This window comes from Micromonospora sp. BRA006-A (genome assembly GCF_033433935.1).
Lineage (GTDB): Bacteria > Actinomycetota > Actinomycetes > Mycobacteriales > Micromonosporaceae > Micromonospora > Micromonospora aurantiaca.
Map to the genome: position 1 here is coordinate 1,217,999 of NZ_JANCLW010000001.1, position 50,308 is coordinate 1,268,306.

The 50,308-nt window shown below is 73.2% G+C and carries 51 protein-coding genes and 1 pseudogene; 28 read left to right on the forward strand and 24 right to left on the reverse strand.

Going from position 1 to position 50,308, the window contains the following annotated elements:
• Positions 1-197, forward strand: a pseudogene (locus NMK34_RS06020) (hypothetical protein); the annotation flags it as partial.
• Here NMK34_RS06020 and NMK34_RS06025 read toward each other — a convergent pair.
• Positions 148-1,149, reverse strand: a complete 1,002-nt coding sequence (locus NMK34_RS06025) for a hypothetical protein (RefSeq protein ID WP_318332551.1) — start codon at positions 1,147-1,149, stop codon at positions 148-150. The pseudogene NMK34_RS06020 and the gene NMK34_RS06025 overlap by 50 nt on opposite strands.
• Positions 1,150-1,261: 112 nt before the next feature.
• On the opposite strand from NMK34_RS06025, the gene NMK34_RS06030 reads away from it, so the two are divergent.
• A complete protein-coding gene (locus NMK34_RS06030) occupies positions 1,262-3,421 on the forward strand; it encodes an MMPL family transporter (RefSeq protein ID WP_318332552.1) in 2,160 nt (719 codons plus the stop codon).
• 22 nt (positions 3,422-3,443) lie between these two features.
• Here NMK34_RS06030 and NMK34_RS06035 read toward each other — a convergent pair whose 3' ends face one another.
• The gene (locus NMK34_RS06035; RefSeq protein ID WP_318332553.1) at positions 3,444-4,106 is read right to left on the reverse strand and encodes a response regulator transcription factor; all 663 of its coding nucleotides are present in this window, start codon (positions 4,104-4,106) and stop codon (positions 3,444-3,446) included.
• Entirely contained in the window at positions 4,103-5,272 is a 1,170-nt protein-coding gene (locus NMK34_RS06040) for a sensor histidine kinase (RefSeq protein ID WP_318332554.1), read from the reverse strand. Before NMK34_RS06040 ends, NMK34_RS06035 begins: the two co-directional genes overlap by 4 nt.
• Before the next feature lie 209 nt (positions 5,273-5,481).
• On the opposite strand from NMK34_RS06040, the gene NMK34_RS06045 reads away from it, so the two are divergent.
• Both NMK34_RS06045 and NMK34_RS06050 read left to right on the forward strand, forming a co-directional pair.
• Positions 5,482-6,009 (forward strand): DUF1772 domain-containing protein, encoded by a 528-nt coding sequence (locus tag NMK34_RS06045; RefSeq protein ID WP_318332555.1) that lies wholly within the window; start codon positions 5,482-5,484, stop codon positions 6,007-6,009.
• Between the two features lie 112 nt (positions 6,010-6,121).
• Positions 6,122-6,478 carry a hypothetical protein gene (locus NMK34_RS06050; RefSeq protein WP_318332556.1) on the forward strand — a complete coding sequence of 119 codons (357 nt, stop codon included), beginning with the start codon at positions 6,122-6,124 and terminating at the stop codon, positions 6,476-6,478.
• Between the two features lie 25 nt (positions 6,479-6,503).
• Here the strand turns inward: NMK34_RS06050 and NMK34_RS06055 are convergent, their stop codons facing one another.
• The 4 genes from NMK34_RS06055 to NMK34_RS06070 all read right to left on the reverse strand — a co-directional run bounded on the left by NMK34_RS06055 (position 6,504) and on the right by NMK34_RS06070 (position 12,624).
• Positions 6,504-9,578, reverse strand: a complete 3,075-nt coding sequence (locus tag NMK34_RS06055; RefSeq protein ID WP_318332557.1) for a DUF3427 domain-containing protein — start codon at positions 9,576-9,578, stop codon at positions 6,504-6,506.
• Positions 9,579-9,697: 119 nt separating this feature from the next.
• A complete protein-coding gene (locus tag NMK34_RS06060) occupies positions 9,698-10,246 on the reverse strand; it encodes a GNAT family N-acetyltransferase (protein WP_318332558.1) in 549 nt (182 codons plus the stop codon).
• A 45-nt stretch (positions 10,247-10,291) separates the two neighbouring features.
• On the reverse strand, positions 10,292-11,191 hold the full coding sequence (locus NMK34_RS06065; RefSeq protein ID WP_318332559.1) for a phosphotransferase family protein: 900 nt from the start codon (positions 11,189-11,191) through the stop codon (positions 10,292-10,294).
• Entirely contained in the window at positions 11,188-12,624 is a 1,437-nt protein-coding gene (locus tag NMK34_RS06070) for a helix-turn-helix transcriptional regulator (RefSeq protein WP_318332560.1), read from the reverse strand. Before NMK34_RS06070 ends, NMK34_RS06065 begins: the two co-directional genes overlap by 4 nt.
• A gap of 311 nt (positions 12,625-12,935) precedes the next feature.
• Here NMK34_RS06070 and NMK34_RS06075 point away from each other — a divergent pair, with 311 nt between their 5' ends.
• The 4 genes from NMK34_RS06075 (at position 12,936) to NMK34_RS06090 (ending at position 14,607) form a co-directional block, all read left to right on the forward strand.
• Positions 12,936-13,166 carry a hypothetical protein gene (locus NMK34_RS06075; protein WP_318332561.1) on the forward strand — a complete coding sequence of 77 codons (231 nt, stop codon included), beginning with the start codon at positions 12,936-12,938 and terminating at the stop codon, positions 13,164-13,166.
• Positions 13,163-13,405, forward strand: coding sequence for a DivIVA domain-containing protein (locus NMK34_RS06080; protein ID WP_269701885.1), 243 nt, complete (start codon positions 13,163-13,165; stop codon positions 13,403-13,405). The genes NMK34_RS06075 and NMK34_RS06080 overlap by 4 nt, the downstream gene beginning before the upstream one ends.
• Positions 13,398-13,640 (forward strand): hypothetical protein, encoded by a 243-nt coding sequence (locus NMK34_RS06085; protein WP_318332562.1) that lies wholly within the window; start codon positions 13,398-13,400, stop codon positions 13,638-13,640. The genes NMK34_RS06080 and NMK34_RS06085 overlap by 8 nt, the downstream gene beginning before the upstream one ends.
• A gap of 139 nt (positions 13,641-13,779) precedes the next feature.
• On the forward strand, positions 13,780-14,607 hold the full coding sequence (locus tag NMK34_RS06090; protein ID WP_318332563.1) for an SAM-dependent methyltransferase: 828 nt from the start codon (positions 13,780-13,782) through the stop codon (positions 14,605-14,607).
• Between the two features lie 32 nt (positions 14,608-14,639).
• Here NMK34_RS06090 and NMK34_RS06095 read toward each other — a convergent pair whose 3' ends face one another.
• Entirely contained in the window at positions 14,640-15,407 is a 768-nt protein-coding gene (locus NMK34_RS06095; protein ID WP_318332564.1) for a hypothetical protein, read from the reverse strand.
• Between the two features lie 164 nt (positions 15,408-15,571).
• Between NMK34_RS06095 and NMK34_RS06100 the strand changes: the two genes are divergently transcribed.
• The 5 genes from NMK34_RS06100 (at position 15,572) to NMK34_RS06120 (ending at position 19,927) form a co-directional block, all read left to right on the forward strand.
• Entirely contained in the window at positions 15,572-16,864 is a 1,293-nt protein-coding gene (locus NMK34_RS06100; RefSeq protein ID WP_318332565.1) for an AAA family ATPase, read from the forward strand.
• 75 nt (positions 16,865-16,939) lie between these two features.
• Complete coding sequence (locus tag NMK34_RS06105) at positions 16,940-17,176, forward strand: hypothetical protein (protein ID WP_318332566.1); 237 nt, start codon at positions 16,940-16,942, stop codon at positions 17,174-17,176.
• 47 nt (positions 17,177-17,223) lie between these two features.
• A complete protein-coding gene (locus NMK34_RS06110; protein WP_318332567.1) occupies positions 17,224-17,529 on the forward strand; it encodes a DUF6403 family protein in 306 nt (101 codons plus the stop codon).
• Complete coding sequence (locus tag NMK34_RS06115) at positions 17,526-18,887, forward strand: hypothetical protein (protein WP_318332568.1); 1,362 nt, start codon at positions 17,526-17,528, stop codon at positions 18,885-18,887. The genes NMK34_RS06110 and NMK34_RS06115 overlap by 4 nt, the downstream gene beginning before the upstream one ends.
• Complete coding sequence (locus tag NMK34_RS06120) at positions 18,884-19,927, forward strand: hypothetical protein (RefSeq protein WP_318332569.1); 1,044 nt, start codon at positions 18,884-18,886, stop codon at positions 19,925-19,927. The genes NMK34_RS06115 and NMK34_RS06120 overlap by 4 nt, the downstream gene beginning before the upstream one ends.
• A gap of 27 nt (positions 19,928-19,954) precedes the next feature.
• On the opposite strand, the gene NMK34_RS06125 is transcribed toward NMK34_RS06120, so the two are convergent.
• Entirely contained in the window at positions 19,955-20,521 is a 567-nt protein-coding gene (locus NMK34_RS06125; RefSeq protein WP_318332570.1) for a snapalysin family zinc-dependent metalloprotease, read from the reverse strand.
• A 116-nt stretch (positions 20,522-20,637) separates the two neighbouring features.
• Between NMK34_RS06125 and NMK34_RS06130 the strand changes: the two genes are divergently transcribed.
• From NMK34_RS06130 to NMK34_RS06150, 5 genes are all read left to right on the forward strand, one after another.
• Positions 20,638-21,027, forward strand: coding sequence for a globin (locus tag NMK34_RS06130; protein WP_318332571.1), 390 nt, complete (start codon positions 20,638-20,640; stop codon positions 21,025-21,027).
• Positions 21,028-21,185: 158 nt separating this feature from the next.
• On the forward strand, positions 21,186-21,899 hold the full coding sequence (locus NMK34_RS06135; RefSeq protein WP_318332572.1) for a hypothetical protein: 714 nt from the start codon (positions 21,186-21,188) through the stop codon (positions 21,897-21,899).
• Between the two features lie 13 nt (positions 21,900-21,912).
• On the forward strand, positions 21,913-22,173 hold the full coding sequence (locus NMK34_RS06140; RefSeq protein ID WP_091418956.1) for a hypothetical protein: 261 nt from the start codon (positions 21,913-21,915) through the stop codon (positions 22,171-22,173).
• Positions 22,170-22,577, forward strand: a complete 408-nt coding sequence (locus NMK34_RS06145) for a hypothetical protein (RefSeq protein WP_091418959.1) — start codon at positions 22,170-22,172, stop codon at positions 22,575-22,577. The genes NMK34_RS06140 and NMK34_RS06145 overlap by 4 nt, the downstream gene beginning before the upstream one ends.
• A gap of 42 nt (positions 22,578-22,619) precedes the next feature.
• Positions 22,620-25,976, forward strand: a complete 3,357-nt coding sequence (locus NMK34_RS06150) for an AAA family ATPase (protein WP_318332573.1) — start codon at positions 22,620-22,622, stop codon at positions 25,974-25,976.
• 45 nt (positions 25,977-26,021) lie between these two features.
• Here the strand turns inward: NMK34_RS06150 and NMK34_RS06155 are convergent, their stop codons facing one another.
• Together NMK34_RS06155 and NMK34_RS06160 are read right to left on the reverse strand one after the other, a co-directional pair.
• A complete protein-coding gene (locus tag NMK34_RS06155; protein WP_318332574.1) occupies positions 26,022-26,876 on the reverse strand; it encodes an ABC transporter permease in 855 nt (284 codons plus the stop codon).
• Complete coding sequence (locus NMK34_RS06160; RefSeq protein ID WP_318332575.1) at positions 26,873-27,886, reverse strand: ATP-binding cassette domain-containing protein; 1,014 nt, start codon at positions 27,884-27,886, stop codon at positions 26,873-26,875. The genes NMK34_RS06155 and NMK34_RS06160 overlap by 4 nt, the downstream gene beginning before the upstream one ends.
• Positions 27,887-28,239: 353 nt before the next feature.
• On the opposite strand from NMK34_RS06160, the gene NMK34_RS06165 reads away from it, so the two are divergent.
• Positions 28,240-29,778 (forward strand): carboxypeptidase-like regulatory domain-containing protein, encoded by a 1,539-nt coding sequence (locus NMK34_RS06165; protein WP_318332576.1) that lies wholly within the window; start codon positions 28,240-28,242, stop codon positions 29,776-29,778.
• A gap of 63 nt (positions 29,779-29,841) precedes the next feature.
• Here the strand turns inward: NMK34_RS06165 and NMK34_RS06170 are convergent, their stop codons facing one another.
• The 4 genes from NMK34_RS06170 to NMK34_RS06185 form a co-directional block, all read right to left on the reverse strand.
• Positions 29,842-30,825 carry an aldo/keto reductase gene (locus tag NMK34_RS06170; RefSeq protein ID WP_318332577.1) on the reverse strand — a complete coding sequence of 328 codons (984 nt, stop codon included), beginning with the start codon at positions 30,823-30,825 and terminating at the stop codon, positions 29,842-29,844.
• 108 nt (positions 30,826-30,933) lie between these two features.
• The gene (locus NMK34_RS06175) at positions 30,934-31,788 is read right to left on the reverse strand and encodes an aldo/keto reductase (RefSeq protein WP_318332578.1); all 855 of its coding nucleotides are present in this window, start codon (positions 31,786-31,788) and stop codon (positions 30,934-30,936) included.
• 114 nt (positions 31,789-31,902) lie between these two features.
• A complete protein-coding gene (locus NMK34_RS06180; protein WP_318332579.1) occupies positions 31,903-33,084 on the reverse strand; it encodes an endonuclease in 1,182 nt (393 codons plus the stop codon).
• A gap of 40 nt (positions 33,085-33,124) precedes the next feature.
• Complete coding sequence (locus NMK34_RS06185; RefSeq protein WP_318332580.1) at positions 33,125-34,102, reverse strand: LysR substrate-binding domain-containing protein; 978 nt, start codon at positions 34,100-34,102, stop codon at positions 33,125-33,127.
• A gap of 38 nt (positions 34,103-34,140) precedes the next feature.
• Between NMK34_RS06185 and NMK34_RS06190 the strand changes: the two genes are divergently transcribed.
• Positions 34,141-35,022, forward strand: coding sequence for a serine hydrolase (locus NMK34_RS06190; RefSeq protein WP_318332581.1), 882 nt, complete (start codon positions 34,141-34,143; stop codon positions 35,020-35,022).
• Between the two features lie 140 nt (positions 35,023-35,162).
• Positions 35,163-36,164, forward strand: a complete 1,002-nt coding sequence (locus NMK34_RS06195) for an MBL fold metallo-hydrolase (RefSeq protein WP_318332582.1) — start codon at positions 35,163-35,165, stop codon at positions 36,162-36,164.
• 9 nt (positions 36,165-36,173) lie between these two features.
• Here NMK34_RS06195 and NMK34_RS06200 read toward each other — a convergent pair whose 3' ends face one another.
• The 6 genes from NMK34_RS06200 to NMK34_RS06225 form a co-directional block, all read right to left on the reverse strand.
• Positions 36,174-36,929 (reverse strand): FkbM family methyltransferase, encoded by a 756-nt coding sequence (locus tag NMK34_RS06200; protein WP_318336282.1) that lies wholly within the window; start codon positions 36,927-36,929, stop codon positions 36,174-36,176.
• A gap of 13 nt (positions 36,930-36,942) precedes the next feature.
• Positions 36,943-38,658: a sulfatase gene (locus NMK34_RS06205; protein WP_318332583.1), complete on the reverse strand. Its 1,716-nt coding sequence runs from the start codon at positions 38,656-38,658 to the stop codon at positions 36,943-36,945.
• Positions 38,655-39,476 carry a CDP-alcohol phosphatidyltransferase family protein gene (locus tag NMK34_RS06210; RefSeq protein ID WP_318332584.1) on the reverse strand — a complete coding sequence of 274 codons (822 nt, stop codon included), beginning with the start codon at positions 39,474-39,476 and terminating at the stop codon, positions 38,655-38,657. The genes NMK34_RS06205 and NMK34_RS06210 overlap by 4 nt, the downstream gene beginning before the upstream one ends.
• A gap of 295 nt (positions 39,477-39,771) precedes the next feature.
• Positions 39,772-40,476 (reverse strand): hypothetical protein, encoded by a 705-nt coding sequence (locus NMK34_RS06215; protein ID WP_071096559.1) that lies wholly within the window; start codon positions 40,474-40,476, stop codon positions 39,772-39,774.
• A gap of 2 nt (positions 40,477-40,478) precedes the next feature.
• On the reverse strand, positions 40,479-41,264 hold the full coding sequence (locus NMK34_RS06220) for a hypothetical protein (RefSeq protein ID WP_013474197.1): 786 nt from the start codon (positions 41,262-41,264) through the stop codon (positions 40,479-40,481).
• A complete protein-coding gene (locus tag NMK34_RS06225; protein ID WP_318332585.1) occupies positions 41,261-42,160 on the reverse strand; it encodes an ABC transporter ATP-binding protein in 900 nt (299 codons plus the stop codon). Before NMK34_RS06225 ends, NMK34_RS06220 begins: the two co-directional genes overlap by 4 nt.
• A gap of 132 nt (positions 42,161-42,292) precedes the next feature.
• On the opposite strand from NMK34_RS06225, the gene NMK34_RS06230 reads away from it, so the two are divergent.
• The 3 genes from NMK34_RS06230 (at position 42,293) to NMK34_RS06240 (ending at position 44,826) form a co-directional block, all read left to right on the forward strand.
• Complete coding sequence (locus NMK34_RS06230) at positions 42,293-43,531, forward strand: sensor histidine kinase (protein WP_318332586.1); 1,239 nt, start codon at positions 42,293-42,295, stop codon at positions 43,529-43,531.
• Between the two features lie 59 nt (positions 43,532-43,590).
• On the forward strand, positions 43,591-44,199 hold the full coding sequence (locus tag NMK34_RS06235) for a response regulator (RefSeq protein WP_412098944.1): 609 nt from the start codon (positions 43,591-43,593) through the stop codon (positions 44,197-44,199).
• A 108-nt stretch (positions 44,200-44,307) separates the two neighbouring features.
• Positions 44,308-44,826 carry a hypothetical protein gene (locus NMK34_RS06240; RefSeq protein ID WP_318332588.1) on the forward strand — a complete coding sequence of 173 codons (519 nt, stop codon included), beginning with the start codon at positions 44,308-44,310 and terminating at the stop codon, positions 44,824-44,826.
• 186 nt (positions 44,827-45,012) lie between these two features.
• Here NMK34_RS06240 and NMK34_RS06245 read toward each other — a convergent pair whose 3' ends face one another.
• Entirely contained in the window at positions 45,013-45,792 is a 780-nt protein-coding gene (locus NMK34_RS06245) for a D-Ala-D-Ala carboxypeptidase family metallohydrolase (RefSeq protein ID WP_318332589.1), read from the reverse strand.
• 257 nt (positions 45,793-46,049) lie between these two features.
• On the opposite strand from NMK34_RS06245, the gene NMK34_RS06250 reads away from it, so the two are divergent.
• On the forward strand, positions 46,050-46,691 hold the full coding sequence (locus tag NMK34_RS06250; protein WP_194799524.1) for a DUF6642 family protein: 642 nt from the start codon (positions 46,050-46,052) through the stop codon (positions 46,689-46,691).
• Between the two features lie 31 nt (positions 46,692-46,722).
• The gene (locus NMK34_RS06255) at positions 46,723-47,187 is read left to right on the forward strand and encodes a PPOX class F420-dependent oxidoreductase (protein WP_030272926.1); all 465 of its coding nucleotides are present in this window, start codon (positions 46,723-46,725) and stop codon (positions 47,185-47,187) included.
• Between the two features lie 31 nt (positions 47,188-47,218).
• Here NMK34_RS06255 and NMK34_RS06260 read toward each other — a convergent pair whose 3' ends face one another.
• Together NMK34_RS06260 and NMK34_RS06265 are read right to left on the reverse strand one after the other, a co-directional pair.
• A complete protein-coding gene (locus NMK34_RS06260) occupies positions 47,219-47,860 on the reverse strand; it encodes an NAD(P)-dependent oxidoreductase (RefSeq protein ID WP_318332590.1) in 642 nt (213 codons plus the stop codon).
• 55 nt (positions 47,861-47,915) lie between these two features.
• Positions 47,916-49,148, reverse strand: coding sequence for a serine hydrolase domain-containing protein (locus tag NMK34_RS06265; RefSeq protein ID WP_318332591.1), 1,233 nt, complete (start codon positions 49,146-49,148; stop codon positions 47,916-47,918).
• A 55-nt stretch (positions 49,149-49,203) separates the two neighbouring features.
• On the opposite strand from NMK34_RS06265, the gene NMK34_RS06270 reads away from it, so the two are divergent.
• Together NMK34_RS06270 and NMK34_RS06275 are read left to right on the forward strand one after the other, a co-directional pair.
• Positions 49,204-49,797, forward strand: coding sequence for a pentapeptide repeat-containing protein (locus tag NMK34_RS06270; protein WP_013284334.1), 594 nt, complete (start codon positions 49,204-49,206; stop codon positions 49,795-49,797).
• A gap of 54 nt (positions 49,798-49,851) precedes the next feature.
• Positions 49,852-50,304, forward strand: a complete 453-nt coding sequence (locus NMK34_RS06275; RefSeq protein ID WP_318332592.1) for a pyridoxamine 5'-phosphate oxidase family protein — start codon at positions 49,852-49,854, stop codon at positions 50,302-50,304.
• The last annotated feature ends 4 nt before the right edge of the window (positions 50,305-50,308 follow it).

Below are 50,308 nucleotides of genomic sequence, written 5' to 3' on the forward strand. Positions count from 1 at the left end.
GCCAGCGCCTCGTCGTGCTGCCCCGCCGCTGGGTCGTCGAACGCACCTTCGCCTGGATCAGCAAGAAACGCCGCTGCGTCCGCGACTACGAACACCTACCCGCCAGCCACGCCGCCTTCGTCACCTGGGCCATGATCCACGTCATGGTCACCCGCCTGGCCCGCAACACGAAACCGGCCCAGGCAACCAGCACCTGAACCGGCTTCTCAAACGCTCACTAAGGACCGCCGGGTGGGACGCTCGCCGTCGCCTGGCGGTGTCCGCGACGATCAGCAGGCCGGGAACCGCGCCGAACAGCCAGATCACGCCCACCGGCCAGTGGATCACCTCGCCCACCGCGCCCCGGATCTCCGGCACGTCACCGACCACGTAGGACGCCTCCGGGTCGGTCGTGCGGCAGTCGAGCGTCCACCTACCGGGCGTCGGCACCCGCACGGTCGCCACCCAGGAATAGGTGGCGGCATCGCTGCCGTAGTCGCCCGGCGGGACGGAGACCGGCTCGGCCGTCCGGACCTCCGCGCCGCCGCCGGTGACGCGGCAGTCCGGGTCCGCCGGGGAGAAGCCCACCGCGAAGATCGCGTACGCCCCGGTGGCCGGTGCCGTGAACCGGCCCGCCGACGTCGAGTAGGGGCCGACGCCGCCGTACTCATGCGGGGGTTGCCCGATCGTGCTGTCCTCGGCGCCGAGCCGTACCGCGGACTGGGCCAGCAGCGCGCCGAACACCACGGCGAGCCCGCCGATCAGATAGCCGCGCCGCGACGCCGGGCGGACCCGGTGGGGCAGGCGCCCGCCGGCGGCGTACCCGATCAGCGCTCCGGCCACCGCGAGCGCCGCGCCGCCGAGCAGAGCCCGCCCCCAGTGGGCCTCGCCGGTCAGCGGCACGACCCACCGGAAGAGCGCCAGTGACAACGCGAGAAGCGCCGTCGCGACCAGCGTGGACACGCCCAGGGCCACCCCGGGTCGCCGGGGCTGCCGGGCCGCCAGCACGGCGGCGAGCAGCGGTGACGCGAGCACGGGCCACCACAGCGCGGTCGAGACCGGCTGGTCCTCCTCCCATCTGTGGGTCCACTCGAAGAAGACCAGCGGAGCCGGCACCGTCGCCGCCAACCAGGCCGTCAGCACTCCGGGACCGGGCAGCGTCGCGCTCATCCGTCGATCCTCGACCACCCGGATCATCGACGAAAGTCCGCGAGCCGTCCGAAAGGGATTGCTCACGCAGCGTAGGATCGCGTGCGACACAGCCGAACACACGGGGGAAACGATGTTCGAGCGCCTGGGCAGATTCGTCGTGGGCAAGGCCTGGTGGGTGATCGGCGGCTGGGTCGTCGCCGCGATCGCGATCATCGCCGCCAGTCCTTCGCTGAGCGACATCACCTCCGCGGACCAGGAGAGCTTCCTGCCGCGTTCCTACGAGTCGGTGCAGGCCACCGAGCTGGCCGCGAAGTCGTTCCCGCAGGCCGCCACCGCCACCGCCACAGTCGTGGTCAAGCGCAGCGACGGCAAACCGCTGACCCCGGCCGACGAGGCCCGCGTGGGGCAACTCGCCACCGCGCTCAAGGCCCGGAACATCCCGCAGACCTCCGGCTACCTGACCGGTCCGCAGGCCGTCGCGCCGGACAAGTCGGTGCAGGTGGTCACCGTCGGTCTCGACGCCGACAGCCCCGACGACCCGGGCCTGCTCGACGCGGTACGCGACCTGCGCGCCGCCCTCGGGCCGGACCTGGCCGGCAGCGGCCTGACCGCCGGGGTGGCGGGCGACGTGGCGAGCTTCGTCGACAACGAGGACACGTTCAACGAGGCGTTCGCCGTCGTCGGTGTCGCCACCATCGTCCTCATCATCGGGCTGATCCTGATCATCTTCCGCAGCCCGATCGCCGCGCTGCTGCCGGTGGTGGTGATCAGCGTCGTCATGTCCGTCACCACCGGGCTGGTCGCCGCCGCCGGCAAGGCGTTCGACCTCAACGTCAGCCAGGACCTGCAGACCATCCTGCTGATCGTGCTGTTCGGCATCGGCACCGACTACATCCTGTTCCTGCTGTTCCGCTACCGGGAGCGGCTGCGCGCCGGCGACGACAAACGCACCGCGATGGTCGTCTCGGTGCAGCGGGTCGGCGAGGTCATCACGTCCGCCGCCGGTGCGGTCATCGTGGCGTTCCTGGTGCTGCTGCTCGCCTCGCTCGGCTTCTTCGGCTCGCTCGGCCCGGCGCTCGCCATCGCCGTCGGCGTCATGCTCGTCACCTCGCTGACCCTGATCCCGGCGCTCGTGTCGCTGCTCGGCCGGTGGGTGTTCTGGCCGTCGAAGGCGTGGCAGCGCCCGCCCAGGGCGACCCTGTCCCGGCGGCTCGGCGCCGTGGTCGGCCGCCGCCCGGCGATCGTGGCAGCGGCCTCCGGAGCGCTGCTCGTCGCGCTCGCCGCCGGGGTGCTCGGCTACAAGGCCGACTACGACTTCGGCGCCGGCTTCCCGCAGGACACCGAGTCGGCGCGGGCCGCCCAGGACCTCCAGCGCGGGTTCGCCGCCGGGGCGCTCGCGCCCACCGAGGTCTACCTGACCACCGGCAACGGCACCCCGCTCACCGACCAGCAGGTGAACGACTTCGCCGCCGCGTCGGCGCGGGCACCCGGCGTCGGGCAGGCGCAGCCACCGGAGCGCAGCGCCACCGACCCGAGCGTCGCCCGGATCAGCCTGCTGCTGAACGAGAACCCGATGTCCAACGAGGCGATCACGCTCGTGCGCGACGACCTGCGAAAGGCGGTGCACGAGGCGGCTCCGCCGGGCACCAGGGCGCTCGTCGGTGGCACCACGGCGATCTTCGCGGACATCAACTCGGCGAACAACAGGGACCTGTCGGTGATCCTGCCGGTCGCCGCACTCCTGATCGCGATCATCCTGGCGCTGCTGCTGCGCAGCCTCGTCGCGCCGGTCTACCTGGTGATCGCGGTGCTGCTCAACTTCGCCGCCACGCTCGGCGCCACCGTCTACGTGTTCCAGGGGCTCCAGGGCAACCCGGGCGTGACGTTCCAGCTGCCGATCATCCTCTATCTGTTCGTGGTGGCGATCGGCACCGACTACAACATCCTGATGATCGCGCGACTACGGGAGGAGGCGCGCGAGGGCCACGAACCGCACCAGGCCGCCGCGATCGGGGTGGAACACGCCGGCCCGACGGTCGCCGCGGCCGGGCTGATCCTGGCCGGCACGTTCGGGGTGCTGATGCTCGCGCCGATCTCGTTCCTCCAGCAGATGGGCTTCGCGGTGGCGATCGGGATCGTGCTGTCCGCGTTCGTCATGTCGATGTTCTTCGTACCGGCGCTGACCGGGCTGATCGGCCACAAGGCGTGGTGGCCGGGGCACGGCGACGAACGGCGCAACGGCGGCGGCCGGCACGCCGCCCCCGAACCGGCGGACGCGGCGTCGACCTGACCGTGACCCGCCCCGGCGCGGCTCAGCCCTCGCCGGGGCGGACCAGCCCGCTCTCGTACGCGATCACGACGAGCTGAGCCCGGTCGCGGGCGTTCAGCTTCTGGAGCAGCCGGCTCACGTAGGTGCGGGCGGTATCAGGGCTCAGGAACAACGCCTGCCCGATCTCCGTGTTCGATCGTCCGGCGCCCACCTGCGCCAGCACGTCCCGTTCCCGGGCGGTCAGTCCGGCCAGCCGCGCCGGGTCGGCCACCGGTGAACGGGCCGCCGCGGCGAGCACCCGCCGGGTCACCGCGGGGGAGAGCAGCGCGTCGCCACCGGCCACCGTCCGGACCGCGTCCCGCAGGGCATCGGGCGGGGTGTCCTTGAGCAGGAAACCGGCCGCCCCGGCGCGGATCGCCTCGAACAGGTACTCGTCGTCGTCGAACGTGGTGAGCATGACGACCTGCACGCCGTCCAGCGTCGGGTCGGTCAGGATCCGCCGGGTCGCCGCCAGTCCGTCCCCGCCGGGCATCCGTACGTCCATCAGCACGATGTCGGGCCGCTGCTCCCGTACCACCGCCAGGCCGCTGCCGCCGTCGCCCGCCTCGCCCACCACCTCGATGTCAGGCGCCCGGTCGAGCAGCGCACGCAGGCCGGTGCGGACCAGGTGCTGGTCGTCGACGAGAACGACGCGGATCGGGCTCACGCGGCGACTCCCGTCAGGGGCAGGTGGACCGACACCCGGAAGCCGCCGCTCGTGCCGGGTTCGGCGGTGCCCGTTTCGATCGTGCCGGTTTCTACGGTGCCGCCGAGCAGGGCTACCCGCTCGGCCATGCCGCGCAGGCCTTGGCCCGTCCCGTCCCCGGTGGGCGGGCCGCCGCGACCGTCGTCCACCACCTCCAGTGCGAGCCGGCCGGGCGTGGCGCGGACCGTCACGGTTACCCGGGTGGCGTCGGCGTGGCGTAGCACGTTCGTCAGCGCCTCCTGCACGACCCGGTAGACGGTGCTACCCACCACCGCCGGCAGCGTGTCCACCGGACCCTCGATCCGCAGGTCGACCGCCAGCCCGCCCCGGCGTACGCCGTCCACGAGCGCCGGGAGCTGATCGAAGCCGGGGACCGGTTCTCGTGGCCCGGGTTCGCGGCGCAGCGTGCCCAGCGTCGCCCGCAGCTCCGCCATCGCGCTGCCGCTCACCGACCGGATCGCGGCCAGCGCGCTGTCCGCCTGCGCCGGATCGCTGTCGGCGAGCGCCTCCCGGGCGACTGCCGACTGCAACGTGATCACCGACATGGTGTGCCCGAGCGTGTCGTGCACCTCCCGGGCGATGCGCAGCCGTTCCGCCTCGACCTGACGGGCCGCCTCCCGATGGCGCTCCTCGTCGGCCGCGACCGCCTGCCGGACCAGCGCCGCCCGCAGCGACCTGCGGTTGCGTACCGCGTCGCCGAGGGCGATGACGGCGAGCAGCAACGCCGCCTCGGAGCCGAGTTCCGTACCGACGACCACCGCGATGTCGTCGCCCTCGGCCAGCCGGGCGACCACAGACACGGCCAGCAGGCTCCCGGCGACCACGGCGGCCGGGACGACACGCCCTCGCTCGGACACCCGGTAGAGGACGGCGGCGGCCGGGGCGGCCACCCCGACGGGCGGCAGGTCCAGCGCGTAGTACCCGAGGATCACGACCGCCGTGGCCAGCAGCGCCGGCAGTGGCCACCGCCTGGCACACAGAACCAGCCCGCCGAGCGCCGCGCCGGCCACGACCGCGAGCGCCGCCGCGCCGGGCGCGGGCCGGTCGGCCGCCACGGCCACCCCGATCAGGCCGAGTGTGGCCGCCGCGAGCAGCGCGTCGGCGCGGGTGGGCGAGGTGTCGGGCACGGCTTCGAGCCTAGATCCGCGCGGACCCTCACCGCTGTCGTCCGCAGGCGTCAGGGTCGACCCCGAGGCGTACGCCGAGAAGCGACATCCGGTCGCGCGGCCACGCGGACGACGGCCGGGGACGGCCGACCTAGCGTCGATGGCGTCCCCGAAACGTGAGGAGAACCCTCGTGGTACGCACAAGACTGACCTGGTTCGCCCTTATTGTCATGGTATGGGCGGCAATGATGTCGTTCGGCGGGGTCGCTGCCGAGACCGTCATGCTCTACCCGAACATCTTCAGCGACGCGCCCGCCTCGCTCGACCGGGCCCGCGAGTTCCTCGTCCACGGCGGCCCGCACGACTACTTCCCGCCGCTCGGCGCGTCGGTGATCCTGAGCAGCGTCGCCGCGACGCTGCTCACCTGGCGCGACCGCCGGCTGCGCTGGTGGGTCGCCGGCGCCACAGCCGTCTTCGTCGTCTGTGAGTTCCTGTTCTCCGCTGTCTTCTTCTGGCCGCGCAACGAGATCATGTTCGTCGACCCGCCCGGTACGCACTCCGCGGAGTACCTGCGCCAGGTCGCCGCCGAGTTCGTCGCCGGTCATTGGGTGCGCTTCGCCGGAGGTGCGGTGACGGCCGTCCTGGCGTTCGTCGCGCTGCTTCGCTTCGTGCGCTCGACCGCGTCCGTTCCGGCTCCCGCGTCGGCTCCGGTGCCGGCTTCGGCGCCTGACTCCGGGTCGTCGGAGGTGACGCGATGAGCGCGGGTCGCCGTACCCTCGGGTTCTCTGGCCGGCGTCGGTCGCGCTGGCCGCGCTGGCTGCCCCGCGCGTGGCTCTGCACGACCTGGACGTCGTGCCGGAAGGCACGGTCGTGACCGCGCTGCTCGCGGTCGGGCCGCCGCTGTGCTGGGTGGCCGCCGTGCTGTGGCGGAGGCCGCCGCGCCCGTTCCTGACGATCGTGGTGATCGGGGCGCTGTACGGGGTGTTCCTGGCGGCCGGTCACCAAGTGTTCTGGGATTCGTCGCTGGGGATGGACGCGCCGGGGCTGGCCGGGTTGGAGCCGGGGGCGCGGGAGGCGTTGTTGCGAGGTGCGGCGGTGATGTCGAGCCTGGTCACCGGGACGATGGTCGGAGTGATCGCGGGTGCGGTCGCGGTGCTGCTGGGCCGGGTGCTGCCAGCGTCAGCCCGACGTCGTGAGCAGGCCGACGCTTCTCGCCCGCTCGCCTGACTCGGCGAGCGGGCGAGATCCCAGGTCAGGCAGCGATTGCCCGGGCGGCGGCGTACATGTCGGCGGGCAGCGGATGCCGTAGCTCCCAGAGGATCCGCATGGGCCGGTCGCCGCTGTGCTCCCGGTACGTCATCGGACCCGCGTACAGGTACGGCGGTGCGCCCAGGTCGCGATCGGCGATCTTGGTCTCGCGGACGAACAGGTGCACCGTCGAGCCCTGCGCGACGTGGTTGACGTACCGCTGGCCGGTGGCCGAGCCTGATGAGGTGGTGCTCTGCGACTCCCACTGGAACAGCTTGTCCGTGATAGCGCGGTCGGCGTACATGGTGGTGGGGGAGTAGTGCTCCTCGGACTTCACGAGCGTGACGAAGAACAGATCCGCGCGCTCGTCGGGCAGCCACTTCACGCCCTCGCGCAGCGAGCCGGGGTTGGTCATGCCGAATGCTGCGCACGCCTCGTTGCGGCTGTAGCGGGCGTGTACCCGCAGCGGCACCCGGCCCGGGGCAGGTGGCTCGGTGACCCGATGGATGCGGTCACGGAGCACGTCGACTACCTGCGGCAGCTCGGCACAGCGCGCCGGTTCCGCCCACAGCCTCCTGAGCCGGGCGTCGCGTTCGGCCAGCGGCACCGACGCCCCCCACAGGCTGAAGTGCAGCATGTCGAGCAGCCGCCCGGCGGTGGGGCGCTGTCCGGCGGCGACCTGAGCGATCAGATCCAACCTGTCGACATCATCGGTGTGGAGCATCCGGCCGATGGCCCGGCTCAGGTCACGGTCGTCCGGGCCGCCTTCGTCCGGGTCGAGACCGGCGAGGCGCCGCAGCCCGGCCCAGCCGCCGATGCTCGCCGATCGGTAGACGTCCTCGATTTCCAGGCCGGTCTCGCGCAGGAAGTCGGACAGACTGACGTCACCGAGCTGCCGCAGCTCGGCCACAAGCGCGTTCTTCGACGTCGGGAGCGCCGACTTGAGGTTGGCGAGGACGATCTCCTTCGCCACCCGGTCCAGCTCGATGTGGCAGCCGCTGGGTAGCGAGGGGAAGTCCTCCCGGACGGCCGCTTCGACCGCCCGCCGGCTGACCCCGGCGAGCGCCCGCCAGCGCATGTCGAACCGGAAGTTCGCGTGCTGACCGCCGATGAAGTCGAGCACCGTCAGGCACGGCTTGTCGTCGTCCAGCCGCAGACCCCGTCCGAGCTGCTGGAGGAAGATCGTGGCGCTCTCGGTGGGGCGCAACATGAGGATGGTGTCGACCATCGGCAGGTCGACGCCCTCGTTGAACAGGTCGACAGTGAAGAGCACCTTCACCTCGCGCTTGCGGAAGCGGTCGATCAGCGTGTGCTGCTCCGGCCGGTTGACCTGCGATGTCACTGCCGCCGCCGGTACACCGTGCCGGGTGAACCAGTCGGCCATGAACTCCGCGTGCCCGATGCTGACGCAGAAGCCGAGCGCGCGCATCCGCCCGACGTCAGCGATCCGCCGGACCGCGTGCAGGATGAGCCGCGCCCGTGCGTGATTGCCGGTGTAGACGCCGTCGAGCTCGCCCTTGTCGTACCCCTGTCCGCGCTTCCACCGCACCCGCGTCAGGTCCACGTCGTCGTGCAGGCCGAAATACTGAAACGGCGCCAGCAACTGCCGTTCGAGGGCCTCCCACAGGTGCAACTCCACCGACGCGCGGCCGTCGAACCACCGGCGCACGTCACGGCCGTCGCTCCGCTCGGGCGTCGCGGTCAGACCCAGGAGTACGCGCGGCCGAAGCCGTTCCAGCAGCGCCGTGTAGGTGGCCGCCTCGGCGTGGTGGAACTCGTCGACGATCACCATGTCGAACGCCTCGGGGTCGATCTCCCGCTGGCGCAACGACTGGATCGACGCGAAGACGTGCTTCCACCCCTGCGGCCGATCGCCGCCCACAAGCGTCTCGCCAAACGTGCCGTCGCCCATGACCTGGCGGAACACCGACCGGCTCTGCCGCAGGATCTGCTCCTGATGTGCGACGAAGAGCAGCGAGTCGACGCGGCCGGCTCGCCGGAGCCGGCGATAGTCGAGCGCCGCCACCACCGTCTTGCCGGTGCCGGTCGCCATCACCACCAGGTTGCGCCAGCGGCCGTGCACCAGGCGTTCGGCGTCGAGGTCGTCAAGAACTTCCTGCTGGTACGGGAACGGCCGCACGTCCAGGTTCGCGATCTCAGTCGGTGCGTCGTCGGCGCGTTCCCCGCGCAACGCGACACGTAGGCGCTCGCCATCGGCTGCCGGGTCGTAGGTCTCGAACGCCGAGTCGTTCCAGTAGTCGGCGAACGTCGCCTCGAACGTGTCGATGACGTGCGGCTGCTCCAGGTTCGAGATGCGCACGTTCCACTCCACGCCGTCGACGAGCGCGGCCTTGGAGAGGTTCGACGAGCCGACGTACGCGGTGGTGGTGCCGTTGTTCCGCCGGAACAGCCATGCCTTGGCGTGCAGGCGGGTGGTCCGCGTCTCGTAGGACACCTTGATCTCGGCACCCAGCTCGGCGAGCCGATCGAGCGCCCGCTGATCGGTGGCGCCCATGTACGTCGTCGTGATGACCCGTACCCGACCGCCTCTGCCGACCAGCTCGGTGATCGCGGGCTCGATGATGCGCAGCCCGTGCCACTTGATGAAGGCGCAGAGCAGGTCCACCTCGTCCGCCGACGCCATCTCGTGGCTGACCTCGTGGCCGATGCGCGGCTGGTGCCGGCCGTTGACCAGGAGCGCGCCGGTGGAAAGCGGCGTCGAGGGGCGGATCGGGAAGACCGGTGCGGCCGGTGGGGTGGGCGGTGAGGCGATGGCGTGCAACAGACGTTGGGCGTCCGCTACCTGGTCATCGGCGGTGACGGCGCGGGGCTCGGCCTGAGCGATGTGCGCGGCGATGCGGTTCGCCAGGTCGACCTGCCGGGCCAACTTGTTCTCCCCGCCACCGACGCCGAGGAGCGCCCGCCGCGCGAGGCCCGCGATGTGCCGGGCCAGGACGTCATGCGCGTCGGCGGCATCCAGCTTCGCATCCCGGACGAGGGCGCTATCGACATGCCTGAGCTGCGTCGCCAGCTTCTCCGTGATCAGGTGTTCGTAGATGCCCTTCTCAAGATCCCCCACGAAAGGCAAGCTAGCCGCGATGAACGCCGGGCGGAAGCCGGTGCGATAGGTGTTAGGAGCCTTGTCCTGTGGCCTTTCAGATCATTGACACCTAGAGGTGAAGGTCGACGCGTTGTCCATCACCGGCTCGACGCAATGGCTTTGATGCGGACCTCGAACAGCAGTGCTCCCTCCCGCGTGGGCCGGAGCCATCCGGCCGGTTGCCAACCCCAGGAGTCATACGCCTGCTGGGCGGCAACGTTGTCGGGTCGTACGAGCAGCGTGGCCCTTTCCTCCCGCCGCGTGCTCAGGAGCCGATCGTGGAGCGCCCGCGCGATACCCCGGCGTTGCCACGATCGCCGCACCAGCAGTTCGCAGACCGCGTATGTCCGTTGCCCGTCTTCGTCCGTGAAGCCGTCCGGTACCGGCTCGTGGATGCCGTCCCACCAATGCGAATCGGATCCGAGCGGGAAGCCGTACGCGTAGCCGACCAGATCGTCATCGACCCTGGCCGCCACCAGCTCCCAGCCTTCCCGGGGCATGTGCGCGGCGAGCTGCTGTTCGTACCGCGCGGCCGTGTAGCGCGGGCCGTCGTCGGCGTGTGCGTCGAGGTATACGTCCACAAGCTGCTCCACCAGACCGTCGGCCTCCGCTGCGGTCTGGTGCCGTAGTCGCAGATTCTCCAGCACGAGCACAGGATCCCACCGGAGCGGCAGTCGCTCGCCGAGAGGCTCTCAGGCGAGATCGGCGAATGGCTTCCAACGTAGACCGTGGTCGCCTTGGGAAACTGACTGCAATCGCTTGGCAAATTCGGCCGCGACGCTCGCCGAACTCGCGAGAAGCGGCGTGGCGGCAGCGATCATTTTGAGCTCGCGGGCTTCCCGCAGAAGCGACCAGTTGCGGTCGGACGTCACGTTGTACCCGTACGCCTCTGCGAGCGCCCGATGCGCCCCGGTCTTTCCGAACCGAGCCTCGCCCACAGCGACCGCCGCCAGGTCCACCTGCCAAGGGCCAAGACAAGTGGCGTCGAAGTCGCAGAGCAGGATGCCGCCGGACGCATCCCGGAGCAGGTTGCCGACGTGCGCGTCCCCGTGGATGAGCGACTGCTCCACGCGTCGGTTGAGATCGGCGACCTGCGGCTCCAAGCGGTCGCACCACGTCATCAGATAGTCATGGTCCTGTGCGCTCAAGCCGTCGGCATCCGCCAGGCGTCGACGCGCATCCCCGATCGGATCCCAGACGGCCAGCAGGAAGGGCGGGGGTCCGAGCGCATGAAACCGTCGCAGCGCCGAGCCGAGGTCATCCACCGTCGGAGTAGGCCCAGTGGGTGGCACGTAGGCCCATACCGAGGCGGCCAAGTCACCGACCGCAACCGGCTGCGCCACGCCAGGCGCCAGCCGGATCGTGGGCGCGTCCAGCTCGGCGAACCATCGCGCGAGCTGAACGACCTTCGTCACCCGATCCCGGAGCCGGTGCGTCCGCGCGATGCGGATGACGAGCCCGGAATCCGGCAACGCGAACACGGCGTTGTTCGTCAGCCGCAGGAGGCGGGCATCCTCGGTCTGAACCTCAAGCCCGCTGGCGATCTCCCGCATGGCGCGGGTCATCGCTTCTTCCGAGAACCGTCCGCTCATACCGTGGCCGCAGCTCGTGCGGTGAGTGTCCGATCGAATTCGGCAACGACAGGAAGGTGGCGGTGCCGTCCGAGATCGCGCCGCAGGTTGAGCACTCGATCAACCACTCGACTGGAACTCAGCGCACGCGACTGCTCGACCACGCGCGTGCCGACAGCGACCGCCCGCTCGGGCTCATCGGCGAGGAAGAGCGCACTACACAAGCCGACCTCGTTCAGGACCATGCTGCGGACGTTCGCCGGGCCGAAGGCGACGATCGCCTCTTCGACGCTCCGCACCGCCTGTGCCGCGTGCGTGCCGGTCTGCCGGGCCATGTCGCGGTACACGCGGCCGTACTGGGCTAGCAGTTCGCCACGGTCGTAGAAGGCCATCCAGGTCGGCTCGCGTTCGGGATCCACACGCTCGAACTGATCACTCGCGCGACCGAGGAGGGTCAGCGCGCTTCGGTGGTCGCCGAGTGCGGCTGTCGAGGCGGCCTCCGCGCCCCAGAGCAGCGCCCTCACCGCCGGGGTCGCCCGCGATCCCAGCTCTGAGTGGGCCAGCCTCAGCGCGGCCAGAGCATCGTGGTTGTGCCGAAGGTGTTGTAGCTGCTTGGCTTGCGAGTAGCGGATCAGGGCCGCCAGCGGGGCATCGTCAGCGGACATCGCGGCCCGCTCGCCGGCGGCGAAATGCCGCTGAGCGTCCGCGTGCCAGCCGGCGTCCAGCGCGGTCCAGCCGGCCAACTGACGCGCCGCCGCGACCGCCGCGACGAGGCGGGGTGTCAGCCCGGGCGCGTGTGACCAGTCGAGCATCCCGTACACCGACTCCGCGAACCGCGCGACCTCCCGATAGAGCAGGCCGCCACCGCATTCGTAGTCGACCGACCGGTAGAGCTCCAAGACCGCGTTCAGCCGAGAGACGTCCGCACTGCCGATAGGCCGGGGCCGGGGCTGCTCGGCGACCCCGACCAGCCCGGCTCCTGCCGACACCGCGGCGATGCCGGCCAGGAGGGTTCGCCGACCCAGGTCTGGTGTTGCGCCGATCCCGTCGGCCGGAGCGCTGGCCGGGGAGTCTGGACCGACTGAGAACCAGAGAGACATCGGCGGGATGCGGAGCACGGTCGCCCAATGCGTCAACCGGTCGAGATGCACCAGGGCTGGCCCGTTCTCGATCCGGCTCAACTGCGCCTGCGTGATCCCCAGCCACCCCGCGACGACGCTCTGCGGCAGCGGGCTCCGCCCGTGGTACGGGTGGTGGCGGTACGCCCGGATCACCTGCCCGAGATGCCGCCGGGCCAGCGCCGTTCGTACCGGTTCATGGTCCCAGAACGAATCGGGTACGGCGGGCGGCGTGCTGAGGCGGTCGCGTTCGGCGGCCTGGCAGGGCGCGCAGCGTCCCGTGCCGTTGTCGCGCGCCAGGCGGCCGCCGCAACGGGGGCAGTTCGCAGGTGTCACCGGCAACCTCGCCGTTCGCGGAGAACCTGTGTCCGAAGTCGAGCCTAACCATTCAACCCGTTCCGGAGCGGCCCGGTATACGCACCGTGCATATCGCCCGGCGTCTCGGATGGTGACCGAGCGTATGCAGTGTGTGTATGGCGGCCACGATCAGCAGGGCATGCGTCTCCTGCCGAGGAGGACTGAGGGTCAGCACATGGCCCGGGGCGGGTGCCGGACTCCGGTGGCGCCGCGTCCCCCGATCGCGGCTCCCGCCGTCCCCGCCCACCCCGGCGCCACTCCACGAGACCCCGACCCGGAGGCGCCCGCCGATGTCCGCCGTACTCGCCGACTTCCCCGTCCTCACCCCTGTCACCGACGAGGAACTACTCGTCGCCGCGCTGGCCGTGCGCGTACACGTGCCCGAGCACTGGCCGCAGGGACCGCTGTGCCGCAGCGAGCGCGTCCCGTACCCCTGCCGGCTGGCCCGGTGGGGGAGGGCGACGCTCGCCGCAGCCGGGCTGCCCGACGAGGCCATGGCGGCCGGGGCGGTGACGTCGTGATCTACGTGACCGGGGAGCGGGTGCAGGCGTACCAGGTGCGCAGCGCCGTGTTCGACACCCGCTGGCGTGGGCTGGACCCGGCGCAGGTGCACGACTACCTGTGCCGGGTCGCCGACGAGATGGACCGCCTGCACCGGGAGCTCACCACGGCGCGCACCGAGTCGGAGCGAATTCGTCAGGCGCTGCGGCAGTGGCAGTCCCGCCACAACGGCTGCCGGCGGCGCGGCCACGATGACTGAGCCGCGCTGGATCGTCCACCTGCCGACCACGCTGACCAGCCGGGACGCCGCCGCCGCGCTCGCCCGGTCGCTCGGGCACCTGGATGCCGTCGACTTCGGTGAGACGACGCTCAGCGAGGAGGACGCGCAGCACCTGCGGTACCGGGTCTGGTGTGACGTGCGGCTGCCCGGCGGCGGGCGCTGCGGACACCGGGATGGTCACGACGGGTGGTGCGGGGCGGCGGAGCTGCGATGACCTCGGCGTGTCGATCGATGAACGCCCTGGTGACGGGCTGGCCCGCTGGGAGCGATCCCAGACGGGCGACCATCCACCCTGTGCGGTCGCTACACTCCCCGAAAACGCCCGGAACCGCCCACGGAGCCTGGAGACGCCTGTGACCCGCGACAAGGCCGCACCGCCCGGAATCGACGTCACCGTTCCCAGCGTGGCCCGGGTCTACGACTACTTCCTGGGCGGCAAGGACAACTTCGAGGTCGACCGGAAGGTCGCCGAGCACGCCCTGCGGATCACGCCGGACGGGCCGGCCGCCGGTCAGGCGAACCGGGCGTTCCTGCGCCGGGTGATCCGCCACCTCGTCACCGAGGCGGGCATCGACCAGTTCCTCGACATCGGCTCGGGGCTGCCGACCCAGGGGAACGTGCACGAGGTCGCGATCGAGCACAATCCGGCCGCCCGCGTCGTGTACGTGGACAACGATCCGATCGTCCTGGCGCACGGGCGGGCGCTGCTCGCCTCGGAGGGCACCGCGACGGTGATCCAGGCCGACATCCGGGAGCCGGAGGAGATCCTCAACGACCCGGACGTCCGCCGGTTCCTCGACTTCGACCGCCCGATCGGGCTGCTGCTGTTCGCGATCCTGCACCACATCGGCGACGACGAGGACCCGCGATCGGTGGCGGCGGCGTTGATCGACGCCCTGCCGTCCGGCAGTTACGTCGCGATCTCGCACTTCCGTGACCCGGGCGAGCGGGATCCGGAGGGCTCCCGCAAGGCCCGCGAGGTCGAGCGGGTGTTCAACGAGTCGCTCGGCACCGGCCGCTGGCGTACCGACGAGGAGATCCTCGCGTTCGCCGACGGGCTGACGGTGCTGGAGCCGGGCCTGGTACCGCTGGCCGAGTGGCGTCCGGACCCGGACGCGCCCGCCCCGCAGCAGACCGACACCTACCACACCTTCGTCGGCCTGCTCGCCCGCAAACCATAGGCGGTACGAGGCCGTAAGTGGGCGCGGACACGTCAACCGAGATCCTCCTCGCCCTCCTCGAACCGTCCCAACGCGGCGGACAGGTCCCGCAGGAACGCGTCGACCCGGACGCGGTCGTAACCGTGCGCGACGAGCGGCAACTCGGCCAGGGCGAGTTCCACCTCTGCCTTCACCCCCAGGCGCCCCAGGAAATCCTCCGACCGCAGCGCCTCCCGGCCCTTCTGTACGAGGGCGTCGACGGCAGCCCGGTCGTATCCGCGCGCTTCGACCGGGAAGCGGGCTGAGTCGAAACGCTGCCGGACGAGCTGGCGGTGGTCGGTGAAGCGGCTGCCGCCGTACCGGGCGAGGGCGTCGGCCACCTGGTCCGTCTTCTCCCGGACATCGTGCAGTTCGAGCAGGAGCAGGCAGGGCCGGTCGTCCAACGGGCTGCGGTGGGTCAGCGGGACGTCGAGCGTCGACCCGGGTGCGGGTACGAGCAGCAGCAACGGCGACGGCATCCGCTTGCCGGCCAGCACCGGAGGTGGCTGGTACAGGACCAGGTGGTCGATCTCCGCCCAGGGCAGCAGCCGGTTCAGCTCGGCAGTCCGGACGGTCAAGCCTTCGAGGCTGATGTGGAACCGGAACGGCCGAACTGTCTCGATGATGCCCACGACGACGGCGAGCATGACGAGTCCGCCGAGGAGCAGCCCGCCGACCAGTCGAAGGGTGCTGCCGCCCAGCGCGGACAGCACCGAGCAGAGACCGAACGGCAGCAGGACGAAGGCGATGACACAACCGATGCGACTGCGGTGAAGGTCCATCGTCTCACCTGCGATTCCCCCGTCGTCCCTGACGGAGAGTGTGGCAGTCGGGTGCAAGGTGATCGATGGGTGGTGATCTCCCTGGCGTCGCCGCGCGGTCCTGCCCCGTGGCGTGTTAAGAAGGGGCCCCGCCTCTACCGGAGACGTTAAAAGGGGGCCCTTCCTTGCACGAAGCGGAGCAGGTGATCCAGCGTGTGCTGCGGGATCTGCGCGACGGCACGCACCGCGGCGTCGTCGTGGACTCGCCTCCCGGCGCCGGGAAGTCGACCCTCGTCGTCCGCGCCGCGATCGAGACCGCAGCCACCGGCGACCCGCTGATGATCGTGGCGCAGACCAACGAGCAGGTCGACGACCTCATCGACCGGCTCGGCCGCAAGGCACCGGAGCTGCGCGTCGGGCGCCTCTCCGCGACCGACTACCGGCCCACCGAGCGGGTCACCGCCCACCCGGCGGTCCGCGTCGCCGCGAAGGTCGCCGACCTGGGCGGCCCGGCGGTCACCATCGGTACGGCGGCCAAGTGGGCCACCGTCACCGAGGGGAGCTGGCCGTGGGCGATCGTGGACGAGGCGTACCAGATGCGCGCGGACGCGCTGCTGCGCGTGGCGGGGCGGTTCGAGCGGGCGCTGTTCGTCGGCGACCCCGGTCAGCTCGATCCGTTCAGCACCGTGGAGACGTTCCGCTGGACCGGCCTGACCTGGGATCCGATGCAGTCGGCGGTGGCCACGCTGCTGCGGCACAACCCGGAGCTGCCGGTGCACCGGCTGCCGGTGTCGTGGCGGCTGCCCGACTCGGCCGCCCCGGTGGTGTCCGCCGCGTTCTACCCGTTCACCGGGTTCCGCGCCGGGACCGGGCCGTCCGACCGGGCGCTGACGTTCACCGAGGCGGGTGCGGGTGACGCCTACGACGCCTCGGTCGAGGTGGCCGCCGCCACCGGCTGGGCGTTGCACGAGCTGCCCGCCCGGCACACCGTGCGTACCGACGGGGAGGCTGCCGCGGCCTGCGCGGAGCTGGCGCTGCGGGTGCTGCGGCGCGGCGCGGTCGCGGTGAGCGAGGCCGCGCCGGACGGCGCGCCGGTCACCGCGGACCGGATCGCCGTCGGGGCCGCGCACCGCGACCAGGTCGCGGCCATCCGGTCCCGGCTGGGCGCGGCCGGGGCGGGCATCACAGTCGACACCGCCAACCGGCTCCAGGGCCGGGAGTACGACGTGACGATCGTGCTGCACCCCCTCTCGGGCCGGCGCGATGCCACCGCGTTCCACCTGGAGTCGGGGCGGCTGTGCGTGCTGGCGTCGCGGCACCGGCACGCCTGCGTGGTGGTGGCGCGGGCCGGGATCGGTGAGCTGCTCGACGCGTACCCGTCGACCGAGCGGGTGCACCTGGACGTACCGGTGAAGTTCCCGGACGGCTGGGAGGCCAACCAGACGGTGCTGACCCACCTGGACGCGCACCGGGCGTGACGAGGGGCCGTCGCGGCATGTGCGGCGAACCGAACGGATCTTCCGGCGGTTGAGGGCGGTGGGCACGATGGCCGGATGTACCCTCACGACCCGTATCAGCAGGATCCGTACCAGCAGCAGTATCCGCCGCCGCAGTACCCGCAGTACCCGGCGTACGCGCCGCAGCCGGAGCAGGGGACGAACAGGTGGGCGATCGTCCTGTGGGTGGCGGTGCCGGCGCTGCTGGTGATCCTGTGCTGTGCCGGGTGTGTCGCCTCCGGGTTCGCGGGCGGGTTCATCGAGGGGTTCAACGAGGGCTACTCGTCGTCGTAGGCGTACCTCGGCGCGCGCCGCTGGCGGCGGTGCGTTAGACAGGGATCATGACCGCGAGTGTGCTGCCCTGGCTGGGTGGGGGCGTGGTGGCCCTGGCGGCCGGGTTCCTCGCCGTGTCGCTGCCCCGGCGACGCGCCCGGGTCGAGGGCCGGCGGGTCGCCTGGTCCTCGGCGCGGGCCGCGATCCACGACGCCACCGTCAGCCGGGACGCGTCCCCGACGGCGGTGCCGGAGGCGGAGCGGCTGCTGGCCCGGGCCGAGCTGCTCGCCGCCGGGCGGGGCGGCGCCGACGCGGCTCGGGCGGCGGCCGAGCACGCGCGCCGGGCCGACGAGCTGTGGCGGGCCGGCCGATGACGGCGCCGGGGCGGCCGGTGCGCCGGGATCTGGTGCGCTGGTCGCTGCTCGCCGTCGCGGCGGCAGTGCTCGTGGTGTTCCTGGGCGCGCAACGGCAGAGCGTGGAGGTCAGCTACGGGCGTTCCCCGTCGACCGCCGCGCTGCCGGAGGGCTCGGCCGGGGAGTTGAGTGACGCGAGCGTGCCGTCGGTCGAGGAGATGACGGCGCTGGTCGCGGCCGAGCCGGTGGTGCGGCTGCCGGGGGCTGTCGCGCGCTGGGACGAGCAGCGGGTCCGGGCCGCCATCGGTGACCGGGGTACCCGCATCCTGGTCGCCCCGCCCGGCTTGGACGAGGCCGAACGCCGGCGGGTGAAGGACGTGGAGAAGGCGGAGATCCGGATCGTCGGTACGGAGGTCAGCGGTGGCCTCTACGTGGCGTCGCCGGACGACCTGCCGGGCTGGCGGGCCCGGTTCGCCACACACGATGTGACCGGCGCGCTGCTCACGCTGCTGGCGACGCTGCACGACCAGCCCACCCCGCCGGACCGCGACGACCTGCGCTGGCGGGAACCGACCGGCCCGGAACTGGCCCCGATGGTCACCACGCTGCGGGCCACCGGCCGGTACGTGGGCGCCGGCGCCACGCTGACCCGGCTGCCGGAGAAGGCGGCGGGCACCGCGTTCCCGGACGGCGCCTGGTTCGTGGTGCTGCCCGCCCAGCCGTACGGGGAGCCGCTGCCCGCGTACGGGCCGGCGCTGCACCGGCTCGCCCCGGACCAGCCGCTCGTGGTGATGTACGGCGACTGGATCGAGTACCACGGTCCGGGCGCGGCGGAATTCGCCGAGGTGGCGGGAGCGGCCTTCTACGCCCAGGCCGGCGGGCGGATCGGCCGTTACGCCTATCCGCAGCAGAACGTGCTCGGCGCGTATCTGGCCCAGGTCACCGACGTCCGGTACGCGGGGCTGTTCGACCGTCCGCTGCCGTACCGGCCGTTCGACCCGCTGCGGGTGGCGTTGCCGGCGCTGCCCTGGCTCTTCGCCGCGTGCGTGGCGGGTTTCGTGGTGTTGTCGATCCGTACCGTGCGGGGGTCCGGCCGCCGTCCGGCCGACGTCGGTCCCGGTGGCACGCCGGCCCGGCTGGCCGGGCTCTCCGCGCTGGCTGTCGAGTTGTCGCTCCTGACGGACGCGCGCAGCGACCCGGCGCTGGTCCGGGGCGTGGGCCGGTTGCGGGCGGCCCGGGACGCGTTCGACGAGGGGTTGCCCGACCGGCACGTACGCGAACTGCTCGCCGACGCGGCGGCCGAGCTGGACTACGTGGCCCGGGACGTGCGGATGCCCGGTTACCGGCCGGACGTCTACCTGCGGGCGAGGCTGTCGTGAGCCGCGTCGCGACGCGTCCCGAGCGGACGGCGGCCCCGCGCGGCGCGGTGGCGACCGGCCCGCGCCGGGTGCTTGGCCGCCTGGTCGGTACGGCGTTCGGCCGCGCGGTGCTCGCCTGCCTGGTGCTGGCCGGGTGGGCACTGTGGACCGGCGGCATCCTGGACGGACCGGCGGCCCGGCAGGTACGCGGCTCGTCTGTCTACGCGGCGCCCGGCGTGGACCTGGACCGGGCCGCCGCCGAACGGGTCATCGGCAACCGGCGGCTGGTGGTGCTGATCATGGAGCCGGGCGCCGACCTGCGGGAGGCGTGCGACGACACGGAACGCGCCACCCAGGGCACGCTGGTGCTGGCGATGAGCCGCGACGGCGAGGACTGGGACACCTACGGCTGCTCCCGCCTCGGCGGTGACGGCCCGCGTGACCTCGGGCGGGCCATGGTCGCCGAGACCACGATCAGCCGCGGCGCCGACGCGTTCGTGGACCGGCCGGTCGAGGCGCTGAAGGTGATCGTGCTCAACTACGACCGGCTGGTCCGGGCCGGTCTGGTGCCTGATGGCGCCCGTACCATCAGCCCGTCGCTGCCCCGGTATCTGCTGGCCGGCGGCGCGGTGGCCGGGGTCGTCGCCGGTGCGGCGGTGCTCTGGCTGGGCGGCCGGCGGGCCGGGCGGCTGGCCGACGCGCGCCGGGCCGGGCGGGACGCGCGCGCCGACGAGCGGGCCGCGCTCGGCGCCGCCACCGCTGTCCTCGCCCAGCAGATCATCGACCTGGACGGGCACGCCGGGCCGGTCGCCCCGGCGCATCGCCGCCTGGCCGCCGACTACGTCGGCCTGCTCGACGAGGTGTCCGAGGTGGACGACGACGCCGGGGCCGTGCGCCGGCTCCGGGAGCGGGTCGAGGAGCTGAGCCGCCGTGCGGCGGACCTCGCCGACGACGCCGCGTCCGGCCGGCGTGCGGACCGCGCGGGCAGCCGGAAGCCGGACAAGGCGGCGGCCGGTGCGACGACGGGGAAGGGCCGCACGCGCGGACGGGGCCGGCGGTGATCCGCCGACCCCGTCGTCACGGCGTCGTCAGCGCTGGGCGCCCACCGTCGAGGCGGCCGGCCAGCTGCCGGTGAAGACCTGGGCGGGCGTCGCGCTGCGGACGGCGAAGCCGAACAGCGAGTCGACCCGGGCGGCCTCGGCGGAGCTGGGGTACGGGTTGGTGCAGCTCGTACCGGCGCTGCCACCGGACATCAGGATGGCGCAGTTGCCGTTGTAGTTGTCCGGCAGGCCGAGGATGTGGCCGATCTCGTGCGTCATGATGCGCAGCGGCGAGTACTGCTGGGCCTGGTAGTAGTCGATCACCACGCGGCCGTTGCCGAGGCTGGTGCGCTGGGCGTACGAGCCGCCGCCGTAGGTGTAGGTGATCCGCAGGTTGGACCCGCACTGGGCCATGTTGATGTTGTTCGTGTAGTTGTTCCAGATCGCCGCCGCCTGCACCGCCGTGTTGGCGAACGGGCCGGCCTGGCTGATGTTGTAGCAGACGTTGCGGACGGCGGCGGAGGCCGGAGCCGGGTTGACGGCTACCGCGCCGAGCGCTGCCAGCGTCGCGGCCGCGAGGGTGGCGAGGATCCGGGACAGCTTGGGCTTACGCATGGTTCACACTCCTTGGGATGGGGGGTGAGCGGAACGCCGCCAGCCTATAGATAGGCATTCATCAATATCAAGGGTTGCGGTGAACTGACCGGGCTCGATCATCCGTACCCCTGGTCGTGCGGACCACGGAGCTGGTGACCTGTCCCCGCGAGCCCTGCGAACGGCTCGGCCCGGTCGCCGTGCGCGCCGCGGTGCACCGCTGGCTGCGGTTGATCGCTGCGGACGCGGAGCTGGCGCCGTACCTGATCGGGGTGGACCGCCGCCGGCTCGCCGCGCTGCTCACCGCCCGGCTGGGCGCGGCGCTGGGCGGTACGCGGCGGAGCCCGGACGGCGTGCCCGCGGACGCCGGCGGACCGGTCGTCGGTGGACCACGACGCCCGCCGCTCACCGGAGAGCAGCGCTGGCGCGTCCTGGACTACCTGGCCGCGGCACTCTGGACGCTCGACCTGCCGGCGGCGACGGTCGTCGACGCGCAGCGGGCCGTGGCCGGGCTGCTCCGGGCCTGACCGCCCGTCCGGCCGGGTGGCGTGAACCGGGCACAGGAACTGTCGTTCACGCCGCCGGGTATCCCCGGGTTTCCTGTCGACCTCCCGTCACACAGGGTGTTTTTCTGATCGCTTCCGGTCGATAGCGTCGGTCCACTGCCGTCGACGAAGGGCCGACGATGAACGACAACGGACACCCATTCGACCGTCGGCGACTGCTCGCCGGCGCGGCGGCGGCCTCTGCGGTCACAGTGACCGGCCTGGCCGTCGCCACCACCACCGGCGCCTCGGCGGCCGCGCCGGGCCGCCCCGCGACGCCACTCGTCTCCCGGGACCGCATCGCCACCGCCGCGCTGCGCGCGCCAGACGGATCCGCGCTCCCGGTCGCCGTCCAAGCCGACTTCCACGCCCGGCTCGCCGCCTGGCTGGCGTTCTGGTCGGCGAACTCGCCGGCGGCCTGGAGCGTGCCGGTGCAGGTGGTCGCCCGGATCGAGGCGGCCGGCGACGCGCTGGTGCTGCACGGGATCCGGCACCGCCGCGACGACGAGCTGCGCGCCGGCTTCGCCGCCGGCCGGCGGGACGCCACCCACCTGGCCACGCTGGCCAGCCTGCACCACCACTTCCCGAGCGTGCGGGTCCGCCCGGACGGCACGATCCGGGTCGCCGACGGACCCGCCGGGTTCACCGGCGCGCCGGAACAGGTCGCCTTCGCCGTCGCGGCCTGCCGCGAACTGTGGGGCGACACGGCGGCGACCGCCGACCGCTGGGCGGAGCACGCCGCCCGGGTGCTCGCCCGCGCCGGGCACCGCACCGACGCCGCCTCGCACGCCGGCTGGGCGGCCTTCACCCGCACCAGCCTGCGTCGCGGGCTGGGCACCGAATCGTACGAGTGACCGGAGGTAGCACATGGCCCGCAACGAGTTCCGCTTCGTGGTCGACGGCGTCGACCTGAGCCCCGAGCAGCAGACCCTGATCGCCGCGGAGATCCAGAAGGCCGGCCTGGCCGCTCTGCGTACCGCCGACGCCAGGCTGACGAACCCGCTGACCGTCGGCCACGGCAACATCAAGCTGCGTCCCGAGTGGTACGGCCTCTGGGTCATCGACGGGCCGTTCGCCCAGGACCTCGGGCAGAAGATCAACGACATCGGGTTCTGGATCCAGCGGTGACCGACGCCGCCCGGCCGGCCGGCACGCCGGAGCGGATGTGCCCGAGCACCCCGGCGTCGAACGCCACGGTGTTCCTCGGCATGATCACTCCGGCGGGCCGGGTGGCCTACGTGACCCCGGCCGTACCGGCCGAGGTGGCGCTCGCCGGGCTCGGTGACTCCGATGAGCCGATCGAGTCGCGGGCCCGGCTCGCCGGCCCGTGCGTCACCTCGTCCTGTGGCTTCTGGACCGGCTCACACTGCGGGCTGGGCGCCAGGATGGCCGCCTCGTACGCCGAGACCGCCCCGCCCGCGGAGGAGACGCTGCCGAAGTGCGCGATCCGGCGTACCTGCCGGTGGTTCGCCGAACAGGGACCGGCCGCCTGCCCGGCGTGCGCGCACGTGGTGACCGACGCGCGGCTCTGAGGGATCCTCCTTGTCGGACCCTTCGGCTAGCGTCGTGAGGTCATGGAGCCGCGGTTCGGCCAACACCTCATCGGGCGGGAGCATCCCGCTGCGCTGCTGCGCGCCGAGGTGGCCCGGCTGGTCGACAGTCACGGCGGTCTCGTCCTGGTCACCGGCGAGCCGGGCATCGGCAAGACCACGCTGGTCTCGGCGGCCGCCGACGAGGCCCGCCGCGGCGGGGCGCTGGTGCTCGGCGCCGCCTGCTGGGACTCCGACACCGCCCCCGACTACTGGCCCTGGGTGCAGGTGCTGCGCCGGCTGGCCCGGTCCGCCGACGACCCGCGCGGGGTGCGGGAGGCGGCCGCCGCGGGCCTGGCGGCACTGCTCGGCGAGCGCGCCCCCGGCGACCCGGCCGAGCCGGGCCGCGTCACCGAGCCGGGCGACCCGGCCGAGCCCGGGGACGCCGACGCGCCGGGTGACGCCGGCCGGGCCGAGTTCGACAGGCATGACGCGGTGACCGCCGCCCTGGTCGCCGTCGCTCAGCACCGGCCGGTCGCCGTGGTCCTCGACGACCTGCACTGGGCCGACCCGGCGTCGCTGCGGCTGCTCCAGTTCGTCACCCAGCACGCCTGGTTCGAGCGGCTGCTGCTGATCGGCACCTACCGGGACGCCGAAGTCGAATCCGGCGACCACCCGCTGCGGCAGTGGCTGCTGCCGCTCACCGCCAAGGCCACCACCGTCACGCTCGCCGGGCTGGGCCGCGCCGAGGTGGCCGCGCTGATGGCCCGCACCGCCGGCCGGGAGCCCGACGCGAGCCTCGTCGACGAGGTGCACCGGCGCACCGGCGGGAACCCGTTCTTCGTGGAGCAGACCGCCCGGCTCTGGCACACCCACGGCCTGACCGACACCGTAGCCCCGGGCGTACGGGAGGTGGTGCGCCGCCGGCTCGACCAGTTGCCCGCCGGAGTGGTCGAGGCGCTCACGGTTGCCGCCGTGCTCGGCCGCGAGTTCGACGGGCGGACGCTCGCGGCCTGCGTGCCCGCTCCGGTCGCGCAGGTCGACCGGCTGCTCGGCCGCGCCGCCGCGGCCCGGCTGGTCCTGCCCCGCGACGGCGGTCGGTTCGTCTTCGTGCACGACCTGGTCCGCGAGACGCTCTACGACGGGCTGGCCGACGACGAACGGCGGGCCCGGCACGCGGCGGTGGTCCGGGCCGCCGACCGGTCGGACGCGCTCGCCGGCGCGCTCAGCCCGGCCCACCTGGCCCGGCACGCCTGGCTGGCCGGCACCGAGCTGGACCCGGAACGCGCAGGTGACCTGCTGCTGGCCGCCGCCCGCGACGCCGGGGGCCGGATCGCCGTTGACGAGTCGGTACGGCACTACCGGCGCGCGCTCGAACTGACCGGCGAGCCCGGCCGACGGGTCCGGGTGCTGCTGGAACTGGCCGGGCTGCTGCACCACGCCGGCCCGCCGGCCGAGGTGGAGCGGCTGCTGGCCGAGGCCGCCGCGCTGGCCCGGGAGCTGCCCGATCCCGGCGTGCTGACCCGGGTGGCGCTCATCGCGCACCGGCAGCACTCCGCCACCCGCCGCCGGCTCGACGCCGCCGAGCTGGTCCGGGAGGCGTACCGGCGGTCGATCGCGGAACCGGATCCGGAGCGGCCGGTACGCGCGCTGGTCACCGATCTGATCACCGCCACCGAGACGCTCGCCCGGCACGGCCGCGACGACGAGGCGCTCACCTTCAGCCTTTGGGCCCGCCACGACACCACCTGGGGGCTCGGCACCGCGCAGGAACGGGCCGTGGTCACCGCCGAGATCCGGGAGGTGGCCCGCCGCAGCGGCGACCGGGAGACCGAGCTTTGGGCCACGGCGCTGCGCTGGGTAGCGCTGCTGGAGCTGGGCGATCCGGCCTACCGGCAGGAGCTGACCGCGTTCGTGACCGGCGCGCGACGCGACGACGTGGCCCGGCAGCGGGTGGCGGCGATCGCGGACACCGCCATCATCGCCGCCTTCCAGGGCGACCTCGCCGCCGCCGAGGCGGGCTTCGCCGAGGCGGAGAGCTACGGCGAGCCGGGGCACTCCGACCACGCGTTCATGACGCACCACATGCGTTGGTCGATCCTGCTGCTGTACGGCCGCCTCGCCGAGGCCGAGGCGGTGCTCGACCGGGTGGGCCCCGGGCACCCGCAGGCCGAGCTGCTCCGGGCGATCACCGCCGCCGAGCGCGGCGACGCGGCCACGGTGCTGCGGCTCACCGCCGCGATCGAGGCCGCGGGCACCGCGTACCCCCGGTCGGTGTCGCCGCTGTGGCTGCGCCTGCGGGCGCAGGCGGCGGCGGTGGACGGCGACCCGGCGCGGTGCGCGGCGGTGCGGGCCGACCTGGCCCCGCACCGCGGGCAGTGGGCGGCGGCGTTGTTCGGCTGCGACATCGTCGGCCCGGTCGACCTGTGGCTGGGCGGTGTGGACGCGGCCGAGGGCCGGTGGGACGAGGCGGTCGACTGCTACACGGCGGCCCGGGACGCCGCCGACCGGCTGGGCGCCCGGCCCTGGTCGGTGCTGGCCCGGGCCGCCCTGGTGGGCGCGCTCGTCGGGCGCCACGGGCCGGGCGACGCGGCCGAGGCGCGGCGGCTGCGGGCCGAGACGGTGGCCGGGGCACGGGCGCTGGGGATGATCCAGGTGGTGGACCGGCTGGGCGTGGTGGATCCCGCCCCGGCGGCGTCCGCGATGGTCGCGCCGGTGGCGGCCCGGCTCGGCGCGGGTGTTCCGGCCCTGGCCGTCGCGTCGTCGCCGCCCGGCCGGCGGGGCGCGTCGGGCCTGTCCCGGGCGGGTGCGGTGCACGGGAGTGCGCGGCCGCCCGACCCCGGCGCGGACGTGGTCCGGCCCGAGTTCCGTCCGGACGGGCCGGTGTGGCGCCTCGCGTACGACGGCGTCGTGGTGCACCTGCCCGACGCCAAAGGGCTGCACGACCTGCGCCTGCTGCTGAGCCGTCCCGGCACGGACGTGCCCGCCGTCGAACTGCTCGACCCGGTGGCCGGCCCGGAAGTCGTCGCCGCGCGCCGCCTCGGCGCCGATCCGGTGCTCGACGACGAGGCGAAGGCCCGCTACCGCCGGCACCTGCGGCGGCTCGACGACGAGATCGACCGGGCGGCGGCCCGGGACGACGGGCGGCGGCTGGCCGAGCTGGACGCCGAGCGCGCGGCGCTGCTGGACCAGTTGCGTGCCGCCGCCGGGCTGGCCGGGCGCAACCGGCGGCTCGGTGACCAGGCGGAACGGGCGCGCAAGGCGGTGACCGGGCGGATCCGGGACACCCTGCGCCGCATCGACGAGCGGCATCCGGCGCTCGCCGCGCACCTGCGCGAGTCGGTCACCACCGGCGGCGCCTGCCGCTACCGGCCGGCCGAGCCGGTGCCCTGGCGGCTCTGACCGACCAGGTGGCGGGGCCGAGTGGACCCCGCCACCGTCGTCGCGTCAGCGGCGGTTGTAGCGGTACATCGTCAGCGTGCCGAACACGACCACGAAGACGGCGCTCCAGAGCAGCATCCACATGGTGCTCTGGGCGTCCATCGAGCCGGCCATCGCCGCGCGGACCGAGGTGACGAGCTGGGTGATGGGATTGATCTTGACGAACGCCTGCAGCCAACCGGGCATGGTGGACGGCTCGACGAACACGTTGCTCAGGAACGTCAGCGGGAACAGCACCATCATGCTGGTCCCCATCACCGACTTCTCGCTGCGCAGCACCAGGCCGAAGAACGTCCACACCCAGGAGAACGCGAACGAGAAGACCACCAGCAGCCCGATCCCTGCCAGCACCCCGAGCAGCCCGCCGTCGGGACGGAAGCCGAGCACCACGCCCACCGTCAGGATGACCACGGCGGCCAGGACGTAGCGCAGCACGTCGCCGAAGATCATCCCGACCAGCGCCGACGGCCGCCAGACCGGCAGCGTACGGAACCGGTCGAAGACGCCCTTCTCGATGTCGCTGTTGAGCCCGACCCCGGTGTACATGGTGATCATCACGACGCTGGTGACCATGATGCCGGGCAGGAAGAACTGCAGGTACGCACGCGGGCTGTCGGCGAGCGCGCCACCGAACAGGTACGTGAACATCAGCACCATGATGATCGGGAACGCGGTCACGTCGAACAGTTGCTCCGGCACGTGCTTGATCTTCAGCAGCGCGCGCCAGCCGAACGTCAGCGACGCCGACAACGCGCTGGGCCGGGCCTGCCGCTCGGCCGGGGCGAGCACGGTGGCCAGCGCCTCGGCGGACGGCACGTAGACGGACGGCGCCCGCCCGGTGGTGATCGCGGTGTCGCTCATCGCGCCGCCTCCAGTTCGTCGTCCCGCTCGTCCGCCGGGACGGCCGGGTGGTCGGTCAGGGCCAGGAAGACCTCGTCCAGGCTGGGCTGGCCGAGGGAGAAGTCGTCCACCACGATGCCGGCGGCGGCCAGCTCACCGAGCGCCCGCGCCGCCTGCGTACCGGCCTCCAGATCGGTGCCGTGCTCGCCGACGCGGGCGGTCAGCGCCGCCGGATCCGCAGCGAGCTGCACCGGTACGCCGAGCGACGCCCGCAGCACCTGCTCGGCCTGCGGCCGCTGCTCCGGATCGCGTAGCCGGATGTGGACGCTGCCCGCGCCGATCGACGACTTCAACTCGCCCGGGGTGCCCTCCGCGATCACCCGGCCGTGGTCGACCACAGCGATCCGGCCGGCGAGCTGGTCCGCCTCGTCCAGGTACTGCGTGGTCAGCAGCACCGTCGTGCCGTACGCCACCACCGCCCGCACGATCGCCCACACCTGGTTGCGGCTGCGCGGGTCCAGCCCGGTGGTCGGCTCGTCGAGGAACAGCAGGTCCGGCGTGTTGAGGATGCTCGCGGCGATGTCGATGCGCCGCCGCATCCCACCGGAGTACTTCTTCACCTGCCGTCCCGCCGCCTCCGTCAGCCCGAACGCGGCGAGCAGTTGCTCGGCCCGGTCCCGGGCGCCGGCCCGGCCCAGCCCGAGCAGCCGGCCCAGCAGGACCAGGTTCTCCGCGCCGGTCAGGTCCTCGTCCAGCGAGGCGTACTGGCCGGTCAGGCTCACCCGGGCGCGCACCGCGTCGGCCTCGCGCACCACGTCGTGCCCGAAGACCCGGGCCGTGCCGGAGTCCGGGCGCAGCAGCGTCGCCAGCACGCGTACGGCGGTGGTCTTCCCGGCGCCGTTCGGGCCCAGGACGCCGTAGACGGTGCCGGCGGGAACCCGCAGGTCCAGCCCGTCGAGTGCCCGGGTCGAACCGAAGGACCGGACCAGGCCCTCGGCCTCGACGGCCAGGCCGGTGTTCCGGTTGCTCATATATCGCTACCTCTCTCGTCTGTGTCTCGACAGGCGTACGGGCGTGCCGCCAGACCGATCGCCTGTTTCAACGAGGCCGGGATGCTGTGGTGTTGTGCCGGCCTCACCCCGGAGGCGCCAGACGGCCCGCCAGATCCGATCTGGCGGTGGTGATTCCCGGCCGACGACGGCCGGTACGGGAGGAAGCCGGGGTTATGACCGTTCCCGCAGCAGTCCGCCGGATGACCGGTCGCGGACAGTGTGCGATCGATCGTATGCCATATGCTGCGCCGGCATCCGACGCACGGGGGGCGTGTTCCGGTTGTGGTGACGCGGACGCCTCTTGAGCGCATTGAAACCGAGAGGGGTCCACCGTGTCCATCGTCCGAAGAGTGCTCGGCGCACTCGCCGTGGCGGCCCTGGCCGTCACCGCCGCACCCACCGCCGCCGGTGCGGCGGATCCGGCAGGCGTGCTTCACCTGACCGTGACCAGGCTCGACGGCAGCCCGGCCGCCGGTAACGTCGCCGTGACGGCCGCCGACAGCAGCTACGACAAGGACCTCCTGCCGCTGGACGAGTCCGGGCAGCTCAGCGTGGAGGTGCCGGCCGGCGACTACAAGATCGCTGTCACCCCGGTGTACGGCGACGGCCAGGACGACGAGGTGCTCAGGCAGTGGGTGCCGGGCCGGAGCAGCTGGGCGCAGGCCGGAACGGTCCGGGTGTCCGCGGGGGACACGACGGAGGTCTCCGAGCGCCTGCTCGCGCCCAGTGGGTCGACCCTGCGGGCGCGCGACGCGGTCACCGGCGCCGCGGTCGACGGGGTGTGCGTGTTCCTCGACCCCCGGCGCAATCCGTGCGGCGACACCCGGGTGACCGTCCCGCCGCTGATCCCCGGCCCGCAGGAGGTGTGGGTCTACACCCGGGACGACACCCACCTGCCCCGCTACGCCACGGTGAACGTCCTCGCCGACGGCAGCGGCACCGCCGTGGTCGTCCTGACCCCGGCCGCGAACGTGGTCTCCCGGGTGGTCGACGCGGCGACCGGCGCACCGGTCGCCGGGGCCTGTGTGACGCCGGCGCCCGCCGGTACCGGCGAGCTCCCCGACAACCCGGGACGGTACTGCTCCGACGCCTCCGGGAACGTCCGCGTCGGCCTGGTCGCGGCCGGCTCGTGGAACCTGTTCGCCCGCCCCGCCGGCGGCTCGGCGTACGGCGCGCAGTGGGTCGGCGCGACCGGCGGCACCGGTGACGCGAAGCAGGCCCGTGTGGTCACCCTCCGGGCCGGGCGGACGATCACCGTGCCCCCGATCCGGCTCGACCGCGCCGGTGTCGTCACCGGCACCGTGACCAGCGCGGCCACCGGCAGGCCGGCGACCTCCGGCACCGTGACGCTCGCACCCGAGTCGGGCTTCTTCCCCGATTGGGGTGTGGAGCTGGACGCGCAGGGCCGCTACCGGATCGACTGGCTCGGCCCGTACACCTGGCCGCTGCTGTTCACCACCGCCGACAACGCCACCCAGTGGTCCGGCGGGTTCGCCCTGCGGGGCAAGGCCGTGCCGGTCACGGTCCGGGCCGGCGCCACCACCGTCTACAACCTTGCGGTACGGCGAGGCGTCCTGGTCACCGGCCGGCTCGTCGACCCGGAGGGCCGCCCGGTGGCCGCCGAGCTGACGGTGCGCAACGCGCGTACCCGTGAGGTCATCGGCTGGACGCTGGATCGTGACGGCGAGTACGCGCTGCGCGTGCTCGGCCCCCAGTCGGTCACCGTGGCGTGGCTGTGGACGCCGCCCTACGTCAACTACGCCGGCTGGTACGACGGCGCGGCCCGCCCGGCCGACGCCACCGAGGTGGCCCTGCCGGGCACCGGCACCCTGCGGCTTGACGTCGCTGTCGACCGGTACCCGGCCGGCTGAGCGACACGAGCCGGCCGAGCGGCACGGGCCGGGTGGCGTGTGAGCCACCCGGCCCGGCACCGGTCAGCGGGCCGAGTCCAGCCGGGTCCGCTGCTCGGCGGTCAGTTCCAGGTCGACGGCGGCCAGGCTCTCCTCCAGCTGCGCCACCGAGGAGAAACCGACGAGCGGGATCGACGGGATGTCCCCGCCCGTCAGCCAGGCCAGCACCACCTGGTTGACCGTGGCGCCGGTCTCGGCGGCCACCGCCCGCAACGCCGCCAGCCGGGCCGGGGTGGCGGGAACCACGTACTCCTCGCCGAGCCGCTCCGGCCGGACGTACGCGCCCTTCAGCAGCGGCGAGTACGCGACCAGCGTGAGCTGCGGTTCCGTACGCAGGTAGCTGAGCAGGTCGGGGCCGACCCAGCCGACGTCGCCGTCCGGGTCCAGCTCGCTCGGCACGTCCAGCCGCCGGGGCAGGTAGCTGCGGTGGTACTGGAGCACCTCGTACCCGGGCAGGCCGGCCGCGGCGGCGAGCGCGCGGGCCCGCTCCACCCGCCAGGCGCGGTGGTTGCTGGCGCCCAGTAGCCCGACGGTGCCCTCGGCGACCAGCTCGGCGAAGCCCTCCACGGTCTCCTGCATCGGGATCGTCCGGTCCTCGATGTGGGCGTAGAGCAGGTCGAGCCGCTCGACGCCGAGGCGCTCCCGGCTGCGCTCGGCGGACTCGCGGATCACCTTCGCCGACAGCCCTTCCGGGTTGTCGACGTAGCTGGTGCCGGGGGCGAGCGGACGGGCGCCCAGCTTCGTCGCGATGACCACCTCGTCGCTGATCCCGCGGCTGCGCCGCCAGCGGCCGAGCAGCTCCTCGCTCTCGCCACCCTGGCCCCCGTTGTGCCAGAAGGCGTAGTTGTCCGAGGTGTCGATGAAGGTGCCGCCCGCCTCGACGTACCGGTCGAGGATGGCGAACGAGGTGGCCTCGTCGGTGGCGGTGCCGAACAGCATCGCGCCGAGACTGAGCACGCTGACCTCGCGGCGGGTGGCCGGGTCCGTGCCGATGGTGCGGTAGCGCATGTCTTCCTCCCCGTCGGAGCTTTGCCGGCCACCCTGCCCCTTCGAGTGCGCGCGAAGTCAACAACGGAGGGGCCCCGGGATTCCGGGGCCCCTCCGACGTGCGACTGCTCAGCTCGGGATGTAGTCGAACTCGTCCGGGTTCGGGCCCGTCCGGCCGGCCTCGCCCCGGTCCAGCGAGGTGAGCCGCTCCATCGCGGTGTCGTCGAGCGTGAAGTCGAAGATCGCGAAGTTCTCCTCGATCCGCTTCGGCGTGGTCGACTTCGGGAAGACGATGTCGCCGCGCTGCACGTGCCAGCGCAGCACCACCTGGGCCGGGGTCCGGCCGACCTGCTCGGCCACGTCGACGACTGTCGGGTCGTCGAGCACCTTGCCCTGCGCGATCGGCGACCACGCCTCGGTGAGGATGCCGTGCGCCTTGTCGTACGCCCGCACCTCCTCGTTGCCGAGGTAGGGGTGCGCCTCGATCTGGTTGACCGCCGGCACCACGTCCGCCTCGGCGGCCAGCCGCTCCAGGTGCGCGACCTGGAAGTTGGACACGCCGATCGACCGGACCGTGCCCGCGTCACGCAGCTCCTCCAGCACCTTCCAGGTGGAGACGAAGTCGCCGTCGTAGCGGGTGGGCAGCGGCCAGTGGATCAGGAACAGGTCGAGGTAGTCGAACTTCAGCTCCCGCAGCGACTGCTCGAACGCCTTGCGGGCGTCGTCCGGGCGGTGGAAGCCGTTGTTCAGCTTGCTGGTGACGAAGACCTCGTCGCGGTCCAGCCCGGAGGCGCGCAGCGCCTGACCCACCTCGGCCTCGTTGCCGTACATCTGGGCGGTGTCGATGTGCCGGTAGCCGACCTCCAGCGCGGTGCCGACGGCCCGGACGGTGTCCTTCGGCTCGATCTGGAAGACGCCGAAGCCGAGCTGCGGGATGGTGTTGCCGTCGTTGAGTGCGATGTCCGGAATGCCGTTCTGGGTCATGAGAGCCTCATCTCCGATCGTGCGGCGCCGGGGCGCGTCCGTGCCGACCGCCCCGGCCGTGCCAACCGGATGTCTCTACCCGCTCGCCACGCTTCCTCACATCGGGGACGAGCGTCAACCCCAGATCGACCGCGCCCACTCGGGGTGGTCGACGAACGGGTTGCGGTTGCCCTGCCAGCGCTCGTGGATGCGCTGGTTGCGACGCTTCTCGAAGGCGTCCGGCGGATCCTGGTCGTTCCAGGCCAGCAGCTTCGACAGCCGCCCGAGGCGGGGTGCGGAGCCGTTGGAGACCGAGTCGTTCGGTTCCAGGTCCGGCCAGCCGTCGTCGCCCTCGTACCGGATCGCCATGTAGAGGATCATGCGGGCCACGTCGCCCTTCACCGCGTCGCGCGGCTCGAACGAGTCGGCGTCGGTGTAGCAGCCGGGCGCCTCGGCCACCGTGCCGCCGCCCGAGTCGAAGTCCTTGTTGCCGCGCGACGAGTTGACCGACACGTCCTCCGGGCGCAGGTGGTGCACGTCGGTGCCGGGACCGGTGGCGGTGCCGAAGTCGCCGTGCGACTTGGCCCAGACGTGCTCCCGGTTCCAGTCGTTCGCGCCGCCGCCGTTGCTCGTCTTGCTCTGTGACCGTCCGCTGTAGAGCAGGATCACGTTCGCCGGGTTGGCCGGATCCTGGTCGGTGTCCTTGAGCGCGTCCCACACCTGGTCGTAGCTGAGTTTCGTCTGCACCCTGATGATGCTGTGCAGCGCGGTACGCAGCGCCGGCCCGGTCTTTCCGGCCGCGCTCGCGTAGTACGCGTCCGGCCCGGCGGTGCCGGTCGGGCCCGGGGTCGGGGTCGGCGCGGGACTCGGCGTGGTGCCGCCGCCGAGGCTCATCGCGGTCGGGTTCTTCAGCCCGCCGTGGCTGAAGTACGCGGTGAGCGTGCCGGTCGCTGTCACCTGCCGTCCCCGCAGCGACGGGTTGGTGAGCAGCCCGAAGGTGCTCCGCCAGGCGGCCGTCACCTGCACGTACAGCATCCGGGCGGTGCCGGTCTCGCCGGCCTGGTCGGCGATGGCGATCGCGGTGTCGGCGGTGAAGCCAGAGGTGAGCACCGTGGTGGTGGCGGTGGGCTGGCCGATGACGTAGCCGGTGACGGTGGCCGTCCGGCCGTCCTGGGCGGCGAGGGCCTGCGCCACGGTCAGTGTGGTCGCGGCCGACGCGGCGCCGGTCACGCCGAGTGGGAACGCGACCGCGACGGCGAGCACGACCGCCGCGATCAGCCGCCCGGGTCGCGAGCGGGTGACGCACTTGATATTCATGATCAGCGATGTTAGCCGGAACGGGGTGAACTGCGGGAGGTCAGCGGGCCAACTTTTCGTCCCGGCCGGCCTCGAACAGCACCGGCCACGGCCGGGCCGCCGGGGCGAGGAGCGCCGGCCCGCCCGGTTCGTCGGGCGCGGCGAGCGTCTCGGTGACGAGGTGGCCGAACATCGGCGCGGCCGGGTGCGCCGCACGGATCGGCCAGGCCGCGGAGATCCGCCGGACCAGCGGCGTGCCGGTGATCGGTCGCCACGCGACACGTGGTTCCCGGCGGGCCAGCGCGGCGGGCTCGACAGCGACCGCGCCGCCGGCGAGGAGCAGGCCGAACAGGAACTCCGGGTTGCGCGCAGGGCGGACCCGGGCCGGGGCGAAACCGTGCTGCCGGCACACGTTCAGCAGATGCTCGTGCCAGCCGGGCGCGGTGGCCGGTGGCGCGGTGACCAGGTCCATGCCGGCCAGATCGGCGAGCGCGATCTCCCGCGGCCGGGCCAGCGGCGAGGCCCGGGGCAGCAGCACACCCACCGGTACGTCCACCGGCTCGCCGAAGCGCAGCCCGGCCCCGTCGACCGGATGGTGCAGCAGGCCGACGTCCAGCCGCCCGTCCGCGAGCATCCGGTGCTGCTCGGCGCTCGTCAGTTCGTGCAGGTCGAGGGCGAGCCCGGGCGCGCGGGCCGCGAGCGCGTCGAGCAGCGCGCGCAACGTCACGGCCGGGGTCTCCGGGGGTACGCCGGCGCGCAGCACCCCGAGCGCGCCCCGGCGGACCCGATCGGCGAGGTGACGCAGCCGGCGTTCACCGGCCAGCAGCTCGTCGGCCTCGCCGAGCAGCAACTGGCCGGCGGTGGTGAGGCCGACCTGGCGCTGCGACCTGTCGAACAGGGGGACGCCCAGCTCCCGCTCCAACCGCTGGATCGACTGGCTCAGCGGCGGCTGTGCCATGCCCAGTGTCTCGGCGGCCCGGCCGAAGTGCAGTTCCCGGGCGACCACCACGAAATGCCGCAGGTGCCGCAGCAGGTCCATCCGGGCACCCTAGCGTCGCCGCTGGTTACCGTGTCGGCGTGGATGTGGCGGAACGGGTCGGGGAGATCTTCGGGCGGGCCGGGGTGCGGGGTTGCCTGCACGTCGTGGACGTGGACGACCCGGCCGGCGGTGAGGTGGCGCTGCGGGCCGACGAGCAGATCGTCATCGCCTCCGTCTTCAAGATCATGGTGGTGCTGGAGTTCGCCAGGCAGGCGGCCGCCGGCCAGCTCGACCCGACCGAACGGGTGCTCGTCGGTGCCGCCGACCGGCTCGGCGGCTGGGGTGTGGCCGGCTGCGCCGACGACGTGGAGGTCTCCCTGCGCGACCTCGCGTACCTGGCCATGTCGGTGAGTGACAACACGGCGGCCGACCTGCTGCTGCGCCGGGTCGGGGCGGACGTGCTGCCGATGCTGGCCGCGGAGCTGGACCTGCCGCGTACCCGGATCGTCGGCGGCCCCCGGCAACTGGTCGAGACGATGCTCTCCGACGTGGGCGCACGCACCGAGGCGGACTTCGCGCGGATCTTCCCCACCCTGTCGCCCGAACGGGTCCGCGCGATGCGGGTCTTCGACCCCGAGCACACCAGCTCCAGCACCGCCCGGGAGCTGACCCGGCTGCTCCGTCTGGTGTGGCGGGACGAGGCCGGCCCGGCGCCCGCGTGCGCCATGGTCCGGGAGCTGATGGCACGGCAGCTCTTCTGGACGCGGCTGGCCGCCGGTTTCCCACCCGGGGTCCGGGTCGCCGGGAAGACCGGCACCCTGCCGGGGCTGCACCTCGAAGCGGGCGTCGCGGAGTACCCCGACGGCCGCAGGTACGCGATCGCGGTGGCGGTACGCACCGAACGGCTGGCCGCCCGCCGGATCGACGTGGACCTGGCGATGGGGGAGGCGGCCCGGGCTGCCGTCGATTCGTTGCGTTGATCCGGGCCGGACCATCGGCCTGGCCTGCGGTGATATCGGTCCGGATATCGGTCGTTGCGCTCGTCGATCTTGGACATCGGCGTCGGCGGGGTGGTGGTCTGGGCCTACCGATCACCGATCCCGAACGGGGAGGACGACACATGCCCGAGAACCAGCCGTCCGGCTACGCCCGCCGTCGACTGTTACGCGACACCGCGGTCGGCGCCGCCGCCGTCACCACCGCCGGACTCATCGCCGGCACCCCGGCCCGCGCCGCCGGCCCGAGCCCCGTCGCCGCGCCGAGCCGCGCCGCCGCCGGTACGCGGCGCGGCGGCGCGGTGAGTTTCCGCTGGTGGGGCACCTCCGGCTGGCGGATCGACATCGGGGACCGGACGGTGCTCGTCGACCCGTACCTGAGCCGGTACGACACGGGGCTGTTCCGGAAGCCGTTCAACCCCGACACCCGGCTGACAGTGGCCGCCGACGTGGTCGACCGGCTCGCCGACCGGGCGGAGAACATCTTCGTCACCCACACCCACTGGGACCACTTCAACGACGTGCCGCACATCGCCGCCCGGACCGGTGCCCGGGTCTTCGGCACGCTCACCGCGTATCACCTCGGCCTGGCGTACGGGCTGCCGACCGGGCAACTGGCCCCGGTCAAGGGCGGCGAGGTGCTCGACTTCGACGGGTACACGGTGGAGGTGGTCGGCTCGCTGCACAGCCGGAATCCCACCTGGTCGATGGCCTTCCCGGGGGTGCGGATCAGCCGGCCGCCGCGTCCGGAGACGATCGCCGACCTGCCCGAGGGCGACACGCTGGCGTACCAGATCCGGGTCGACGGCGGCCCGTCCGTGTTCTTCATGGGCGCCAGCGACTTCGACGAGCGCAAGCTGAGCGGGCTCGCCCCGGACGTCGCGATGGTCGCCTCCGCCGCCACCACGGCGACCGCCGACTACGTGCCCCGCCTGATGGCCGCGCTGGACCGTCCGAAGGTCGTGGTGCCGGTGCACTGGGACAACTTCGAGACGGCGCTCACCAACCCGCCGACGGTCGCCGACAGCGACCGGGAACGCCTCGACGCCCTCGTCGCCGAGGTGCGCCGGGTCTCGCCGCGCAGCCGCGTGCTGGTGCCCGAGTACCACACCGCGTACCGATTCTGACGGCGCCGCTCAGGAGGCCGCCAGCCGGGCGTAGACGTCGCCGGAGCGACCGGCCGGGCGGTACGTCTCCAGCAGGCATACCAGCCCGGCCGCGTCCAGCCACCGGTCGCTCGCGAACCGCATTGTCTCCACCGGCGAATAGTTGTAGCGGTAGCCGCCCGCCGTCGCGCCCAGCCGTTCCACGAGCTCCAACGCGGCCAGCGCGGAGTCGTGCGCGGGCGGCAGGTACTCGAAGGACAGCCCGCGCACCGGATGACTCAGCCCGGCCAGCACGTCGACCTCGAAGCCCTCGACGTCCACCTTGCAGAACGCCGGTACGCCGTGCCGCGCGATCAGGTCGTCCAGCGTCACCACCGGCACCTCGACCGACCGGTCCCAGCGGACCCCGGCGAAGCTCGGATCGGCGGTGACCGACTCGATCCACGACGACGACATGGTGGACACCGTCGGTGTCGCCGACGACAGCTCCAGCCGTGCGCTCCCGGGCCGCGCACCGACCGCCGTCGGCTCGATCATCACGTCGGCGTCCCGGCCGAAGCCCAGGCGCAGCACCCGCAGGCAGTCCGGCTGCGGCTCGACCGCGACCACCCGCGCGCCCAGCCGCCGCCAGGTACGCACCCGGCCGCCGACGTGGGCGCCGATGTCGAAGCCGAGGTCGCCGGGGGAGAGGAACTGCCCGTAGAGCTGCCGGGCACGCCGGTGCTTGGCCGGCTGACCGTGGTAGACGGCCAGGGAACGGGTGATCCCCCAGGCCCGCGCGAGCATCGTCACGACATCCCTAACTGTGAGTGGTGGACTTCGGTCCGAACGCGTTCAGGAACCGGTCGCGGAACGACTCCATCGGCCAGACCGGGGCCTGCGGGCCGGGGTTGAGGCCGTCCTGCCAGCCCCACCCGGCGATGCGGTCGAGCACTGCCGGGTCCTTGGCGACGACGGTGATGGGCACGTCCTTGCCGGCGCCCTCGCCGGTGACCGCCCGGGCCGGCTGGTGGTCGCCGAGGAACACGAGCACCAGGTTCTCGTCACCGTACCGCTGCACGTAGGAGATGAGCGTGCGCAACGTGTAGACCACCGACTGCCGGTACGCCTCCCGGGTGCCCTCCGCCGAGCGGTCGGCACGCGCGGTCCCCTTGTAGACCGAGCCGTCGCCGACGTCGTCCCAGTCCACGAGCGGCGGCACCGGCGTCCACGGGATGTGGCTGGACAGCAGCGGGATCTCGGCCATCACCGGTGCGTGCCCGGGTCCGCGCTCGCGGCGCTGGAACGTCGACAGCGTGTACTGGTCCGGGGGTGAGGAGAAGCTGAACAGCGGCCCCCGGTAGTCGAGTTCCTTCATGCCGTACACCTGGTCGGGGGAGAAGAAGTCGGCCTCCGGCCAGGCCCGGGTGAGCGCCGGCATGACCAGCGTGGTCCGCCAGCCGGCGCGCTTGAACGCGCCGTTGAGGGTCAGGTGGTCGCTGCGTACCAGGTTGGTGTAGCGCAACTGGTTGTCCGCCCGGATACCGCTCATCAGCGTGGCGTGCGCGAGCCAGCTCCCGCCGCCGGTGGTGGAGGAGGTGAGGAACGCGCTGCGGCTGCCGTACCCGGCCGCGCGCAACTGCCGGGTCCCCTCGTCCAGGACGGCGTCCACCTCCGGCGCGAGATCCGGGTCCTCCAGCGCGACCCGGCCGTAGCTCTCCACGAACGTGAACAGCACGTCCTTGCCGCGCAGCGCGGTCAGCAGTTCGTCGCCCGGCACGTTCTGGAACGGGTCGCCGGCGAGCTGCGTGTTCAGCGTCTCCTGGTCGTTGAGGCCCGCCCGTACCTGCCGGGCCCGGTCGTAGAGACCGGCCGCCACCGTGTCGGCGGCGACCGGGACGCCCGGCACGATCTGCGCGCCGAGCACGGCGCAGACCACCCAGGCGGCGGCGAGCGCGGTGGTCGCGCGCGCGGAGACCACCCGGTGGCCGGCCACCACCCGGGCCAGCCGCCGCGCCGACAGCGTCACCAGCAGCGGTACGGCGAGAACGGCGACCACTGCCAGCGCCACCGCACCCACCTCGGCGGCCCGGCCGTACGACTCGGACAGGAACTCCGCGCCCGCGCCGAGGAACGTCCAGTCGGCGATCAGGTCGAAGGGGCGGTCCAGGACCAGCGAGAACCCGAGGTCGGCGACCTTGAGGACGAGGACCAGGCCGAGCAGCGCGCCGAGGATCGTGGCCACCACCCGGCGCGGCCGCGGCGGCAGGACCAGCAGCAGGGCGACGGCGATCAGCCCTTCCACCGGGATGCGCAGGAACGCGCCGGGGCTGAACTCGTTGACGTCGCTCGGCGCGACGAGTGCCACCAGCACGAGCGCGGCGGCCAGCGCGGTGACAGTCGCGGCGAGCAGCCGCCGGGCGCGCGGTCGCCCGGGCACCGCAGCATCGTCGGTCGTGGTGCCGGCGTCGTTGTCGTCGGTCGCGGTGCCGTTCGGGGCGTCGTCGCCGTCCGCCCGGCGGGACAGGTCGGTCACGGGCGTCGCCCGCCGACCTCGGCGGGCTGGCGCGCGATCCGCACGCCCGGCGTCCACTCGGAGCGGTGACCGGCGGGCGCGGGGGACACCGGCGCGGCCGGGAGCGCCACCGGGCGTCGCCGCGACGGTACGCGGTGCCGCCACAACCAGGCGACGTCACGGCCGAACGACTCGACGAGCATCGCGAGCGCGCCGAGAAGCACCGCGACGGCGAGCAGCCGGGGCAGGACGCCCGCCGCCACCACCGCCAGGGCGATGCCCTGCGTGGCGGCGACCACCTTGCGCCAGTAGCGCGGCGGCAGTGAGCCGCGCATCCACGGCAGCACCCAGCCGGCGGCGACGAAGACGTACCGCATCGCGCCGATCACCAGCACCCAGGCGCCCACCTGGTCGGCGACGTACCCGCAGAGGACCAGGACCAGGAAGGAGTCGACCTCCATGTCGAACCGGGCCCCGAGCGCGCTCACCGTGCCGGTACGCCGGGCCACCTGCCCGTCGACCCAGTCGAGCGACAGCGCCACCGCGCTCAGCACGACGAGCACCGGTACCACGATCGGCTCGCGGAACGAGTCGACGGTGAGAGCGGCCACGCCACCGGCGAGCGTCGCCCGGGTGAGCGTCACCCAGTCGGCCGGGCCGAGCCGGTCCGCACCCGAGCGGCGCAGCCCGTATCCGAGCGCCGCGACCGTCACCACCCCGAAGAGCAGACCGGCAAGCCAGCCGTACGCGCTCAGGCCGACCGTGCCGGCCAGGGCCGCGAGTACGCCGACCTGGAGAATCGCCCCCGCGAATGGATCAGTTCGAAGTGCGGACACCATGCCTCCGAGGTAGACGTCACGAACCACACGTGTGTACGGAGAACATGCCCGAACAGTTCGTTCTGATGCCGGAAACGCGCCAGCGGATGTGGCATGTCACGTCTGCCGGCGCGGCGGCGCGCGGTCAGCGGGGCGTGCCGGCGGTGTCCCCGTCGCGCCGGGCCGGCGCCGAACCGTAGCCACGTCACCGGGGCGAGGAACGTGATCGGCCAGATCGAGAAGATCACGTCGCCGTGACCCCGCCATGGACGAACGTAGATCCTTCGACGCGAAGATCGCAGCGCGACGGCGGCGGTCACCCCGGCGGCGGGCCGGCGACCAGCCGCCAGTACTGCCGCTTGCCCTCATCGCGGACCACCACGCCGAGCCGGGCCAGTTCCCCGTGCAGCTCCCGGGTCTCGGCGTCGTGGCCGCCGTCGAGCGCCCGCTGCCGGGCGCGCAACAGGGCGTCCGCGCCGGACGGCAGGCCGGGCAGCCCTTCCACCCACCGCCGGTACGCGTCCCGGTGCGGGTCCTGCCCGGTCCACGGCCAGCCCTGCCTGGTGAACGCCTCCTGCAGCCGCTCGGCGTCCAGGTCGGACTTCTCCCGGGCCAGCTCGCCACCGGCGGTGTCCAGCAGCACCAGCGCCTTGCCGTCGACGAACACCCCCGCAACGTCGGCGCGCGCCAGGTCCCGGCCGTGCCCGTCGCGGTGCAGCCGTACCGTCCGGTGCCCGACCGTGACGGTCAGCCGCTCGCGGACCGCCACCACCGCCAGGAACAGGCCGCCGAGCAGGCCCACCCCGGCCCCGATCGGGTACGCCCGATCGTCCGGCCACCGGTCGAGCAACTCGAACAGGCCCTGGAACGGGAACCAGGCCAGCCCGGCGATCCAGCCGGACACCGCGGTCAGCCCGGCGCCCAGCCCCGCCCCGAGCAGCGGGAACCCCGCCCACATCAGCACCAGCTCGCCGCGTCCGCCGTCGACCACGACGTCCTCGCCGGGTTGCCATGCGGTCACTGTCAGGACACCTCCCGGCGCATGGTGCGCACCAGACCGGCGACCAGCGGCAGGAGCACCCAGACGGCGAGTGAGACGCCGAGCCGGCCCCACTGCCCGCCGTTCATCTCGGCGCCGAGCAGCGGCTCCATCGTGTACGACGTGTCCAGCCAGCGGGCCGGCTCACGCAGCGCGGAGATCATCGCGGCGAGCAGGCTCCACACCGTGGGCAGCAGCAGGTAGGTGACGATCGCCAGCGGCGTGTTCAGCAGCAGCAGGCCGAAGGCGGCGCCCATCAGCACGCTCGCCACCTGGAACACCGCCGCGTGCGGCAGCAGTTGCCAGTCGAACGTCCAGGCGCCCGCCCCGCCGGTGACGCGGGCGGCGAGCGTGCCGGCGGCGGCGACGGCCAGGCTGACGAGCACCGAGGCGAGCGCGGCGAGCACCACCGCTGCGAGTTTGGCGACGATCACCCGCTCGCGGCGGGGCACCAGCGCGAACGTGGTGAGCGCGCTGCGCTGCGACCACTCGCCGGTGATGGAGAGGATGCCGAGCACCGGCAGCAGCAGCCCGACCGGCAGCAGCGACGGCGTGAAGAAGGCGGTGAACGTCTGGTCCGGCGCGTCGACGACGAACAGCTGCACCACCACGATCGCGGCGGCGATCAGCCCGATCGTGATCAGCAGCCAGCGTCCGGCGCGGGTGTCGGCGAGCTTGCGCAGCTCCACGGCGGTCAGCCGGGCCAGCGAGGGACCGGCGACGGCCGGCTCGTGCCGCGGCCGGGCGGTCGGAACGGCAGTGGTGGTCATCGGACGGCCTCCTTGGTCGACGCGCCGGCGGTGAGGGTGAGGAAGAGCTGCTCCAGGCCGCCGCTGCCGGCCGGGCGCAGTTCGGTGAGGACCAGTCCGGCGTCCGCCGCGGCCTGACCGACCCGGCCCGGCTCGGCCCGGACCACGAAGCCGCCGTCGGTGCCGGCGGTGGCGGGCAGCGCGGCCCGGTCCAGCGTCAGGCGCAGGGCGTGCGGGTCGCGGGCGCGCACGAGCGTGCCAGCACCGGCGAGCAGCTCGTCCTTGCCGCCCTGGGCGACCACCCGGCCGCCGCCGATCACCACCAGCCGGTCGGCCACCGCCTCCACCTCGCGCAGCAGGTGCGAGGAGAGCAGCACCGTGCCGCCCCGGTCGGCGAAGTCGCGCAGCAGGCCGCGCATCCAGAAGATCCCCTCCGGGTCGAGGCCGTTCGCCGGCTCGTCCAGGATCAGGACCCGGGGGTCGCCCAGCAGCGCCAGCGCCAGGCCGAGCCGCTGCCGCATGCCCAGGGAGTACGCGCCGACGCGGCGCCGGGCCGCGGTGTCGTTCAGCCCGACCTGGTCGAGTACCGCCGCCACCCGTCCCCGGTCCACGCCCATGGTCCGGGCGGCGAGGGTGAGCGTCTCCCGCCCGGTGCGCCCGGCGTGCTGCGCCGAGGCGTCGAGCAGCACGCCGATCTCCCGCCCCGGATTGGGCAGGTGCCGGTAGGGGCGGCCGCCGACTGTGGCGCCGCCCGAGGTGGGCGGCGTCATCCCGCAGATCATCCGCATCGTGGTGGACTTCCCGGCGCCGTTCGGCCCGAGGAAACCGGTCACGGTACCCGCTTCGCACCGGAACGTGACGTCCTCGACTGCGGTGTGCGGGCCGTACCGCTTGGTGAGCTGGTCGACTTCGATCATGCCGTCGAGCCTGCCGGGGCCACCCGGTCACGCGCTGCGGCCGGCGGTCTGCGCCGCCGTCGACCTCGGTTCACCGCAGGCGTCGACTTTGGTAGCTGGTAGCCGGGCCGGAGGGCTTCCTAGCATGGACGGGTGACCAGCGCCGCCGTACCCGATCATCCCTGGCTCCTGCCGGGCTCCCTGGTGCCCGCCCGAGCCGCCCGGCGGACGCCGCGGGACTGGTTCGTGGACGGCATGCTGTTCGTGGCCTCGCTGCTCTGGGTGCTGATCGCGCACGGCGACGTCACCAGCGCCACTCCGGAGTTCGGCCTCAACGCCGGTCCGGCGTGGCTGGAGGAGGCCGACCTGCTCATCGGCCTGCTCGTCAGCGGCGCGCTCTGGCTGCGCCGCCGCTGGCCGGTCGGGCTGGCGGTGGCCACCGCGCCGCTCATGCTCTTCTCGGTGACCGGCGGCGTCGCGTTGCTGATCATCATGTTCACCGTCCTGGTCCACCGGCCGCTGCCGGTGGGCCTGGCGCTGGTGGCCTGGCAACTGTTGAGCCTGCCGGTCTACCTCGCGGTCCGGCCCGACCCGACGCTGCCGGTCTGGGCCTCCGCCGTGTGGACCGGGCTGTTCATCTGCGTGGTGGTGGCGTGGGCGCTGTTCGTCAGGGCCCGCCGCCAGCTCGTGCTGTCCCTGCGGGACCGGGCCGAGCGGGCCGAGGCCGAGCAGCAACTCCGGCTCGACCAGGCCCGGCAGCTCGAGCGCGGCCGGATCGCCCGGGAGATGCACGACGTGCTCGCCCACCGGATCTCCCTGCTCAGCCTGCACGCGGGCGCGCTGGAGTTCCGGCCGGACGCGCCGCCGGAGGAGGTGGCGCGGGCGGCCGGGGTGATCCGGGCCAGCGCGCACGCCGCGCTCCAGGACCTGCGCGAGGTGATCGGCGTGCTGCGGGCCGAGGTCGGCTCCGAGGCCACGCCGGAACCGCCGCAGCCGACGCTGGCCGACGTGCCCGCGCTGGTCGCCGAGAGCCGCGACGCCGGGGTACGGGTCACCGTGGTCGACGAGGTCGCCGAGCCGGAGGCGGTGCCCGCGGCGATCGGGCGCAGCGCGTACCGGATCGTGCAGGAAGGGCTGACGAACGCCCGCAAGCACGCACCCGGCGCGGTGGTGACGGTCCGGCTGGCCGGCGGCCCGGGGGACGGGCTTGCGGTGGAGATCCACAACCCGAGGCCGGTCGGCGCCTCGCCCACCGCCATTCCCGGCGCCGGCACCGGGCTGGTCGGGATCGCCGAGCGGGTCACGCTCGCCGGTGGCCGCCTCGAACACGGGCGGGACGCCGACGGCGGGTTCCGGCTGACCGCCTGGCTGCCCTGGGCGGCGACACAGTGAGCGCGCCGGTGCGGGTGCTGATCGTCGACGACGACCCGCTGGTCCGCGGCGCGCTGTCGATGATCCTCGGCGGCGTACCCGACCTGGCGGTGGTCGGCGAGGCCACCGACGGCGCCGAGGTGCCGGCGGCGGTCGCCGCGTACGCCCCCGACGTGGTGCTGATGGACATCCGCATGCCCCGGGTGGACGGGCTGGCCGCCACCGAGGCGCTGCGTGCCACAGCGGAACCGCCCGAGGTGCTGGTGCTCACCACGTTCGACGCCGACGAGCAGGTGCTGCGGGCGCTGCGCGCCGGGGCGAGCGGCTTCCTGCTCAAGGACACCCCGCCGGCCGAGATCGTGGCGGCGGTACGCCGGGTCGCGGCGGGCGAGGCGACGCTGTCGCCGGCGGTGACCCGCAAGCTCATCGCGCACGTCACCGGCACCGCGCCGGTGGCGAGCCCGGACCCGAAGCGGGAACGGTCGGTACGGCTGCTCGACGGGCTCTCCGAGCGCGAGCGGGAGGTCGCGGTACTGCTCGGCCGGGGCCGGACCAACGCGGAGATCTCCGCCGAGCTGTTCATGAGCGTGGCGACGGTGAAGGCGTACGTGTCGCGCCTGCTGACGAAGCTCGACCTGAACAACCGCGTGCAGGTGGCTCTGCTGGTCCAGGACGCCGGCCTGGTCTGACGCGCCGCGTGGCGGGATTGAACTGCTGCCGTTTCCCGGCCGTACCAGTGGTCGAGGATGTGGTGCGGCCGTTCCGCCGTACCGCTGCCGAGCTGCGGGAGGCCTGCCGTGCGAGTTGGTGAGCAGTCGACGGATCCCATCGACCAGATCCTGGGCGAGGTGCCGGTACCGGCACCGTTGACCCCCGAGGACGTCCGCCTCGCGGTCCGGGCGGTGGTGGTGCACGCCGCCGAGGAGTGGCCCGCGGGGCCGAAGTGCCGCAACGACGGGTCGTCGTTCCCCTGCCGGTTGCACCGCTGGGGCCGGCGGGTGCTGGAGACACACGGTCTCAACGACCGTCAGATCGACGCGCTGATCCGGCACGGCAACCCGTTCGTGCACGTACCCTTCCCGTTCGTGCTGAGCGGCCCGTCCGGCGCCCGTCCGGCCACCGGCCAGGCCGGACGTCCGGTGCCGGGACAGCCGGCGCGGACGGTGCCGGGGCAGGCCGTCCGCCCCGCCGCTGCGGCTCAGGCGGCGCGCGGTCCGGTCCCGCGGGTCGCCGCGCCGCCGGTCCGGCCCGGTCTGCGGCCCGTCGCCGCCCGGTCGGCTCCGACCACCCGGCCCCGCTGGCCCCGGGCGAGCTGACTCCCGCCGCCCGGTTCCGGGCGGACCGCCTGCCTCCGGGCCACCGGCCCGGGGTGAGCTGACGCCCGGCGCCCGGTTCCGGTCGCGTCGACGCCCCGTCGCGGAGCGGCGTCGGTCGTGCCGGAGCATGCCGACGGCGGCCCGGCCGGGGAGCCCCCACCCCCGTGCCGGGCCGCCGTCACCGCCTTACTTCACTCCGCAGTCCGGGGCGGACCAGTCCCTGGTGTTCGGCGCCTTGTCCCGGTTGTTCTCCCGCCGCGAGTCCACGTGCGTGTGGTCGTCGTGGTCCGGGTAGCCGGGCCCGTAGATGCCGCTGAAGCCCTGGTCACGGGCGGATCGGGCGATGTCGCAGAGGCTGCGGTGCTTGGCGATCAGGTCGGCCGCGGTGCCGTAGAGGTGCTGGCTGTCCGCGGCGCCGCCGACCTGCCGGTTGCAGGCGATGCTGCGGAACCCGCTGGTCACGTAGAGCGGCTTGTCGCCGAGGCTGCGCCGCAGCGCCTCCAGCTTCCACATGGTGCGCAGCGCGTTCTCCCGGGTGGCCGACGAGGAGAGCGGGCCACCGGCCCACCCGCCCTTGCCGCAGCCGTTGTCCAGCTCGGCGTAGCTGAAGTGCTTCGGCGTGCAGTCGCTGTCCTTCTGCAGGTCGTAGATCTTGGCGAACGTCTGCGGCCCGGCCACGCCGTCGGCGCGCAGCCCGTACGCGGCCTGGAAGCGCTTGACCGCGGCGGCCGTCTCCGGGCCGTACACGCCGTCGACCCGGACGATGCCGCCGTCCGCGGCCCAGCCGGCCACCCGGATCTGGAGCTGCCGGACCTCGGCGCCGGAGCTTCCCTGGGACAGCGTCCGGTTCCAGGTGTAGCAGCCGTCGGCGTGCGCCGGTGGCGCGGCCACGACTGTCGCCACGGCGGCCCCGGGCAGGGCCAGCGCGAACGCGACCGCCGCCCGCTTCAGGGTGTTGACGCGCACAGAGTCCTCCCGATGTCAGAGCGGAACTGGGGTTGGACGGGCACATCGACCGGTACGTCCCGTCTCTCTCACCGTGACAGGTGAGAGGATTCTTCGTGGTGATTAGCCGAAATTGTTCTCACATCAGGCGGTTCCTGGATATCGGCTGTGAATAGTGCCTGTTTGCGAACGCGGCGCCGGGTGTCGCCCGTCGGAGGTGGGCGGTAACGTCTGCTCCCGGACCCGGGCGGCGACCTCGACGGGCGGGGAGGTGGGTGTTGGCGCGTGGCGGCGTGTTCTGCGTCGAGGGGCAGTGGCACCGCGACCTCAACGAACGAGGATCCGTCCTGCCCACGCTCGACCTGCTCGAACGACTCGGTCGCATCCGCTACATCCACAAGGACGCGGCCACCCGCGACGAGCTGTTCTACTTCGTCGACAGGTGGCTGCTCAAGCAGTACGCGGACCACCGGGTGGGCTTCTTCGCCATGCATGGCGAGCCGAGCCGGCTCTGCCTCACCGACTGGGACTCGGTCGAGCTGTCGGACGTGGCCGAGCGGATGGCCGGCCGCTGCGAGGGCCGCCGCCTCTACTTCGGCAGTTGCTCGGTGCTGCGCGCCTCCGACGCCACGCTGCGCGAGTTCCTCGACGTCACCGGCGCGGCGCTGATCTGCGGCTTCACCCGCGAGGTCGACTGGGTCGAGTCGGCCGCCTTCGAGACGGTGCTGCTCGACGTGCTCGCCAACGGCCAGCGCCACAACGCCGCCGAGGTGCGGATGCGCTCGGCGCACTGGGCGCCGCTCGCCGCGTACCTCGGTTTCCGGGTCATCTACGCCAACGGCCGTGCCTGGCGGCCCTCGGCCCGCCCGCGCGTGCCCGAGCAGGTCCCGGCGCAGCGGTCCGCCGGGCGTCCGCGCTGAGAACGACGGGCGTGCCTGGTAGAACCGAGGCATGGCACGCAGCATCGCGAAGAACACCCGGGTCGACCGGGACGCCCTGATCGAGTTCCTCCGCCCCCGCCACCACGTCGTGCTGATGACCACCCGCTCCGACGGGCGCCCGCAGTCCTCCCCGGTGGCCTGCGGCGTGGACGCCGAGGGCCGCCTGGTGATCTCCACCTATCCCGAGCGCGCCAAGGTCGCCAACATCCGCCGCGACCCGCGCGTCTCCGCGTGCGTGCTGTCCGACGACTGGAACGGCCCGTGGGTGCAGGTCGACGGCGTGGCCGAGGTGCTCGACCTGCCCGAGGCGCTGGAGCCGCTGGTCGAGTACTTCCGCAGCATCTCCGGCGAGCACCCGGACTGGGACGAGTACCGGTCGGCGATGGTCGCGCAGGGCAAGTCGCTGATCCGCGTCACCATCGAGTCGTGGGGCCCGATCGCCACCGGCGGCTTCCCCGCCCGGCTGGCCGATTGAACCAGTACCGGCTGAACCAGTACGCGCCGGGTCAGTACGCGACGGTGAACCGGGCGTTGCCGAACCGGGTATCCTCGATCTCGTCGACGATCGCCACCGCCAGATCCTCGTAGGTGAGCACCGAACGGCCCTGCGCGTCGGTCACCGGATGGTCGGTGCCGGTGCGGTAGTGGCCGGTCCGCTCACCCGGGTGGAACTCCAGCGGCGGCGGCGAGACGTACGTCCAGGTCACCCCGTCCGCGCTGGTGCGGTAGAACTCCAGCGCGTCGGCTTGGCCGTGCGCCGAGTCCCGGTACTCCTCCGGGAAGTCCGGCTCGTCCAGGTAACGGGTGCCCTTCGGCGTGAGCAGCGTCGAGCCGCCGCCGACGTGGATCACCCGAGGTGGGTCCGGCAGCTTACGCAACGTGTCGACCAGTGTCCGCGCGGCGTCGCGCCACAGGTTCCGCTCACCGCCGCCGATGGCCACCACCAGCACGTCCGCGTCCTCGGCCAGTTCGCGTACGCTCCGCGCCGAGGTGGCGTCGCCGGTCACCGTGCGTACGCCGGGGGGTAGGTAGCCCACCGCCTCCGGACGCCGCACCGCCGCTGTCACCCGGTGTCCCCGCTCGACCGCCTCGGCCGCGATCCGCGAACCTGCCGTCCCGCCGGCGCCGAACACGACGATGTCGCTCATGCCTCACAGGCTAGGCAGCCCACCGGCGGGCGGCGGGACGTTCCGCCGAACCGGCTCAGTCGACGATCGCCGAGTAGACGAGCTGGCGCAACTGGCTGCGCAGCGGGTACGTGCTCGACGGCATCAGCTGGGTGAACAGCAGCGCGGTGACCTCCTCCACCGGGTCCACCCAGAACGCGGTGCTGGCCAGGCCACCCCAGTAGAACTCGCCGACGCTGCTGGGCACCCGCGACGGCACCGGGTCCAGCACCACCGCGAAGCCCAGCCCGAAGCCGATCCCGTCGAGGATCGTCTCGGCGAAGCCCTCCGGCGAGAACGAGGCCAGGTCCCGGTTGCCCGGCAGGTGGTTGCGCGTCATGAAGCGCACCGTGCGCGGGCCGAGCAGGCGGACCCCGTCCAGCTCGCCGCCGCGCAGCAGGAACTGGGTGAACCGGTGGTAGTCGGCCGCCGTGGAGACCAGGCCGCCGCCGCCGGAGTGCCAGGTCGGCTCCGCCAGCGCGGCCCGGCCCACCCCGTCGGCGCGTACCGCCTGGCCGGTGGCCGGGTGCGGGGCGTAGAGCGCGGCCAGGCGCTTCGCGTCCGCCGCGTCCACCCACCAGCGGGTGTCGGTCATGCCCAGCGGGCCCAGGATCCGCTCGGCGAAGAACGCGTCCAGCGACTGCCCGGAGACCACCTCGATCAGGCGGCCCAGCACGTCGGTGGAGACGCCGTAGTTCCAGCTCGTGCCGGGCTGGAACAGCAGCGGCAGCCGGGCCAGCCCGGCCGAGGCCGCCGCCAGGTCCGCGCCCGCCGGCACGCCCAGGTCGAAGCCCGCCGCCCGGTACAGGCCGTCGACCACCGACACCTGGGCGAAGCCGTACGTCAGGCCGGCCGTGTGGGTGAGCAGGTGCCAGATCCGGATCGGCTCGACCGCCGGCACGGTGTACGGCTTGAGCACCGAACCCCGGTCGTAGACGCGTACGTCGGCGAACTCCGGCAGCCAGCGGCTGACCGGGTCGTTCAGCTCGAACCGGCCCTCCTCCCAGAGCATCATCGCCGCGACCGAGGTGATCGGCTTGGTCATCGAGTAGATGCGCCACAGCGTGTCCGGCTCGACCGGCGTGCCGGCCTCCCGGTCCCGCAGCCCGTACGCCGAGGAGTGGGCGACCTCGCCGCGGCGGGTGACGACGATCTGCCAGCCGGCGAGCCGGCCGTCGTCGACGTACCGGGCGAAGTGATCGTCGATCCGCGCCAGCCGGGCGGAATCGAAGCCGACGTGGCCGGGGTCGGTGCTCACCGTGACACTCACGACGCGAACCTACCCGCCGGTACCGCGGCCGGGAAGTGTCACTACTGTCGGTGGCATGCCCGAGCCGGTCGAGGACGTCACCTACCGCCAGCAGGACTGGTACGCCGAGGAGCTGGCCGACCGGCACTTCGTACGATGCGAGTTCTTCCACGTGGACCTGACCGAGGCGGTCAGCCGGGGCGCGGTCTTCACCGACTGCGTGTTCGGCAATGTGGCGTTCAACGCCTCCCGGCACACCGACTCGGCGTTCACTAGGTGCTCGTTCAGCAAGTGCAACCTCTTCGAGGCCGAGTTCACCGGCTGCAAGCTGGTCGGCAGCACGTTCGACCGCTGCGACCTGCGCCCGCTGCGGGTCGACCGGGGCGACTGGTCCTTCGTCACGCTCGCCGGCGCAGACCTGCGCGGGGCGCGGATCACCGACGTACGGATGCGCGAGGTCGACCTGACCGGCGCCGATCTGACCGGCGCGACGCTGACCGGCGTGGACCTCTCCGGCGCCCAGTTGCACGCCGCCAAGCTGATCCGGGCCGACCTGCGCGGCAGCGACCTGTCCGCGCTCGACCCGACGGCGGTGCAGCGTTCGGGCGCGCGGATCGACGCCGAGCAGGCGGTGATGCTGGCTCAGGCGCTCGGCTTCCAGGTGGGCTGAGTCCGCCGGGAAATGTGCCGCGGGTTGTCAGGTTTTCCGGACACACTCGGGCGCATGACATGGTGGTCCGATCTGGTGGCGGCGGAACCCGAGTTCGCGGCGCGGGTGCGCGCCCGCTTCGCGGTCCGCAAGCACGGCACGATGGCGACCCTGCGGCGGGACGGCTCGCCGCGGATCAGCGGCACCGAGTTCGACTTCGGCGACGACGGGCAGTTGCGGCTGGGCAGCATGGCAGGCGCGGTGAAGGCGCTGGACCTGCTCCGTGACCCCCGGGTGGCGCTGCACAGCCCGACCGAGGACACCCCGCCGGACGCCCCGTCCACCTGGGACGGGGACGCGAAGATCGCCGGCCGGGCGCACGAGGAGCCGCCCGCCGAGGACGGCTCGCACAGCTTCCGGATCGAGCTGACCGAGGTGGTGCTCACCCGGGTGGGCGACCCACCCGACCACCTCGTGATCGAGAGCTGGCACCCCACCCGAGGCCTCCAGCGCCGAACCCGCCACTGACCCA

Coding starts and splice junctions, on each gene's coding strand:
- NMK34_RS06025 (WP_318332551.1), bottom strand. CDS start 1,149: ATGAGCGCGACGCTGCCCGGTCCCGGAGTGCTGACGGCCTGGTTGGCG.
- NMK34_RS06030 (WP_318332552.1), top strand. CDS start 1,262: ATGTTCGAGCGCCTGGGCAGATTCGTCGTGGGCAAGGCCTGGTGGGTG.
- NMK34_RS06045 (WP_318332555.1), top strand. CDS start 5,482: ATGGTATGGGCGGCAATGATGTCGTTCGGCGGGGTCGCTGCCGAGACC.
- NMK34_RS06065 (WP_318332559.1), bottom strand. CDS start 11,191: ATGAGCGGACGGTTCTCGGAAGAAGCGATGACCCGCGCCATGCGGGAG.
- NMK34_RS06075 (WP_318332561.1), top strand. CDS start 12,936: ATGTCCGCCGTACTCGCCGACTTCCCCGTCCTCACCCCTGTCACCGAC.
- NMK34_RS06085 (WP_318332562.1), top strand. CDS start 13,398: ATGACTGAGCCGCGCTGGATCGTCCACCTGCCGACCACGCTGACCAGC.
- NMK34_RS06095 (WP_318332564.1), bottom strand. CDS start 15,407: ATGGACCTTCACCGCAGTCGCATCGGTTGTGTCATCGCCTTCGTCCTG.
- NMK34_RS06105 (WP_318332566.1), top strand. CDS start 16,940: ATGTACCCTCACGACCCGTATCAGCAGGATCCGTACCAGCAGCAGTAT.
- NMK34_RS06110 (WP_318332567.1), top strand. CDS start 17,224: ATGACCGCGAGTGTGCTGCCCTGGCTGGGTGGGGGCGTGGTGGCCCTG.
- NMK34_RS06115 (WP_318332568.1), top strand. CDS start 17,526: ATGACGGCGCCGGGGCGGCCGGTGCGCCGGGATCTGGTGCGCTGGTCG.
- NMK34_RS06125 (WP_318332570.1), bottom strand. CDS start 20,521: ATGCGTAAGCCCAAGCTGTCCCGGATCCTCGCCACCCTCGCGGCCGCG.
- NMK34_RS06135 (WP_318332572.1), top strand. CDS start 21,186: ATGAACGACAACGGACACCCATTCGACCGTCGGCGACTGCTCGCCGGC.
- NMK34_RS06140 (WP_091418956.1), top strand. CDS start 21,913: ATGGCCCGCAACGAGTTCCGCTTCGTGGTCGACGGCGTCGACCTGAGC.
- NMK34_RS06150 (WP_318332573.1), top strand. CDS start 22,620: ATGGAGCCGCGGTTCGGCCAACACCTCATCGGGCGGGAGCATCCCGCT.
- NMK34_RS06155 (WP_318332574.1), bottom strand. CDS start 26,876: ATGAGCGACACCGCGATCACCACCGGGCGGGCGCCGTCCGTCTACGTG.
- NMK34_RS06160 (WP_318332575.1), bottom strand. CDS start 27,886: ATGAGCAACCGGAACACCGGCCTGGCCGTCGAGGCCGAGGGCCTGGTC.
- NMK34_RS06170 (WP_318332577.1), bottom strand. CDS start 30,825: ATGCGCTACCGCACCATCGGCACGGACCCGGCCACCCGCCGCGAGGTC.
- NMK34_RS06175 (WP_318332578.1), bottom strand. CDS start 31,788: ATGACCCAGAACGGCATTCCGGACATCGCACTCAACGACGGCAACACC.
- NMK34_RS06180 (WP_318332579.1), bottom strand. CDS start 33,084: ATGAATATCAAGTGCGTCACCCGCTCGCGACCCGGGCGGCTGATCGCG.
- NMK34_RS06185 (WP_318332580.1), bottom strand. CDS start 34,102: ATGGACCTGCTGCGGCACCTGCGGCATTTCGTGGTGGTCGCCCGGGAA.
- NMK34_RS06195 (WP_318332582.1), top strand. CDS start 35,163: ATGCCCGAGAACCAGCCGTCCGGCTACGCCCGCCGTCGACTGTTACGC.
- NMK34_RS06200 (WP_318336282.1), bottom strand. CDS start 36,929: ATGCTCGCGCGGGCCTGGGGGATCACCCGTTCCCTGGCCGTCTACCAC.
- NMK34_RS06210 (WP_318332584.1), bottom strand. CDS start 39,476: ATGGTGTCCGCACTTCGAACTGATCCATTCGCGGGGGCGATTCTCCAG.
- NMK34_RS06220 (WP_013474197.1), bottom strand. CDS start 41,264: ATGACCACCACTGCCGTTCCGACCGCCCGGCCGCGGCACGAGCCGGCC.
- NMK34_RS06225 (WP_318332585.1), bottom strand. CDS start 42,160: ATGATCGAAGTCGACCAGCTCACCAAGCGGTACGGCCCGCACACCGCA.
- NMK34_RS06235 (WP_412098944.1), top strand. CDS start 43,591: ATGATCCTCGGCGGCGTACCCGACCTGGCGGTGGTCGGCGAGGCCACC.
- NMK34_RS06255 (WP_030272926.1), top strand. CDS start 46,723: ATGGCACGCAGCATCGCGAAGAACACCCGGGTCGACCGGGACGCCCTG.
- NMK34_RS06260 (WP_318332590.1), bottom strand. CDS start 47,860: ATGAGCGACATCGTCGTGTTCGGCGCCGGCGGGACGGCAGGTTCGCGG.
- NMK34_RS06270 (WP_013284334.1), top strand. CDS start 49,204: ATGCCCGAGCCGGTCGAGGACGTCACCTACCGCCAGCAGGACTGGTAC.
- NMK34_RS06275 (WP_318332592.1), top strand. CDS start 49,852: ATGACATGGTGGTCCGATCTGGTGGCGGCGGAACCCGAGTTCGCGGCG.